The 57,671-nt window shown below is 70.9% G+C and carries 49 protein-coding genes and 1 pseudogene (1 of these 50 running past the window's edge); 17 read left to right on the top strand and 33 right to left on the bottom strand.

The genetic code is table 11. The features are described from left to right. Nucleotides 1–246, top strand: partial view of an AzlD domain-containing protein gene (locus tag ACFFXY_RS06855; RefSeq protein ID WP_382350537.1) — the 3' portion only. Its footprint begins 63 nt before the window's first position; 246 of the gene's 309 nt are visible here — the last part of the coding sequence; its start codon lies off the left edge, out of view; it ends in the stop codon at nt 244–246. A gap of 85 nt (nt 247–331) precedes the next feature. Here ACFFXY_RS06855 and ACFFXY_RS06850 read toward each other — a convergent pair whose 3' ends face one another. Together ACFFXY_RS06850 and ACFFXY_RS06845 are read right to left on the bottom strand one after the other, a co-directional pair. Beyond that, the gene (locus tag ACFFXY_RS06850; protein ID WP_382347539.1) at nt 332–1,408 is read right to left on the bottom strand and encodes an LPXTG cell wall anchor domain-containing protein; all 1,077 of its coding nucleotides are present in this window, start codon (nt 1,406–1,408) and stop codon (nt 332–334) included. A 265-nt stretch (nt 1,409–1,673) separates the two neighbouring features. Beyond that, nucleotides 1,674–2,777, bottom strand: a complete 1,104-nt coding sequence (locus tag ACFFXY_RS06845; protein ID WP_382347536.1) for a substrate-binding domain-containing protein — start codon at nt 2,775–2,777, stop codon at nt 1,674–1,676. Nucleotides 2,778–3,062: 285 nt separating this feature from the next. Here ACFFXY_RS06845 and ACFFXY_RS06840 point away from each other — a divergent pair, with 285 nt between their 5' ends. Continuing rightward, the gene (locus ACFFXY_RS06840; protein WP_382347533.1) at nt 3,063–3,968 is read left to right on the top strand and encodes an MBL fold metallo-hydrolase; all 906 of its coding nucleotides are present in this window, start codon (nt 3,063–3,065) and stop codon (nt 3,966–3,968) included. 9 nt (nt 3,969–3,977) lie between these two features. Here the strand turns inward: ACFFXY_RS06840 and ACFFXY_RS06835 are convergent, their stop codons facing one another. Further along, on the bottom strand, nt 3,978–4,502 hold the full coding sequence (locus ACFFXY_RS06835) for a MarR family winged helix-turn-helix transcriptional regulator (protein WP_382347530.1): 525 nt from the start codon (nt 4,500–4,502) through the stop codon (nt 3,978–3,980). A 133-nt stretch (nt 4,503–4,635) separates the two neighbouring features. On the opposite strand from ACFFXY_RS06835, the gene ACFFXY_RS06830 reads away from it, so the two are divergent. Beyond that, entirely contained in the window at nt 4,636–5,538 is a 903-nt protein-coding gene (locus tag ACFFXY_RS06830; protein ID WP_382347527.1) for an EamA family transporter, read from the top strand. A 49-nt stretch (nt 5,539–5,587) separates the two neighbouring features. Here ACFFXY_RS06830 and ACFFXY_RS06825 read toward each other — a convergent pair whose 3' ends face one another. The 8 genes from ACFFXY_RS06825 to ACFFXY_RS06790 all read right to left on the bottom strand — a co-directional run bounded on the left by ACFFXY_RS06825 (nt 5,588) and on the right by ACFFXY_RS06790 (nt 16,847). After that, nucleotides 5,588–6,397 (bottom strand): ABC transporter permease, encoded by an 810-nt coding sequence (locus ACFFXY_RS06825; RefSeq protein WP_382347524.1) that lies wholly within the window; start codon nt 6,395–6,397, stop codon nt 5,588–5,590. Next, entirely contained in the window at nt 6,394–7,377 is a 984-nt protein-coding gene (locus ACFFXY_RS06820; RefSeq protein WP_382347522.1) for an ATP-binding cassette domain-containing protein, read from the bottom strand. Before ACFFXY_RS06820 ends, ACFFXY_RS06825 begins: the two co-directional genes overlap by 4 nt. A gap of 83 nt (nt 7,378–7,460) precedes the next feature. Then, nucleotides 7,461–11,354, bottom strand: coding sequence for an ATP-dependent RNA helicase HrpA (hrpA, locus tag ACFFXY_RS06815; RefSeq protein WP_382347519.1), 3,894 nt, complete (start codon nt 11,352–11,354; stop codon nt 7,461–7,463). A 167-nt stretch (nt 11,355–11,521) separates the two neighbouring features. Further along, the gene (locus ACFFXY_RS06810) at nt 11,522–12,028 is read right to left on the bottom strand and encodes a hypothetical protein (protein ID WP_382347517.1); all 507 of its coding nucleotides are present in this window, start codon (nt 12,026–12,028) and stop codon (nt 11,522–11,524) included. A 253-nt stretch (nt 12,029–12,281) separates the two neighbouring features. Then, nucleotides 12,282–13,874 carry an ABC-F family ATP-binding cassette domain-containing protein gene (locus ACFFXY_RS06805; RefSeq protein ID WP_382347514.1) on the bottom strand — a complete coding sequence of 531 codons (1,593 nt, stop codon included), beginning with the start codon at nt 13,872–13,874 and terminating at the stop codon, nt 12,282–12,284. A 312-nt stretch (nt 13,875–14,186) separates the two neighbouring features. After that, on the bottom strand, nt 14,187–14,996 hold the full coding sequence (locus ACFFXY_RS06800) for a lytic polysaccharide monooxygenase auxiliary activity family 9 protein (RefSeq protein WP_382347511.1): 810 nt from the start codon (nt 14,994–14,996) through the stop codon (nt 14,187–14,189). Between the two features lie 217 nt (nt 14,997–15,213). Next, a complete protein-coding gene (locus ACFFXY_RS06795; RefSeq protein ID WP_382347509.1) occupies nt 15,214–15,324 on the bottom strand; it encodes a methionine/alanine import family NSS transporter small subunit in 111 nt (36 codons plus the stop codon). Then, entirely contained in the window at nt 15,321–16,847 is a 1,527-nt protein-coding gene (locus ACFFXY_RS06790; protein ID WP_382347506.1) for a sodium-dependent transporter, read from the bottom strand. Before ACFFXY_RS06790 ends, ACFFXY_RS06795 begins: the two co-directional genes overlap by 4 nt. Before the next feature lie 262 nt (nt 16,848–17,109). On the opposite strand from ACFFXY_RS06790, the gene ACFFXY_RS06785 reads away from it, so the two are divergent. Then, complete coding sequence (locus tag ACFFXY_RS06785) at nt 17,110–19,326, top strand: HelD family protein (protein WP_382347503.1); 2,217 nt, start codon at nt 17,110–17,112, stop codon at nt 19,324–19,326. A 47-nt stretch (nt 19,327–19,373) separates the two neighbouring features. Then, nucleotides 19,374–21,173 (top strand): Stk1 family PASTA domain-containing Ser/Thr kinase, encoded by a 1,800-nt coding sequence (locus tag ACFFXY_RS06780; protein WP_382347500.1) that lies wholly within the window; start codon nt 19,374–19,376, stop codon nt 21,171–21,173. Nucleotides 21,174–21,227: 54 nt separating this feature from the next. On the opposite strand, the gene pyrE is transcribed toward ACFFXY_RS06780, so the two are convergent. The 6 genes from pyrE to ACFFXY_RS06750 form a co-directional block, all read right to left on the bottom strand. Continuing rightward, nucleotides 21,228–21,761 carry an orotate phosphoribosyltransferase gene (gene pyrE, locus ACFFXY_RS06775; RefSeq protein ID WP_382347498.1) on the bottom strand — a complete coding sequence of 178 codons (534 nt, stop codon included), beginning with the start codon at nt 21,759–21,761 and terminating at the stop codon, nt 21,228–21,230. A gap of 26 nt (nt 21,762–21,787) precedes the next feature. Then, nucleotides 21,788–22,666, bottom strand: coding sequence for a phytanoyl-CoA dioxygenase family protein (locus ACFFXY_RS06770; protein ID WP_382347496.1), 879 nt, complete (start codon nt 22,664–22,666; stop codon nt 21,788–21,790). A gap of 221 nt (nt 22,667–22,887) precedes the next feature. Further along, nucleotides 22,888–24,522 carry a protein kinase domain-containing protein gene (locus ACFFXY_RS06765; RefSeq protein WP_382347493.1) on the bottom strand — a complete coding sequence of 545 codons (1,635 nt, stop codon included), beginning with the start codon at nt 24,520–24,522 and terminating at the stop codon, nt 22,888–22,890. Between the two features lie 120 nt (nt 24,523–24,642). Continuing rightward, a complete protein-coding gene (locus ACFFXY_RS06760) occupies nt 24,643–25,062 on the bottom strand; it encodes a hypothetical protein (RefSeq protein ID WP_382347490.1) in 420 nt (139 codons plus the stop codon). 123 nt (nt 25,063–25,185) lie between these two features. Continuing rightward, nucleotides 25,186–25,653, bottom strand: coding sequence for a ribose-5-phosphate isomerase (locus ACFFXY_RS06755; RefSeq protein ID WP_382347488.1), 468 nt, complete (start codon nt 25,651–25,653; stop codon nt 25,186–25,188). Nucleotides 25,654–25,664: 11 nt separating this feature from the next. Beyond that, complete coding sequence (locus ACFFXY_RS06750; RefSeq protein ID WP_382347486.1) at nt 25,665–26,870, bottom strand: DUF1015 family protein; 1,206 nt, start codon at nt 26,868–26,870, stop codon at nt 25,665–25,667. 104 nt (nt 26,871–26,974) lie between these two features. Between ACFFXY_RS06750 and pepN the strand changes: the two genes are divergently transcribed. Together pepN and ACFFXY_RS06740 are read left to right on the top strand one after the other, a co-directional pair. Next, complete coding sequence (gene pepN / locus ACFFXY_RS06745) at nt 26,975–29,512, top strand: aminopeptidase N (protein ID WP_382347484.1); 2,538 nt, start codon at nt 26,975–26,977, stop codon at nt 29,510–29,512. A 127-nt stretch (nt 29,513–29,639) separates the two neighbouring features. Then, complete coding sequence (locus ACFFXY_RS06740; RefSeq protein WP_382347482.1) at nt 29,640–30,572, top strand: hypothetical protein; 933 nt, start codon at nt 29,640–29,642, stop codon at nt 30,570–30,572. Nucleotides 30,573–30,625: 53 nt separating this feature from the next. Here ACFFXY_RS06740 and ACFFXY_RS06735 read toward each other — a convergent pair whose 3' ends face one another. The 3 genes from ACFFXY_RS06735 to ACFFXY_RS06725 form a co-directional block, all read right to left on the bottom strand. Beyond that, nucleotides 30,626–31,003 (bottom strand): DUF5130 family protein, encoded by a 378-nt coding sequence (locus ACFFXY_RS06735; RefSeq protein WP_382350535.1) that lies wholly within the window; start codon nt 31,001–31,003, stop codon nt 30,626–30,628. A gap of 55 nt (nt 31,004–31,058) precedes the next feature. After that, nucleotides 31,059–31,322, bottom strand: coding sequence for an aa3-type cytochrome oxidase subunit CtaJ (gene ctaJ, locus ACFFXY_RS06730; RefSeq protein ID WP_359953482.1), 264 nt, complete (start codon nt 31,320–31,322; stop codon nt 31,059–31,061). A 206-nt stretch (nt 31,323–31,528) separates the two neighbouring features. Next, entirely contained in the window at nt 31,529–32,083 is a 555-nt protein-coding gene (locus ACFFXY_RS06725; protein ID WP_245888852.1) for an HNH endonuclease, read from the bottom strand. A 232-nt stretch (nt 32,084–32,315) separates the two neighbouring features. On the opposite strand from ACFFXY_RS06725, the gene ACFFXY_RS06720 reads away from it, so the two are divergent. Together ACFFXY_RS06720 and ACFFXY_RS06715 are read left to right on the top strand one after the other, a co-directional pair. Further along, nucleotides 32,316–33,317, top strand: coding sequence for a mechanosensitive ion channel family protein (locus tag ACFFXY_RS06720; protein ID WP_382347478.1), 1,002 nt, complete (start codon nt 32,316–32,318; stop codon nt 33,315–33,317). An 86-nt stretch (nt 33,318–33,403) separates the two neighbouring features. Further along, a complete protein-coding gene (locus ACFFXY_RS06715) occupies nt 33,404–33,832 on the top strand; it encodes a globin (protein ID WP_359953478.1) in 429 nt (142 codons plus the stop codon). Nucleotides 33,833–33,922: 90 nt separating this feature from the next. On the opposite strand, the gene ACFFXY_RS06710 is transcribed toward ACFFXY_RS06715, so the two are convergent. The 5 genes from ACFFXY_RS06710 to ettA all read right to left on the bottom strand — a co-directional run bounded on the left by ACFFXY_RS06710 (nt 33,923) and on the right by ettA (nt 38,589). Continuing rightward, nucleotides 33,923–34,645, bottom strand: coding sequence for a hypothetical protein (locus tag ACFFXY_RS06710; RefSeq protein WP_382347476.1), 723 nt, complete (start codon nt 34,643–34,645; stop codon nt 33,923–33,925). A 223-nt stretch (nt 34,646–34,868) separates the two neighbouring features. Further along, nucleotides 34,869–35,633: a type III secretion system chaperone family protein gene (locus tag ACFFXY_RS06705; RefSeq protein ID WP_382347473.1), complete on the bottom strand. Its 765-nt coding sequence runs from the start codon at nt 35,631–35,633 to the stop codon at nt 34,869–34,871. A gap of 174 nt (nt 35,634–35,807) precedes the next feature. Continuing rightward, entirely contained in the window at nt 35,808–36,518 is a 711-nt protein-coding gene (locus tag ACFFXY_RS06700) for a DUF8185 domain-containing protein (protein WP_382347470.1), read from the bottom strand. After that, on the bottom strand, nt 36,506–36,907 hold the full coding sequence (locus ACFFXY_RS06695; RefSeq protein ID WP_382347468.1) for an acyl-CoA thioesterase: 402 nt from the start codon (nt 36,905–36,907) through the stop codon (nt 36,506–36,508). The genes ACFFXY_RS06700 and ACFFXY_RS06695 overlap by 13 nt, the downstream gene beginning before the upstream one ends. 2 nt (nt 36,908–36,909) lie before the next feature. Further along, nucleotides 36,910–38,589, bottom strand: a complete 1,680-nt coding sequence (ettA, locus tag ACFFXY_RS06690) for an energy-dependent translational throttle protein EttA (RefSeq protein ID WP_382347465.1) — start codon at nt 38,587–38,589, stop codon at nt 36,910–36,912. Nucleotides 38,590–38,766: 177 nt separating this feature from the next. Between ettA and ACFFXY_RS06685 the strand changes: the two genes are divergently transcribed. From ACFFXY_RS06685 to ACFFXY_RS06675, 3 genes are all read left to right on the top strand, one after another. After that, complete coding sequence (locus ACFFXY_RS06685; protein ID WP_382347462.1) at nt 38,767–40,197, top strand: alpha,alpha-trehalose-phosphate synthase (UDP-forming); 1,431 nt, start codon at nt 38,767–38,769, stop codon at nt 40,195–40,197. A 66-nt stretch (nt 40,198–40,263) separates the two neighbouring features. Continuing rightward, on the top strand, nt 40,264–42,858 hold the full coding sequence (gene otsB, locus ACFFXY_RS06680; protein WP_382347459.1) for a trehalose-phosphatase: 2,595 nt from the start codon (nt 40,264–40,266) through the stop codon (nt 42,856–42,858). 63 nt (nt 42,859–42,921) lie between these two features. After that, a complete protein-coding gene (locus ACFFXY_RS06675) occupies nt 42,922–44,748 on the top strand; it encodes a protein kinase domain-containing protein (RefSeq protein WP_382347456.1) in 1,827 nt (608 codons plus the stop codon). 194 nt (nt 44,749–44,942) lie between these two features. On the opposite strand, the gene ACFFXY_RS06670 is transcribed toward ACFFXY_RS06675, so the two are convergent. After that, on the bottom strand, nt 44,943–45,290 hold the full coding sequence (locus tag ACFFXY_RS06670; protein WP_382347453.1) for a hypothetical protein: 348 nt from the start codon (nt 45,288–45,290) through the stop codon (nt 44,943–44,945). A 392-nt stretch (nt 45,291–45,682) separates the two neighbouring features. On the opposite strand from ACFFXY_RS06670, the pseudogene ACFFXY_RS06665 reads away from it, so the two are divergent. Beyond that, nucleotides 45,683–46,168: pseudogene (locus ACFFXY_RS06665) on the top strand (DUF3145 family protein); the annotation flags it as partial. A gap of 45 nt (nt 46,169–46,213) precedes the next feature. On the opposite strand, the gene ACFFXY_RS06660 reads toward ACFFXY_RS06665, so the two are convergent. After that, nucleotides 46,214–46,861 carry a mycothiol-dependent nitroreductase Rv2466c family protein gene (locus tag ACFFXY_RS06660; protein WP_382347450.1) on the bottom strand — a complete coding sequence of 216 codons (648 nt, stop codon included), beginning with the start codon at nt 46,859–46,861 and terminating at the stop codon, nt 46,214–46,216. A 100-nt stretch (nt 46,862–46,961) separates the two neighbouring features. On the opposite strand from ACFFXY_RS06660, the gene ACFFXY_RS06655 reads away from it, so the two are divergent. Further along, a complete protein-coding gene (locus tag ACFFXY_RS06655; RefSeq protein WP_382347447.1) occupies nt 46,962–47,864 on the top strand; it encodes a helix-turn-helix domain-containing protein in 903 nt (300 codons plus the stop codon). 286 nt (nt 47,865–48,150) lie between these two features. Here the strand turns inward: ACFFXY_RS06655 and truB are convergent, their stop codons facing one another. The 4 genes from truB to ACFFXY_RS06635 form a co-directional block, all read right to left on the bottom strand. Continuing rightward, complete coding sequence (gene truB / locus ACFFXY_RS06650) at nt 48,151–49,065, bottom strand: tRNA pseudouridine(55) synthase TruB (RefSeq protein WP_382347445.1); 915 nt, start codon at nt 49,063–49,065, stop codon at nt 48,151–48,153. A 217-nt stretch (nt 49,066–49,282) separates the two neighbouring features. Beyond that, complete coding sequence (locus ACFFXY_RS06645) at nt 49,283–50,620, bottom strand: MATE family efflux transporter (RefSeq protein ID WP_382347442.1); 1,338 nt, start codon at nt 50,618–50,620, stop codon at nt 49,283–49,285. Further along, nucleotides 50,617–51,072 carry a 30S ribosome-binding factor RbfA gene (gene rbfA / locus ACFFXY_RS06640; protein ID WP_382347439.1) on the bottom strand — a complete coding sequence of 152 codons (456 nt, stop codon included), beginning with the start codon at nt 51,070–51,072 and terminating at the stop codon, nt 50,617–50,619. Before rbfA ends, ACFFXY_RS06645 begins: the two co-directional genes overlap by 4 nt. A gap of 84 nt (nt 51,073–51,156) precedes the next feature. Then, entirely contained in the window at nt 51,157–51,453 is a 297-nt protein-coding gene (locus tag ACFFXY_RS06635) for a DUF503 domain-containing protein (protein WP_359953450.1), read from the bottom strand. A gap of 125 nt (nt 51,454–51,578) precedes the next feature. On the opposite strand from ACFFXY_RS06635, the gene ACFFXY_RS06630 reads away from it, so the two are divergent. The 3 genes from ACFFXY_RS06630 (at nt 51,579) to ACFFXY_RS06620 (ending at nt 54,086) form a co-directional block, all read left to right on the top strand. Continuing rightward, on the top strand, nt 51,579–52,109 hold the full coding sequence (locus tag ACFFXY_RS06630; RefSeq protein ID WP_382347436.1) for a DUF6069 family protein: 531 nt from the start codon (nt 51,579–51,581) through the stop codon (nt 52,107–52,109). 76 nt (nt 52,110–52,185) lie between these two features. Further along, nucleotides 52,186–53,448 (top strand): sensor histidine kinase, encoded by a 1,263-nt coding sequence (locus tag ACFFXY_RS06625; RefSeq protein ID WP_382347433.1) that lies wholly within the window; start codon nt 52,186–52,188, stop codon nt 53,446–53,448. Next, entirely contained in the window at nt 53,439–54,086 is a 648-nt protein-coding gene (locus ACFFXY_RS06620; protein ID WP_360050268.1) for a response regulator, read from the top strand. The genes ACFFXY_RS06625 and ACFFXY_RS06620 overlap by 10 nt, the downstream gene beginning before the upstream one ends. Here the strand turns inward: ACFFXY_RS06620 and ACFFXY_RS06615 are convergent. Together ACFFXY_RS06615 and infB are read right to left on the bottom strand one after the other, a co-directional pair. Further along, a complete protein-coding gene (locus ACFFXY_RS06615) occupies nt 54,083–55,510 on the bottom strand; it encodes a DUF7782 domain-containing protein (protein WP_382347430.1) in 1,428 nt (475 codons plus the stop codon). The genes ACFFXY_RS06620 and ACFFXY_RS06615 overlap by 4 nt on opposite strands. Further along, the coding region (gene infB / locus ACFFXY_RS06610) for a translation initiation factor IF-2 (protein WP_382347427.1) at nt 55,511–57,671 on the bottom strand (2,161 nt) is incomplete at its 5' end.

Below are 57,671 nucleotides of genomic sequence, written 5' to 3'. Positions count from 1 at the left end.
CTGCTGCGCAAGCGGATCACGCTGTCGGCGCATGCCGAGTCCCTGCTCAAGGCGGGGGCCACCGTCGTGCTCCTGGCGCTGGTCGCCACCTCCGCGATCGTCGTGGACGGCGGCTTCGCGGGCTGGGCGCTGCCCGCGGGCGTGCTCGTCGGCGGCGTGCTCGCGTGGCGCAGGGCCCCGCTGGCCCTCGTGGTCGTCGCGGCGGCCGCCACGACGGCGCTGCTGCGCCTCGCGGGCGTCGCATAGGGAACGGCGAGGGGCCCCGCAGCGTTCGCTGCGGGGCCCCTGACCTGTTCAGCTTCTACCGGAGTCCGTACCCCTCAGGGTGTGACTACCAGTCCTGAGCGGCGCGGCGGCGACGCATCAGGAAGAAGATCACGCCGGCGGCCACGATGAGCGCGGCGGCCGATCCGATCATGATCGAGAGCGAGCTACCGGTCTTGGGGAGCTCGGGCTTCGGCGAAGGCGACTCGGAGGGAGTCTCCTCCGGCGGGCACGGGGTCCACGGGACCTCGCCGTAGACGGAGTCCTTCTGGGTCTCGACCCAGTAGAAGACCGAGAACTCCTCATTGTCCTTCGCCGGGACGGAGATCGTCTTGGTCTCGCCCGGGGCGACGACCTCGACGGTCTCAGACTCGTCGTAGCTGGTGTAGAAGTAGAACGTGGTCTCCTCGCCGTCCTCGGGGACGGAGATGGTGAAGTTCAGGCCGTCGCAGTCGGCTTCGGCGGTGACGTAGTGGCACAGCGGGTTGTCGACCCACTCGACGGTGGTGTACAGCTCGCCGTCGACGAGGATGTCGACCGTCAGGCCGGTCGCCGGGTCGTCGAGGAGGAAGTACTCCCAGGCGCCCTCGTCGACCTCGGGGGTGTAGGAGACGGCGTCGCCGTTGCTCGGGTCGAAGGTGAACTCCGCCAGGGCCTCGGGGTTGAAGTTGTCACCGTAGACGAACACGCCGAAGCAGTCGGAGTAGCCGCCGGCCTCGACCTCGGGGGTGGGCTCCTCGGGGGCCTCGCAGCCGCCCTCGGGCTGGCTGACGACACCGGTGCCGGAGCCCTTCTGCCCGTTCGGCCACTCGGCGTCGATCTTGAGTTCGGCGGTGGCCTCGTCCAGGCTCAGGGTCTGGGTGCCGGTGACCACGTTCCCGGTGCTGGGGTGCGGGAGCTCGGCGCCGACCTGGAGGTCGCCTTCGAGTTCGGCGCTGAGGGCCGTGACCACACCGGCGCCGAGGTTCTGGGAGTTCCAGTCGGTCGCTTCCCAGGTGACGGTCCAGCCGTCGTCGGTGCACTCGGAGTAGCCGGTGATCTCGACGTGGTGGGCTTGGGCTGCGGAGGCGAAGGTGACCGCTCCGGCGAGGCCCAGGACGGCGCTGCCGGCCAGTCCGAGCACCCGCTTGAGGGTACGGTTCATGTCTCTCCTAAGTAGATGACTGTTGGGTTGGGGGGGATCGGGGGCGCCGGCGGTCAGGGGGTGAGCGTGACCGGTCCGGGCACCGTACCAAATGAGACACGCAGCAACCCGAAGAAGGGTCGCATAACAATCCGGTAACGGAGAGGCCGTCACCTGCTGCGACACAGGCGTTCCCGATCGTCCCCGAAGCTTCCGGCGGATCGGGCGAAACGGAAGCGGCCGGACCCTCACGGGGTCCGGCCGCGCTCCGAACGCGACGGGTCGGCTACGCCTCCCCGGCGTCGATCTGCTCCTCGGTGAGGTACTCGCTCTCGACGATGACCTCGACGTAGTTGTCGGCGGTGACGTCCACGGGCTCCAGGAGGAGCGAGGGGACGAACTTGAAGCCGTTGTCGTAGGTGCCGAGGTCGTTGACCTCCGGGTCGCCGCCGTCGACGATCGCCTTGACCATGCCGGTGACGGTGTGGGCGAGCTGGCGGGTGTCCTTGAAGACGGTCTCGGTCTGGCCGGTGCCGTCCTTGATGGCCTTGATCGAGGCGGCCTCGGCGTCCTGCCCGGTGACGACGGGGAAGCCGCCGCGGCCGGGCTCGAAGTCGGCCTCGACCAGCGCGGCGACGACGCCGCGGCTGATGCCGTCGTACGGGGACAAGACGGCGTGGAGCTCCGTGTCCTCGTCGTCGTAGTACTCCGCGAGGAGCTCGGCCATGCGGGCCTGGGCGACGTCGCCGCTCCAGCCCGCGGTCGCGGTCGGCTCCTGCTCGGTCTGGCCGGAGGGGATCACGACCTTGCCTTCGTAGATGAAGCTCTCAAGGGTGTCGAGCCCGCCCAGGAAGAAGTACTGCGAGTTGTTGTCGCCGAGGTCGCCGGAGAACAGCTCGATGTTGAAGGGCCCCGGCTCGTCGCGCATGCCGAGCCGTTCGATGATGTGCGTGGCCTGGAGGACGCCGACCTGGTAGTTGTCGAACGAGGCGTAGTAGTCGACGTCGGGGGTCTCCAGGATGAGGCGGTCGTAGGCGATGACGGTGACGCCGTTGTCCTTCGCGTCGGCGAGGACCTGGCCGAGGGAGGTGTTGTCGATGGCGCCGATGACGAGGAACTCCACGCCCTCGCCGACCATGGACTGGATCTGCGCGATCTGGTCCTCCACGACGCCCTTGGCGTTCTGGTGGATGACGTCGTACCCGAGCTCCTTGAGGTTGGCCTCAAGCGCCTTGCCCTCGATCACCCACCGCTCGGAGGTGTCCGTGGGCATCGAGATGCCGGTGAATCCGGTGAGCTGCGCCGAATCCTCACCGGCGCCGCACCCGGCCAGCGACACCGCGGCGGCGCCCGCCGATCCGTACAGCAGGCCACGACGACTGAGGTGCATAAGGGTGGTACTCCTTCGTACACGGGAGGGGGTTCGTATTCCCCCCGAAACTAACACGGCCTTGAAATGGGACATGTGGGTCGATCCGTGATCCAGCCGTGTCCTGAGCAGGGGATAAATCAGGACGGGAGCCGTATTGCGGCTCGCATGTGTATCACTTTGACGCATGTTCGGCGCCATTTGGCAATGCCACTGACACTGTTCCTCAGTGAAGGTAGATCGGGTGCGGAGACCGCTCTCCGGCACCCCCGGTCCGAGGGGTGCGCACCGCATACCATTGCGGGCATGAGCGACCGCTGGATCGAAGTGGCCGACCGCGTCTGGGTGCGGCGGCTGAAGGAGCTGGACCAGTCCCTGGGGCTGGTCGTCGGGGACGACTGCTGCCTGGTCATCGACACCGGGACCAGCGCCGAGGCCGGGTTCGCGTTCGCCACGGCGATCCGGGAGCTCACCGACCTGCCCTGGCAGGTCGCGTACACGCACGACCACTTCGACCACTGGTTCGGGACCTCCGCGTTCGGCGAGTCCTCGGTGTGGGCCGTGGCCGACGGCGCGCACTACGTGCGGTTCGGCGACGAGCAGCGCCGCAAGTGGGTCGCGAAGTACCGGCTCGACGGGCGCGAGGAGGAGGCCCGGCAGATGGGCGCCTCGCGGCTGGTGCCGCCGAACTGCCGCGTGCAGGGCGCGATCGGGCTGAACCTCGGCGGGCGCACGGTGGTCCTGCGGCAGGTCGGGCCCGCGCACAGCGACAACGACATGGTCGTGGAGGTCCCCGACGCGGGCGTGCTGTTCGCCGGGGACCTGCTGGAGCAGGGCGCGCCGCCGTCCTACAGCGCCGCCTTCCCGATCGAGTGGCCGCAGGCCGTGGAGCACCTGCTCGGCTGGAGGCCGCCGATCGTGGTGCCGGGCCACGGCGAGCCCGGGGACTACTGGTGGGCGCGGGCGCAGGCCAGGGACCTCGCCGAGGTGGCGCGGCTGTGCGCGGAGGCCGCGCAGGGCTTCATCACCGAGGACGAGGCGGCTGAGCACTCGCCGTTCGGGCCCGAGGCGATGCGGACCGCGCTCGCGCGCTGGAAGGAGCTGACGCCGCCCGCGCCCGAGCCCGCGCCGCTGCCGGACCCCTCGCGCACGCCCCCGCCGCCGGTCGTCGTGTACGACCTCATCGACTACCAGATCGACATGCGGCCCTAGGGCGGCGGACTAGTCGAAGGGCTGGTCCTCGAAGCCCGCGTGGAGTTTGCGGAGGAGCGCGCCGAGCTGGTCGCGCTCCTTCGCCGTGAGCGGGGCCAGGGCCTCGTTCTGGGCATCGATGCCGATGCGCACGGAGTCCTCGATGACCTCGCGGCCCAGCGGGGTCATGCGGACCTTGATGCCGCGGCGGTCGCCGGGGTCGGGCAGGCGCTCGACGAACCCGGCGGACTCCAGCTTGTCGAGGCGGCCGGTGAGCCCGCCCGAGGAGAGCATCATGGCGGCGCTGATCTCCTTGGGCGAGAGCGTGTACGGCTCGCCGGAGCGGCGGATCGTGGCGAGGACGTCGAACTCGTTGCGGCCCAGGCCCTTCTCCGAGCGCAGCGCGTGGAGGCGGGCGCCGAGCTTCTGGGAGATGCGGTGGATCCGCCCGAACAGCGCCATCGAGTCGAGCTCCAGTTCGGGCATCTCGCGGTGCCACTGGCCGATGATGCGGTCCACGGCGTCGTCGGCGTTCTCGGCGGCGTCGTCTGTCATGAGCGGTATTCTCCCCTACCTGCGCGGGCGCCGGGCAAGTACCTGGCGGTGATCTAACTCTATCTCAAGTATCTTGACTTCAAGCTAGTTTGTTGTAAGCTAATTTCAGCCAAGCGAACCTGAAGGGGCCGTCATGAACCGCAGCACCAAGGACCTCCTGCTCACCGCCCTCGCGCCGGTCATGTGGGGCACCACCTACTTCGTCACCACCGAGTTCCTCCCCGCCGAGCGCCCGCTCCTCACCGCCCTCCTGCGGGCCCTGCCCGCCGGCCTGCTGCTCGTACTCCTGGCACGAAGGCTGCCGCGCGGCTCGTGGTGGTGGAAGTCGGCGGTCATCGGCCTGCTCAACATCGCCGTGTTCTTCGCGTTCCTGTTCATCGCGACCTACCGGCTCCCCGGCGGCGTCGCGGCCGTCCTCGGCGCGGTCGGACCCCTCGTGACCGCGGGGATGACGATGCTGGTGCTCCACACCCGGGTCCCGCTGCGCACGTGGGTGCTCGGCATCGCCGGGGTCGCGGGCGTCTCGATGGTGGTGCTCACCGCGCAGGCGCGGCTGGACCTGACGGGGGCCCTCGCGGGCGTCGGCGGCGCCGTCTCGATGGCGACCGCGGTCGTCCTCACCAAGAAGTGGGGCCTGCCGCAGAACGCCGGGCCCGCGGCCCTCGCGGGCTGGCAGCTCACCGCGGGCGGCCTGCTCCTCGCCCCGCTCGCGCTCCTCGTCGAGGGCGGCGTCCCGGAGCTGACGGGAACCAACGTCCTCGGGTACCTGTACCTGGGCCTGGTGAACACGGCCCTGGGCTACTGGCTGTGGTTCCGCGGCATCGGGCGGCTCTCGGTGGTGCCCTTGAGCTTCCTGGGCCTGCTCTCGCCGCTGACGGCCGCCACGGTGGGCTGGCTGCTCGCGGGCGAGACGTTCACCGTGTGGCAGACCCTCGGGTTCGCCGTGGCACTCGGCGCGACCCTGCTCGCGCAGCTCCAGCACCGGCCGAAGCGCCCGGCGGCCCCGGAGGCGCCGCTGGTCCTCGCGAAGGTCTGAGCGAAACGGAAAAGGGCCCGGCCGTGCGGCCGGGCCCTTTCCATTTGCGTTAGACCATCTTGCGGCGGTAGGCGCGCATCGCGAGCGGCGCCGTCACCGCGAAGATGACCACGGCCCACACGAACGTCCACATGAGCGGCTCGCCGATCGGGCCGTACGACAGCAGGCCGCGCATCGCGTCGGCCAGGTGCGTCACCGGGTTGACCTTCGCCCACGCCTGCATGAACCCCGGCATCGTGTTGATGTCGACGAACGCCGAGGACGTGAACGTCAGCGGCATGATGATGACGAACGCGTAGATCTGGACCTTCTCCTCGGAGTCGGCGACCACGCCCATGAGCACCGAGATCCACGAGATCGCCAGCGCGAACACCACGAGCACGAGCGTCGCCAGGAGCGCGTAGCCGACGCTGCGCAGCTCGAAGCCCATGAGCAGGCCGAGGCCGACCATGATGACCACGGACCAGACCTGCTTGAACATGTCGGCGAAGATCTTCCCGGCGAGGGGCGCGGACCTGGCGATGGGCAGGGACCTGAAGCGGTCGTAGACGCCCTTGCGGAGGTCGGCGTTGATGCCGGTGCCGGTGTACATGGTGAGGAAGATGGCGTTCTGGGCGATGAGTCCGCCGAGGACGTACTGGAGGTAGTCGGAGGTCGAGCCGGCCATCTGGCCGCCGAAGACGTAGACGAACAGCAGCAGGAACATGATCGGGCTCAGGGACAGGTCGACGAGCTCGAACGGGTTGTGCTTGATGCGGACCATCTGGCGCCAGGCCATGGAGAGGGTCTGGCTGACGGTGGCGCCGAGGCCGGGCCGGCCGAGGGGCGGCGCGGGGGCCTCGATGGTTGCGGCGGTCATTTGGCCTCCTCCTGGGTCTCGTCGTCGGTGTCTTCTTCGGTGCGGCGGCCGGTGAGGGTCAGGAAGACCTCGTCGAGGCTGGAGAGGCCGAGGTGGAACTCGGTGAGCGCGATGCCGCGGTCGCGCAGGTCGGCGGCGAGGGTCGGCATGACGCCGTCGTCGTTGACGCCGATGGTGACGGCCCCGGCCTCGACCATGGGTTCGAGGTCGGGGAAGCGCTCGGCGACGAGGGCGCGGAGGGCGTCGAGCTGGCCGTGGTCCTCGGGCTGGATGCGGAGGGTCTGGCCGCCGATCTTGGCTTTGAGCTGGGTGGGGGTGCCGGTGGCGATGACGCGGCCGTGGTCGATGACGGCGATCTCGTGGGCGAGCTGGTCGGCCTCTTCGAGGTACTGGGTGGTGAGGAGGACGGTGGTGCCGTCGGCGACGAGGTCGCGGACGAGGCCCCAGAGTTCGCCGCGGGCGCGGGGGTCGAGGCCGGTGGTGGGCTCGTCGAGGAAGAGGATCTTGGGGCGGCCGACGAGGCTGGCGGCGAGGTCGAGGCGGCGGCGCATGCCGCCGGAGTAGGCCTTGGCGGGCTTGTCGGCGGCGTCGGCGAGGTTGAACTGCGCGAGGAGTTCGCGGGAGCGGGCCTTGGCGTCGCGGGTGGGCATGCCGAGGAGGCGCCCGATGAAGCGGAGGTTCTCCTCGCCGGTGAGCAGTTCGTCGATGCCCGCGAACTGGCCGGTGAGGCCGATGAGGGAGCGGACCTCGGGGGCGTGCTTGACGATGTCGTAGCCGCCGACGCGGCCGGTCCCGGCGGTGGGCTCGGAGAGGGTGGCGAGCATGCGGACCATGGTGGTCTTCCCGGCGCCGTTGGGGCCGAGGACGCCCAGGACGGTGCCGGTGCGGGCGTTCAGGTCGATGTGGTCGACCGCCACGAGGTCGCCGAAGTGCTTGGTGATGCCCTCGGTCTCGATGGCGTAGTCGGTGGAATGTGGCACGACTCCTCCTGGGATGGCGTTCAGAGGTCGATGATGTCCCCTGGGTACGACAATTCCAGGAATCGCGGCCGTGTGCTGGCCTATTACAGCGACTGGAGGAGTTTCCTGACGCGCTTCTCGGAGATCTGGTAGCGGGTGCCGAGCTGCTGGGCGAAGAAGGAGATGCGGAGTTCTTCGAGCATCCAGCGGACCTCGCGGCCCTCGCCGGTGCGCAGGGCGGCCGGGCGGGTGCGGGCGAGGGAGTCGCGTTCGGCTTCGAGGGAGTGGATGACGTCCATCTTCCCCTTGTCGCCGTTGACGTCGGCGACGACGCGCTTGGCGCGGTAGGCGATGCCCTTGACGTACCGCAGGAGGTCGTCCAGGCGCCACCAGCCGGTCGCGCCGACGAACCCGTCGGCGCCGGTGAGCCCTTCGAGCTGGCGGCGCATGTCGCTCATCGCGGCGAGCATGGTGAAGTCGAACTTGCCTTCGAGGAGGCGCGCGGCCGTGCGGGTCTCGGTGAGGACCGCGGCGGCCTTGCGGGCCACGGCCGGGGACTCCCCCGCGACCTCGGGGCGGGCCCGTTTGAGGAGCGCCTCGAACCCGGCCCTGTCCCAGGCGGGTCCGCCGCCTTCGATGAGGACCTTGTCGAGGACGGTGCGCACGCAGTCGGCCAGGAGCGCGTCGACGGTCGCGTACGGGCCGGTCGCGAGCGCGAGCTGCTCGCCCTGGGTGAGCACCTCTTTCAGGCGCGGGTCGGGGCAGTTGAGTCGCAGGAGGCGGCGGGTCCCGGCCCACATGTTCGCGGCCTGCGAGGCCGGGTCGGGGAACGCCTTGATGCCGACCGTGGCGCCCTCGTCGGTGAGCGCGGGGTACGCCTTCGCGGTGTAGCCCTTGCGGGGGGTCTCGTGGAGCTTCGGGAGCGCCTCGAAGTCCCAGGTCTTCAGGCCGGTGCGTTCGAGGTCGAAGGCCTCGGCTGCGGCCTCCTGGGTCTTGGGGGCGAGCTGCTTCTGGAGTGCGCCGAGCTCCTTGCCCTCGGCGAGGACCGCGCCCTCCTCGTCCTTGACCTGGAATGTCATGAGCAGGTGCCCGGGGACCTTCGTCAGGTCGAAGGCGTCCTCGGGGACGTGGACGTTCGTCATCGACTTGAGGGTGTCGGCGAGCGAGGCGGTCATGGGGCGGCCGGGGGCCGGGGCCATGCGGGCGACGGCGGCGCGGGCGAAGTCGGGGGCCGGGACGAAGCTGCGGCGCAGGGTCTTGGGGAGGCTCTTGATGAGCGCCTCGGCGAACTCGGTGCGCAGGCCCGGGACCTGCCAGGTGAACGCGTCCTGGTCGAGCTGCTGGAGCGCCGGGAGCGGGACGGCGACGGTGACGCCGTCGCGGGCCGAGCCGGGCTCGAACTCGTAGTCCAGTTCGAGGTCGGCGCCCTCGGAGGTCCACGTCTCGGGGTAGGAGTCGGCGGCGACGGCCTCGGCGCGGTCGCCCAGGAGCAGCGCCTCGTCGAAGTCGAGGACCGACTTGTCCTGCTGCTTCTTCCACCACGTGTCGAAGTGGCGGCCGGAGACGACGTCGGCGGGGACGCGCTCGTCGTAGAAGTCGAAGAGGGTCTGCTCGTCGGCGAGGAGGCCCCGCTGCCGGACCCGGCTCTCCAACTCCTCGACCTCGGTGATCTTCGCGAGGTTGCGCGCCAGGAACTTGTGGTGGGTCTCCCACTCGCCCTGGACGAGCGCGTGCCGGATGAACAGCTCGCGGCTCGTCTCGGGGTCGATCCGCCCGAAGTTGACCTTGCGGCGGGCCACGATCGGGACGCCGTAGAGGGTGACCCGCTCGAAGGCCATGACCGCGCCGGAGCGCTTGGACCAGTGCGGCTCGGAGTAGGTGCGCTTGACCAGGTGCTGCGCGATCGGCTCGACCCACTCGGGCTCGATCTTCGCGCACACGCGGCCCCACAGGCGGCTGGTCTCGACCAGCTCCCCGGCGACGACCCAGCGCGGCTGCTTCTTCGCCAGGCCCGAGCCGGGGAAGATCGCGAACTTCGCGTTGCGCCCGCCGAGGTACTCGCGGGTGTCGGCCTCCTTGACGCCGATGTGCGACAGGAGCCCGGCCAGGAGCGCGGTGTGGACGCGCTTGGGGTCGGCGGTCACCTCGGGCCCCTCGACCGGGATCTTCAGGCTCTTGAGGACGCCGAGGATCTGTCGCACGAGGTCCTGCCACTCGCGGATGCGCAGGTAGTGCAGGTACTCCTGCTTGCACATGCGGCGGAACGAGCTCGACGACCGGGTGCTGCGCTCGTCCTCCAGGTACCGCCACAGGTTGAGGAACGCCGAGAAGTCCGAGTCCGGGTCGTTGAACCGGGCGTGCGACTGGTCGGCCTGCGCCCGCTTGTCGGCCGGGCGCTCCTTCGGGTCCTGGATGGACATCGCGGCGGTGATGACCGCGACGGACCGGACGCAGCCCTCCTCGCGGGCCTGGAGGATCATCCGCGCCAGGCGCGGGTCGATCGGCAGGCGCGCGATGTCGCGCCCGGCCTTCGTCAGGCGCCGCTCCCCCGCGCGCACGTCCTCAAGGGCCCCGAGCTCCACGAGGAGGTCCATGCCGTCCTTGATGTTCCGCGAGTCGGGGGCGTCGACGAACGGGAACGTCTCGACGCGGCCGAGCTTCGCCGCGGTCATCTGGAGGATGACGGACGCGAGGTTGGTGCGCAGGATCTCCGCGTCCGTGAACTCCGGGCGCGCGTTGAAGTCCTCTTCGGAGTAGAGGCGGATGCACACGCCCTCGGCGACGCGGCCGCAGCGCCCGGCGCGCTGGTTGGCGCTGGCCTGGCTGATCGGCTCGATGGGGAGGCGCTGGACCTTCGTGCGGGCCGAGTAGCGGGAGATGCGCGCGTACCCGGCGTCCACGACGTACCGGATGCCCGGCACGGTCAGGGAGGTCTCGGCGACGTTGGTGGACAGGATGATCCGGCGGCCGGTGTGGGACCGGAAGACCCGGTGCTGCTCCTCGGCGGAGAGGCGCGCGTACAGCGGGACGACCTCGGTGTGCCGGAGCTTGGCCCGCTCCAGGGCGTCGGCGGTGTCGCGGATCTCCTGCTCGCCGGAGAGGAACACCAGGATGTCGCCGTCCCCGACGCGGCCGAGCTCGTTGACGGCGTCCAGGATGCCGTCGATCTGGTCGCGGTCCTCGTTGCCCTCCTCGTCGCGCAGGGGCCGGTACCGGACCTCCACGGGGTAGGTGCGGCCGGAGACCTCCAGGATCGGCGCGGGCTTCGCCTCGGTCCCGAAGTGCTTCGCGAAGCGCTCAGGGTCGATGGTCGCGGAGGTGACGATGACCTTGAGGTCCGGGCGCTTGGGGAGGATCTGCTTGAGGCAGCCGAGGATGAAGTCGATGTTGAGGCTGCGCTCGTGGGCCTCGTCGATGATGATCGTGTCGTAGGCGCTCAGGAGCCGGTCGTGTTGGATCTCGGTGAGCAGGATGCCGTCGGTCATGAGCTTGACGTAGCTGGAGTCCGAGACCTGGTCGGTGAAGCGGACCTTCCAGCCGACGGCCTCCCCGAGCGGGGACCGCAGCTCCTCGGCGATGCGCTCGGCGACCGCGCGGGCCGCGATGCGGCGCGGCTGCGTGTGGCCGATCATGCCGCGCACGCCGCGGCCGAGTTCGAGGCAGATCTTCGGGATCTGCGTGGTCTTGCCCGAGCCGGTCTCGCCCGCGATGATGACGACCTGGTGGTCGCGGATCGCTTCGAGGATGTCGTCCTTGCGCTGCGAGACGGGCAGCTCTTCGGGGTAGACGATCTTCGGGACGCCGGCCGCGCGGGCCGCCAGCGCGGCCTCCTTGGACTCGACGTCGGCTTCGAAGCGCGCGAACGCGTCGGTGCGGGCCTGCCCGTCGAGGTCGCGGGCCTCCCTCAGTCGCCGCCGGAGGGCGCGCTGATCGGCCGTGCGCAGCGCGGAGACGCGCTCGTGCAGGCTGGGACGGGATTTCGGGACGCTGCTGGGCATGACGATAGGCAAGGATACTTGGGCGGCGCGGGTGCGCGCCATGCATTAACCGCGCGTGTGGCACCGGCGGCCCGGTTCGGGCGCGTCCCGGCAAATCGGACACCCGGGGACCCCCCGGTTCCAATCCTGCCCGCGGGGTCCGACGGCGCCGTGCACGCGAGCGGCCCTCACTCGGCCTTGAGGTCCCCGCACAGGACGCGGTTGGAGTCGGCGCCCTCGTCGGCGGCGAGGTCGTCGGGGGCGTGGACGACGATGCTCTTCGCGCGGTCGTCGGGGACCAGGTCGGTGGATTCGGTGGCCGCGGCCGTGCCGGTCCCGTCGGTCGTGAACGACAGCTCGATGATGTTCCCGGTCGCGTCCTCGCCGTCGGGGTCGGCGAGCCAGTGGCCGCCGCCGGGCGGGTCCTCGTCGCACGCCGCGTCGTGGACGTGCGCCATGTACGCGGTGTCGGGGCGCAGGCCCGCGACCGCCAGGTGGACCGAGGTGCTGCCCGTGGAGCTGACGTCGGCGGTGCCGGTCGCCTGCGGGTCGAGGCCGGCCCAGGCGGCGGTCGGTTCGAGGGCGGCGGACCAGGTGCCGCCCGGGGCGTCGGCGACGTCCTCGGCGCCCCCGCAGCCCGACAGGGCCGCGGCGGCGAGCAGGGCGGTCAGGGCGGTGGCGGCGCGGGACGGCATGGGCGCTCCTTCTTCGGTCGGCCCGACCAGTATCGGGCCGACCGGGGGCCGCGGCCGGGATTCCGGGGCCGTGTCGGGCCGCCCGGACCGCCCAGGACCCGGCCGGATGACCGGCCGCGGCCGGCGCCCGGGCCCTAGGGCCCGTCCGGTGAATCAGGGCGAAACGGGAGCCGGGTCCGTTCGTTCGCCCGCAAGGCGGAGGGCCCGCGAATACGACACCGGTATTCGCGGGCCCCGACAACGCGGCGAGGCCCTAGGCCGCGACGGGCACGTCCTCGGCGATCCCCTCGCCGCGCACCAGGCCGACCCGGCGGGTCAGGCCGATCCCGTCGAGGAACGCCTCGTCGTGGCTGACCACGACCAGCGCGCCCTGGAACGCGGTGAGCGCCTGCTGGAGCTGGCGGGTCGAGGACATGTCGAGGTTGTTCGTCGGCTCGTCAAGCAGCAGCAGTTGCGGCGCGGGCTGCGCGGACAGCACCGTCGCCAGGGCCGCGCGCAGCCGCTGGCCGCCCGAGAGCGTGCCGACCTTCTGGAACACGGCGTCGCCGCGCATCCCGAAGCGCGCCAGGCGGGTCCGCAGGAGCGCCTGCGGGGCCTCGGGCGCGGCGGAGCGCACGTTGTCGAGCACCGTCGCCTCCTCGTCGAGCAGTTCCAGTCGCTGCGTGAGGAACCCGTGCGGGACCCGCGCGGCCTCGGCGAGGGCCCGCAGCAGCGTGGTCTTGCCCGAGCCGTTGTCGCCGGTCACGGCGACCCGCTCGGGCCCGCGCAGGTGCAGGCCCACGCCCTCGCCGTAGATCTCGCCGACCTTGAGGCCCTCCACGAGCGCGATCTCGCGGTGCGAGGACACGTTCGTCTCGGGCAGGTCGACGCTGATGCCGCCCTCGTCGCGCACGGCCTCCTCGGCGGCGTCGAGGCGCTCGCGGGCCTCGGCGACGTCCTCCTGCTTGGCGAGCAGGATCTTCGCCGACGAGACCTCCCCGGCGTTCTTCTTGCCGTTGAGGAGGATCTTCGGCGTGCCGCCGCGGTCGCGCTCGCGCTTCCACGCCGAGGCGCCCTTGTCGTTCTGGACGCGGGTCGCGACCAGCTCCTTGCGCTGCCTCGTCAAGTCCTGCTTGGCGTCGCGCACGGCGCGGGCCGCGGCCTCCTGCTCGGCGGCCACCACGGCCTCGTAGGCGCTGTAGTTGCCGTCGAAGACGCGGATGCGCCCCTTGTAGAGCTCGGCGACGGCGTCCACGTGCTCCAGGAGGGCCCGGTCGTGGCTGACGACCACGAGCGTGCCGTTGAAGCGGCGGATCGCCTGGTACAGGCGGTGCCTCGCGGAGGCGTCGAGGTTGTTCGACGGCTCGTCGAGCAGGAGCACGTCGGGGCGGCGCACGAGCCGCCCGGCCAGGCCCACGAGCATCGACTCCCCGCCGGACAGGGTCGCGACGGTCCGCTCGAACCCGACGTGGTCGAGGCCGAGCTCGTCGAGCGCGACCCGCGAGCGGTCGAGGAAGTCCCAGTCGTCGCCGATCGCGGCGAAGTGCTCGTCCCCCGCGTCGCCCGCCTCGATCGCCAGGAGCGCGCGGCGCTTCTCGGCGATGCCGAGCAGGTCGGCAACGGTGTCGCCCAGGCGCAATGGCAGTTCCTGCGGCAGGTACTCGATGAGGCCCGACGCGGTGATCGACCCGGACTCCTGCTTGAGGAGCCCGGCGACCAGGCGTATGAGCGTGGACTTGCCGGTCCCGTTGTCGCCGACGAGCGCGGTGCGCCCGTCGGAGAACACGACGTCGACGCCGTCGAAGACGCGGCCGCCGTCCGGCCAGGCGAAGCGCAGCTGCTGGACGTTGATATAGGTGTTGGCCATGGAGGACCTCTCTCAGGTGAGTTGTGGAACGGGATCACATGAGAGACATCGCGCCTGAACGGCGGAAAAGGACTGTCCCCGGAAATAGGGCACCCTCTCGATCGAAGACACACCGTGCACGTGCGCAGAGACGTGGCGGCGCGATGTCTACGACCTAGAGCTTCAAGTGGGTGCCTAACGTCGGGAACAAGGACCGGACAACCGTATCCGCGCCTCCCCTGCGTGTCAAGGGAGACGCGCGCCACGGGCCCGCTCGACACCGGGGGGCGGGTCGGACGGGCCCGTGGCCTTGTGCGGAGGTCGGCTCGTCGGCTAACAGGTGGCGGTCTGCCTCCAGACGCCCCATTCGCCGGTGGTGCCGGGCTCCTCGCCCTGCGTCCACCAGGAGGCGCGGTAGGCAGTCCCGTTGTGGGTCACCTCGGCGCCGCCGTTGTACACCGAGCCGGAGGCCCATGCGGGGGCGTCGCAGCCGTCCCCGGTGCCGGGGTCGGTCGTGGTCGGCGGGTCGGACGGGTCGCCCGATCCGCCGCCCCCGAAGTCGACGTCGATGCACGAGTAGAAGGCGTTCGCGGTGTCCGCGATGTTCCAGACCGCGAGGACCAGGTGCTGGCCGGTGCGGGACGGGAGCGTCACGGTCTGCGTCATGGTGTGGTCGGGTTGGGCCCCGCCCATGTTGAACGAGGCGATCGGGGTGAGCCCGAGGTCCGCGCGGGTGAGCGGCTGCGCCGGGTCGTAGTTCGCGTTGGTGATGTAGTAGTCGAACGTGGCGGTGGAGTGGCGCGCGGTCATGGTCCACGTGAAGGTCCTGGGACCGGCGCTCACCGAGGTGGTGGGCCAGTTGCCGCCGCGCGGGTCGTCGAGCTGCGAGAACTGGCCGTTCCCGCCGGAGCAGATCGAGCCGTCCGCGGGGCCGGCCGCCGGGAAGCCCTTGGGGCCCTCGACGCTCTGGGGTTCGTACTGGATGTTCCCGCAGTTGGTGACCTCGCCGCTGGCGCACAGCGCCGAGCGGGAGGGCGGGTCGGAGGTGTAGCCGTGGCCCCATGCGAGGGCCGCCATTGAGACCGACACCGCGAGGGTCGCGGCTCCGGCGATGGACAGGATGATCTTGCGCGACTTGCGCATCGTCGTCTCCTATCGGGGGTTGGGTTCAGCGATTCTCTTCAATGTCGTAACCCGATCTAGCTGGGACGACATGAATTAAAAAGTAACCTAACAGTTTGTGGCAAGGCACACAAGGGGATCGGCCGCGGTTTTTCCGGCTTTTCGGGGGATTGCAGCGCAATTGCACGGAACGACGGCGGCCGCGCACGGAACGTGCGCGGCCGTCATCCACTGCTGATCAGTCCTCTTCGGACTCCGGGTGGCGGATGAGCGTGATCACGGAGGCGACGAGGCCCCCGCCGACCACGAGGATCGAGATCACGAGCATGGCGATCGCACTGGCGCTCATCGGGCGGCCTCCTCGACGTCGCGGGCTTCCTCTTCGGTCGTGAACGGCGGAGTCTCCTTGCGGCGCAGGAGCAGCGACATGATCAGGGCGAACGCGAGCGCGCCGCCCGCGACCGACCAGCCGAACGCCTGGTACTGGTGGTAGCCCTCCTCGGCCGCGTCGGCGGTCACCAGGTCGCGCACGTTGAGGAACAGGATCACGGTGAGCGCGAGCGGCGTGATGACGCCGAGGCAGGCGACCCAGATCGGGCCGACCTTGAACACCGAGGTGGCGTTCGCGTTGTCCCGCAGCTCCTTCCACTTCCACAGGATCCAGACCACGGCGATGATGCTCGCCGGGGCGGCCACGGCGATGCCGTAGTTGTTGATGAAGTGGTCGGTCACGTCGAGCAGCATGAGCCCGTTGACCGTGGGGAACAGCGCGACCGAGACGACGGCCATGCCGCCGCCCACGATCGCCACGGACTTCCTCCGGCTCCAGCCGAAGCGGTCCTCGACCGCGGCCACCGGCACCTCCACCACGCTGATGAGCGAGGCGAACCCGGCGACGACCAGCGAGAGGAAGAACAGCACACCGAACAGCCCCGCCAGGTACGGCAGGGTGTTGATGATGGCCGGGAACGCGATGAACGCCAGGCCCACGCCCTGGTAGGTCTGCTCCTCGATCGGCACGCCGGTCTCGAACGCGAGGAAGCCGAGCACCGCGAACACTGCGATGCCGGCGAGGATCTCGCCGAACGAGTTCGACATGCCGACCGTCCACGCCGAGGTCGTGATGTCGGACTTGCGCTTGAGGTAGGAGCCGTAGGTGACCATGATGCCGAAGCCCACCGACAGCGTGAAGAAGATCTGCGCGTAGGCCGCGAGCCACACCTGCGGACCGCGGATCGCGTCCCAGTCGGGGGTGAAGAACGCGTTCAGGCCGTCGACCGCGCCGTCGAGCGTGAGCGACTGGACCACGAGCGCGCCGAACAGGACGATCAGGAGCGGGATGAAGACCTTGCTGGTGGCCTCGATGCCCTTCTTGACGCCCGCGCCGATCACGGCGAGCGTCGCGACCCACACCAGGGCCAGCGCGATGCCGAGGCCCGGGAGCCAGGTGCCGAAGTCGTACAGGTCCCCGGCCTGGAGGAACTCGGCCATGAGGAACTGCTCGGGGTCCTCCCCCCACTGCTTCCCGATCGAGAACCACGTGAACCACGCGGCCCACGAGATGATCACCGCGTAGTAGACGCCGATGACGATCGCGATGGCGACCTGCCACCAGCCGAGGAACTCGGCGTTGCGGTGGATGCGGCGGAAGGCGACCGGGGCGGAGCCGCGGTAACGGCGGCCGATCGTGAACTCCAGGATGAGGAGGGGGATGCCCGCGGTGCACAGCGCCACGAGGTAGGGCACGAGGAAGGCGCCGCCGCCGTTCTCGTACGCGACGCCGGGGAAGCGCCAGATGTTCCCGAGCCCGAGGGCCGAGCCGACGGCGGCCAGGATGAACCCGACCCGGCTCCCCCATTGCTCTCTTGCCATAGTCCGTATCTCTCCAGTCACGCCAAGGGGCACTCAAAACGTCCTATACCGTAACCAACCCTCGGATCAGGGACGGGGCCGGTGCCTGTGGGGTGATCAGGGGCCTTGTCCCGGAACGAGACGGAGGGGCCCCGGCGGCGGTAAGGTTGACCGGTTCCACCGCGATCGGCACGGCGCAGTCGGCGAGCCGTCCATCGGCGGGGAGCGACCTCAGCGCACCGTCTGCGCCCCCAATCAGTCCGCTCCGTCTCCGAGGAGAGCCGTGTCCGCTGCCATCACTCCGGCCGTCAAAGCCGAGCAGACCCGCCTGGACGGGCTGTACGCCCGGGTCGACCGCCTCCGCGACGAGGCCGCCGAGCGCCTCGGCGAGGCCGGGCGCCGGCACGTGGAGAACGACCAGGAGCGCTCGCAGCGCGACGCGGAGACGCTGCTGTACCGGCGGCGGATCGCGCTCCTCGACGCGGTCGAGGAGGGCCTGTGCTTCGGGCGGCTCGACTACGTGGACGCGGCCGAGGCCCCGATGTACCTGGGGCGCATCGGCGTCCATGCGGAGGGCGGGGAGCAGCTCCTCGTGGACTGGCGCAGCGAGGCGGGCCGCCGGTTCTACCTGGCGACCGCGGCGTCCCCGGCGGGCGTGCGCCGCCGCCGCCACCTGCACACCAAGGGGCGGCGAATCAGGTCGGTGAACGACGAGGTCCTGGACCTCGACGCGGCCGTGGACTCGGATTCGACGATCGGGTCGGAGGGCGCGCTGCTGGCGGCCCTGGACGCGGCCCGCACGGGCGCGATGCAGGACATCGTGGCGACGATCCAGGCCGAGCAGGACCGGATCATCCGCGCGCCCTTGGAGGGCGTCATGATCGTGGACGGCGCCCCGGGCACCGGGAAGACCGCCGTCGCGCTCCACCGGGCCGCCTACCTGCTGTACGAGCACCGCGAGCGGCTCAAGCGCCAGGGGGTGCTCATCATCGGCCCCGGGAAGCAGTTCCTGCGGTACATCTCCGACGTGCTCCCGGGCCTGGCCGAGACGGACGTGCTGCTGCGCACGCCCGCGCAGCTGTTCCCCGGGATCGTCGCCGACCGGCCGGAGACCGACGCCGTCGCGGCGGTGAAGGGCCGCGCGGTCATGGCCGGGGTCATCGCCAGCGCGGTCGCGGACCGGCAGGTCGTGCCGCGCGAGCCGCTGCCGGTGGACTTCGAGGGGCACGAGCTGTGGCTGCGGCCCGAGAAGATCACGTCGGCGCGCGACGCGGCCCGGGAGACGGGTCTAGCGCACAACGAGGCGCGCGAGACGTTCCACAAGCGGGTCATCGCGGACCTGGCGACCCAGTACGCGGACATCATCGGGGAGGACCCGCTCGGCGGGGAGAACCTGCTGGGGCTGGCGGACCGGGCGCAGTTCGCGGTGGAGATCGCCTCGGACGCGGTGATCCGCGGGCAGATCGAGGAGCTGTGGCCCGAGCTGACGGCCGAGGAGCTGCTGGAGGACCTGTTCGCGTCGCCGGAGCGGATCGCCTCGGCGGCGGCGGTTTTGAAGAAGGAGGCCCGCGCGCTGCTGCACCGGCGGCCGGGCGGGTGGAGCGAGGCGGACGTGGCGCTGCTCGACGAGGCCGCCGAGCACTTGGGCGACGTGGAGCGGGCGCAGCGGGCGAGCGGGCCGAGCGCGGAGCAGATCGCGTACGCGCAGGACGTGCTCACGATCGCGGCCGGTTCGGCCTCGTTCGACTTCGAGGACGAGGAGTCGGAGCTGCTCCAGGCCACGGACGTCATCGACGAGTTCTGGCTCGGGGAGCGGCAGGTCGACGAGCGGTTCATCTCCGTTGCGGAGCGGGCGGCGGCGGACCGGCGGTGGATCTTCGGGCACGTGATCGTGGACGAGGCGCAGGAGCTGTCGCCGATGGAGTGGCGGGCGCTCATGCGCCGGTGCGTGACGCGGTCGTTCACGGTGGCCGGGGACCTCGCGCAGGCCGCGGGCCCGGTCGCGCCGGCCGGCTGGGGCGAGGTGTTCGGGGACTGGGACCTGGAATGGCGGGTCGAGCGGCTGACGGTGTCGTACCGCACGCCCAAGGAGATCATGAACGTGGCGGTGCGGGTCCTGGAGGCGATCGGCGTCGACGCGGCGCGGCCGCGCTCGGTGCGGGGCTCGGGGCACGAGCCGTGGCTTGAGGTCGCGGGCGAGGACGTGGACCGGGTCGTGGAGGAGCAGGTCGCGGCCGAGAAGCGGATCGTCGGGGACGGGAGCGTCGCGGTGGTGGCGACCGCGGAGCGGGCCGCGGGCCTGGCGGGGATCGCCGACGCGGCGGTGCTGACGGTGAAGCAGGCCAAGGGCCTTGAGTTCGACTCGGTGATCGTCGTGGACCCGGATGCGATCGCGGCCACGGGGTTGCGGAACCTGTACGTGGCGTTGACGAGGGCCACGAAGCGGCTCGGCGTTGTGTCTCCCGACAAACCGGTGTTCCCCGGCGCAGAGGTCCTGTAGGGGAAGCCGCAAGCTCATACACTGTCACCAGGTGTAGGAGGTGCGGGTTGACAACGAGGACCGGGGACCTGACCGGTGCGCTCGTCGACGGGCGCTACCGGCTGAAGCGGCTGATCGCCCAGGGCGGCATGGCGGACGTGTACGAGGCCGAGGACGTGCGGCTGGACCGCACGGTGGCCGTGAAGATGATCACCGCCGGGCGCGCGAGCGGGTTCGACCTGACGGCGTTCACGCACGAGGCGCGCACGATCGCCCGGCTCTCGCACCCGAACGTCGTGGCCGTGTTCGACCAGGGGGTCCACGAGGGACTCCCGTACGTGGTCATGGAGTACGTGCCCGGGACGACCCTGCGCGACCTGCTCAACCGGCGGCGGCGACTGCGCATCGACGAGGCCGTGGAGGTGTGCGCGCAGCTCCTCGACGGGCTCCAGGCCGCGCACGACTCGGGGCTGGTGCACCGGGACATCAAGCCCGAGAACATCCTCCTGAAGAACGGCGGGCGCGGCGACCGCGTCAAGGTCGTGGACTTCGGGCTGGCCGAGGCCGTCCACGGGGACCGCGACACCGGCGGGCCGCTGGTGGCGACCGCCGCGTACGTCGCACCGGAGCTGGTCGGCGGCAAGCCCGCGACGACCGCGAGCGACGTGTACTCGACGGCGATCCTGCTGTACGAGCTGCTGACCGGGGAGGTCCCGTTCGACGGGCCGGACTCGGGCGCGGTGGCACGCAGGCACGTCGAGGAGGACGTGCCGTCCCCGCGGCTGAAGGCCCCGGACGTGCCCGAGGGCCTCGCGGAGCTGGTGGTCTCGGCGGCCTCGCGGCGGCCCGGGTCGCGGCCGGTGGACGCGGGCGCGTTCCTGCGGCGGCTCCAGGCCGTGGACCTGCGGCACGTGCCGGGCTCGACCGGGCAGGTGCCGCGCCCGACCCGCGCGGTCCAGACGACGATGGTCGTGGACCACCCGAAGGCGAAGCGGAACTGGAAGGCCCTGGTCACGCTGGGGCTCATCGCGGCGGTGCTCGTGTCCGTCGCGGCGGCGGGCTGGTGGATCGGCATCGGCCGGTACACCTCGACGCCCTCGCTGCTGGACCAGGACCGGGACTCGGTCGAGGCGTACGCCGAGGAGCGGGGCTTCGACGTTGAGCTGGTCGACGGGTACAGCTCGTCGGTGCCCGTGGGAGGCGTGGTCTCGCAGGACCCCGAAGTGGGCGACCGCATCCGGCAGGGGGCCGTGATCACCGTGGTGGTCTCGCTGGGGCCGGAGCGGTACTCGGTGCCGGACCTGTCGGGCGGGAGCGAGGAGGACGCGCGGGCGGCGCTCGCGGCGTTCGACGCCGAGGTCACGGTGGAGCGCGAGTACAGCACCGACGTCGAGAAGGACGCGGTGACGCGCACCGACCCGGCCGCGGGCGAGGAGGTGAAGTCCGGGACGCCGGTGACGGTGTACGTCTCGGACGGGTTCCCGCCGCTGAACGTCCCCGACGTGGTCGGCCTGTCGCAGGAGGACGCGACGGCGGCGCTGGAGGCCGAGGGCCTGGCGGCCGGGGCGGTCACGCAGCGGCACAGCGACTCGATCCCGGAGGGGTCGGTCATCGAGCAGTCCCCCGGCGCTGACGCGCCCGCGGGCCCGGACGACCCGGTGGACCTGGTCGTCAGCTCGGGTCCCGAGCCCGTCGAGGTCCCCGACGTGGTCGGGATGGACGTCGAGGACGCGAAGGACACGCTCGAAGCGCTCGGGTTCACGGTGAAGACCGCGCAGATCTGGTTCACCGGGACGGTGTTCGAGCAGTCCCTGGACGCGGGGACCGAGTACCCGAAGGGCTCCGAGATCTGGCTCTGGGCCAGGTAGCGCGGACAGCGGAAGGGGCCGGGCGCTGATGCGCCCGGCCCCTTCCGCTTGGATCTACGCCGTCCCGGCGGCCTTGAGCTCCGTCATGGTGAACAGGGCCTTCAGGTCGATCCCGATGTCCGACAGGTTCTTCAGCCCGCCCGACTCGCGGTCGATGACGCAGACGCCCTGCTCCACGACCGCGCCGCGGTCCCGAAGCTCGCCGACCGCGTCCAGGACCGCGCCGCCGGAGGTGACGACGTCCTCGACGATGAACAGCCGCCGTCCCTCGACCTCGCCGCCCTCGGCCAGGCGGCACGTGCCGTAGGTCTTGGCCTCCTTGCGCACGAACAGCGCCGGGATGCCGGTGACCTGCGACAGCATCACCGCGATGGGGATGCCCCCGGTCTCCAGGCCCGCGAGCGCGTCCACGCCTTCGGCGGGCACCAGGGGCGCGAGCGCCTCGGCGATGCGCCGCAGCAGGACCGGGTCGGACTCGAACAGGTACTTGTCGAAGTACTCGTTCGCGACCACCCCGGACCGGAGCGTGAACTCGCCGGTCAGGTGCGAGCGGTCGAAGATGTCGCGGGCGAGGTCGGTGTGGGTCATGGGATCAGACTGCCACGCCGGGGCCGCTACGGGCGCAGCGGCGGGTAGGACGGGTCGAGGAGGTCACGCTCGGCGAGCCAGTTGTACAGCGGGGTCTCCTTCGGCCAGTGGCCCCAGCCGTGGTCGCCGGTGGCCGCGTGGCCGCCGAGGAGCTGCTGCTGCACCGGGTCGAGGTCGTTCCACCACGGCTCGTTCGGGAGGTGCTCGACGATGTCGCGGGCGCGGATCCAGCGCGGCGTGAACCCGAAGAACGCGACCTTGCGGGTCAGGTCCGAGTAGTTGTCGCTGCGGGCGTGCCAGATGCGGCGGTCGAAGAACATGACGTCCCCGGCGTTGCCGGTGACCTCGATGGCGCCTTCGGGGTCGGGCCACTCCATGTCGCGGCGCGGCGGGCCGTCGATCGAGTTCCACTTGTGCGAGCCGGGGATGATCTTGGTGTTCCCGCGGCCCTCGGCGGACAGGTCGGTGAAGAAGTACGCGAGCTTGACCGACAGGCGCGGGCGCGGGTCGGTCTCGGTCTCGCGGTTCTGGCGGCCGCCGTCCTGGTGCCACTCGAAGCGGAACGGGCGCTTGCCCTCGATGGGCGGGTGCTTGTCCACGTGGGAGTGGTAGACGTGGAAGTTCCAGCCGAGGATCGACCACACGTAGTGGAAGGTCCGGGGGTGGTTGAGGAGGAACGCGAGCTCCGGGCAGGAGGTGACGGCGTCGAGGCGGTGCATGGCGCCTTCGGGGCTGAGCCGCCCGGCCTCCCGCTCGACTTCGTAGACCCTGTCGAGGGCGTCCGAGCACCGCTTGATCTCGTCGGCGTCGAGGGCGCCGCGGATCATGAGGTAGCCGTCGCGATCGAAGGCTTCACGCTGCTCAGGTGTCAGCGCTTCGGCACCGACCGATGTCACTGCGGTCATCTCAATGCCTTTCCGGTTTCTGGGGGTGTTTCGTCGTCACCTAGACGCGTCGTCCACCCGCATTGGTTGCGCCGCCGAACCTGGAAAAAACAAGGCAAGGATTCGGCGGCGTTCGTTACCGGAAATGGTAGGGCTCATCGCTTCAGGAGCGCTGGAGAAATTCTCGATGTTCCATGAGAACTCGAATAAATCCCAAGAATCATCGCTATTCGGACGATCTATCACTGTCCGAAGAGGTCCGTGATCCAGTCGAGCCAGTCGAAGTTGAAGTCGAGCCAGGTCCAACTGAGTTCGCCGAGGTAGTCGATCCCGACCATGAACAGGAAGATCCCGGCCGCGAGGTGCGCGAGCCGCGCGGACTTGCGTTTGGCGTGGAGCCAGCGGCCCCACAGGATGCCCCCCGCGACGCGGATGAGGAAGAAGACGCCGATGGCGACGGCCAGGACCAGCAGGTAGCCCAGGACCTGGGACTGGAGGGTCTCCAGGCCCGTGGAGATGGTCTTGAGCAGCCACATGATGAGCGAGAACAGGCCGCCGATGACCGACAGCTCGAAGCCCTTCGCGAGCGACCCGGGCGGGCCGAGCAGCGGGGCCCGCTCCTCCTTGGCGAGGTCCTTCTCCTTGGGCTCCTCGGGGTCGGTGGCCAGGCGCAGGCGCGGCAGCGGGCCGCGGTTCTCGGCGGGCCCGGCGGACCGTCCCGGCGAGTAGGAGCCCTGGTCCGGGACGCGGACGCGGCCCGCGACGGGCTTGTCCTGCACGGGGCCGCGGGCCCCGGCGTCCATGATGCGGGTGCTGGCCGGGGGCGGGGAGCCGACGACCTGGGTCGGCGGAACGCCCATGGGCCCGTCCATGCGGCGGGTCCGGTCGGCGCCGCCGGGCGCGTCGAGGCGGCGCGTGGCGTCGGCCATGGCGGTGCTGCGGCCCCAGTCCACGCCGAGGTCGGGGAGGTTCGAGCGGGACACGACCGAGACGAGCTCGTTGATCCAGCGCGGCAGCTCCTCGGTGCGGGGCCGGTTCTCCGGGTCGTCGTCGAGCGGCGCGGTCAGCAGCTCGCGCAGGCGCGGGTTCGACTCCAGCACGGGGTGGCGGCGCAGCCGCGCCCACGGGACGCTCTGCTCCTGGCCGGGCGAGTCCGTGCGCGCGGTCGCGCCGGTGACGAGGTAGAACGCGATCGACCCGAAGCCGTGGACGTCGTAGGCGGGGCCGACGGTGCCCTGGTGGGCCTCGGGCCCGGCGGTCTCGCGCGTGTACGCGATGGTCGTCAGGTGCGCGGGCGTGTAGTAGCGGGCGCCGGTGAAGTCGATGACCTTCGCGGACCCGTCGGGGCCGATGATGACGTTGGCGGGCTTGAGGTCCATGTGCAGCACCGGGTGCGCGCCGACCGGCGGGTGGTGCATGGCGTTCATGACCTCGACGACCGAGCGGAGCGTGCGCGCGGCGTCCACGCGGCCCAGGCGCTGCGACAGGAGCTGGCGCAGGTCGTGGCCGGGGAGGTATTCGAGGACCTGGAAGGGCATCGGGTCGCCCTGCGGGGGGCGGCCCGACGGGTGCGGGGCGCGCCCGTAGAACGCGTCGATGCGGCGGCAGATCGAGCCGACGTTCCGCGAGTGGAGGTCCATGAGGACGGCGTCGCCCTTGTCCCAAGAGCGGAACTGGTGCTCCCGGGTGTCCTGCGGGTTGGGCCGGAAGACCTTCACCGTCAGGGGCGCGGAGGAGATGCCCGCCGACACGCGCACGGCCTGGTACACGTCGGCCTGGCCTCCGGAGCCGAGCATGCCGGTGAGCCGGTAGCTCTGCTCTGACCCCGGGAGGGGGTCGGCCGGGCCGCAGACGAGGTCAACGGTGGCGTTCGACATTGATCGGTCCTTCGCGATTCAGGCTGAGCCCATAGCGTAACGCCCGGAATCCACCCTTCGCGGTCCGCGGAGGGCCGGTTGTTCGCATCATCTCAGCATCGCTTCGGAGGCAACCGGGCGTCAGCGGCCCTGGCCCCAGGGGCTCTCGCCCTGCGGCTGCGAGCCGAAGCCCGCCGAGGGCTGGCCGTAGGAGCTGGCGGGCGCGGCCGGGGCGGCCGCGGGGTTCATCGGCTCGAACACGCCGCCGGGCTTGCCGGGCTGCTGCGGGGCGGCCGGGGCCGGCGCGGCCCGGTCGAAGGAGCCGGAGGACGCGGCCACGGGGGCGGCCGAGCCACCGCGGTTGAGCGACCACAGCGCGGGTGAGAAGGCGATGGCGAGGAGCGCGGCGCCGATGAGCCACGTGTCGATGAACCGGTCGTTGCCGCCCGGCCCGTCGTAGTCGAGTTGCGCCATCAGCACGGTGACGGCGAGGGCTCCGAGCGCGGCCAGGGCGAAGAGGACCTGGAGGAGCTGGAGGAGAACGCGAAGACCCTTGGACATGGATTGACGATACCGACACGCGTCCAATAACTCCAGGCGCGATGTGCCGAATCCTCCTGGTTCTCGGCCGAGCGTGAAGGCCCGGACACCAGTCCGGGCCTTCACGTGCGGAGCCGTTGCGCCTTAAGGGAGTTCGGGCAGCTCGTGCGTGGCCTCCCACGCGGTCAGCATGTCGATGCGGCGCTGGTGGCGCTCGGCGCCCGAGAAGGGCTCGTCCACGAACGCGTCCGCGAACGCGGTGGCCTCTTCCAGCGTGTGCATGCGCCCGCCGATCGCGACGACGTTCGCGTCGTTGTGCTGGCGCCCGAGCTTCGCGGTCTCGACGCTCCAGGCCAGGGACGCGCGGGCGCCGGGGACCTTGTTCGCGGCGATCTGCTCGCCGTTGCCGGAGCCGCCGATCACGATGCCGAGGCTGCCGGGGTCGGCCACCACCCGCGAGGCCGCGTGCAGGCAGAACGGCGGGTAGTCGTCCTCGGGGTCGTAGGCGTGCGGGCCGACGTCCACGACCTCGAAGCCGCGGCCGGACAGGTGCTTGACCAGGTGGTCCTTGAGTTCGAGGCCCGCGTGGTCGGAGCCGAGATAGATGCGCACGATGTCAGACCCTAACCCTTCGGGAGCTCGGCGATGGCCAGGCCCGCGCGGGCCTTGGGCACGAACCAGGTGGACTTGCGCGGCATCTTCAGCCGCTTGAGGTTCACATCGATGAAGTCGGGGACGGTCACCGGCGCGATGAGGATCGCCAGGTCCGCCCTGCCCGCGTCGACCTGCTCCTTGAGCCACGAGGCCGGGTAGTCGCCGCCGACGTAGGTGATGCGCTTGTCCCCCGCGTCCCAGCCCAGGAGCGCGGTGAACACCTCGTTCTCCACGCGCGAGTGGTCGAGCCGGTCGACCACGGAGCCGTCGAGGTCGCCGAAGGACACCTCCCAGGTGCGGCCCTGGCCGTACATGACGACCGTGCCGCCCTCGGCGGGCGTCTCGGGCGGGCCGTCGGTCTCCACGACGCTCGCGCCGATCTGCCCGATCTGCTCGACCAGCTGCGACGCCGAGCCCGGCAGGCCCTTCACGAGGCGGTGGTAGGGCCGGATGACGACCGACTGCGGGGTGGTCACGACCGCGAGGAACCGGTCCAGGCCGCCGACCTGCGCGGCGAGCGAGCGGTGGTTGCCGTCGGCGACGATGAGGTCGCCGTCCCCGGCCAGCGTGGTCAAGGCCTCCCCGGCCTCGCCGCCGATCGCCCAGATCTCGTGGGCGCGGCCCGACTCGTCGGTGTCGGCGGCCACGGGCGCACCCGCGTCCGCGATGGCGGCCTCGATCGCGGCGTGCAGCTCGTCGCCCCTGGAGGACTGGAGGAGCAGCACGGGGCTGAGGAGGTGGCGCAGGAGCTGGTTGAGCTCGTTGCGCTGCTTCACCTTCTCGATGAAGACGTCCTCGTTGCGGATGACCTTGCCGGGCTCGTCGGCGGAGGACGAGATCTCGGCGGTGTCGACCAGGCAGAACACGCCGTACGCGGTCGGTTCCTCGCCGCCGGAGATGCGGTAGGCCACGGCGACGTCGCCGAAGGCCGCGAAGCGCCCCGCGTCCTTGAGCGCGGCGAGGCGCTCGGCGGCCGCGGGCAGCGCGGCCGCGAAGTCGAGGCCCGCGGCCACCGCCTCGGGCGTGTGCGCGGGCATCTCGACGCCCAGCATGGATGCGGGGTTCGCCTCGATGATCCGCGTGATCTCGGTTTCGTCGGGGAACTCGTCGTAGTTCTTCGCGCCCGTGCCTCCAGTGGAGAGCCAGGCCAGGTCGATCGGGTGTGCAGCAGTCACGCCAGAAGCGTAATCGGTCGCGGTTCGATCACCATGGCCGCCGACCGGACTCCGGGAATGTGACACACTTCTTTCATATCCGAACCCAAGACGCTGGAGGCATCGTGCCGTCGACGCACATTCTCACCAGAGACGAGGCCGAGCGGCGTGCAGCGCTGCTCTCGGTCGACTCCTACACCGTGGAGCTCGACCTCACCGGGCACGAGCGGGGCGACACCTTCGGCTCGCGGACCGCGGTGGTCTTCTCGTGCACCGAGCCCGGGGCCGAGACGTTCATCGAGATCGCGGCCGAGCGGATCGAGGACGCGTTCCTGAACGGGGAGCCGGTGGACATCACCGGGTTCGACCCGAAGGCGGGCCTGCGGATCACCGGCCTGGCCGCGGAGAACGAGCTGATCGTGAACGCGATCTGCGCGTACTCGACCGACGGGCAGGGCCTGCACCGGATGACCGACCCGGTCGACAAGGAGACGTACCTCTACTCGCAGTTCGAGGTCGCCGACGCGCAGCGCGTCTACGCGTGCTTCGACCAGCCGGACCTGAAGGCGTCCTTCACGTTCCAGGTGCGCACCCCGCAGCACTGGACCGTGATCTCCAACATGCCGGCCGCGTCCGAGACCGAGATCGAGGCGATCCGGACCAAGGTCACGCTGTTCGAGACCTCGGTGCGGATGAGCCCGTACATCACCGCGATCTGCGCGGGCCCGTACTACGGCGTCCACGAGGTCCACGACGGCATCGACATGGGCCTGTACTGCCGCCAGTCCATGAAGGACTACCTGGACCCCGAGGGGGTCTTCGAGGTCACCCGCCAGGGCTTCGACCACTTCCACGCCAACTTCGGGGTGCGGTACCCGCTGCCGAAGTACGACCAGGTCTTCGCGCCCGAGTACAACTTCGGGGCGATGGAGAACTTCGGGTGCATCACGATCGCCGAGGCCTCGTTCCTGTTCCGCTCGCAGGTCACCGACTTCGAGCTGGAGCAGCGCGCGAACGTCATCCTCCACGAGATGGCGCACATGTGGTTCGGCGACCTCGTCACGATGCGCTGGTGGGACGACCTGTGGCTGAACGAGTCGTTCGCGGAGTGGGCCTCCCACTGGGCGAACGTGGAGGCCACGCGGTTCGACGGGGCGTGGACGACGTTCCTGTCGGCGCGCAAGAACTGGGGCTACGGCGCCGACCAGCAGCCGACGACGCACCCGGTGTACACCGCCGCGGGCGACACCGAGGAGATCCAGGCGAACTTCGACGGGATCACCTACTCCAAGGGCGCCTCGATCCTCAAGCAGCTCGTCGCCTACGTCGGCATCGACCCGTTCCTGGCGGGCCTGCGCGCGTACTTCTCGAAGCACCAGTTCAAGAACGCGGTCTTCGCTGACCTGCTCGGCGAACTGGAGGCCGCCAGCGGCAAGGAGCTCAAGGACTTCGCCGACACGTGGCTGCGCACGGCCGGGGTCTCGACCCTGCGCCCCGAGGTCGCCGTGGACGCGGACGGGAACTACACGAGCGTGACCGTCCTCCAGGAGGTCCCCGCGGAGCACCCCACGCACCGCACGCACCGGATCGCGATCGGCCTGTACGACCTCGACGGGGACGCGCTCGTGCGCCGCGACCGGATCGAAGTGGACGTCACCGGCGCGGCCACCGGGATTCCGGCGCTCGCGGGCGTGAAGCAGCCGGACCTGCTGCTGCTCAACGACGACGACCTCACCTACGCGAAGCTGCGCCTGGACGAGCGGTCGCTGGCGACCGCGGTCGCGCACACCTCGGCGCTGCCCGACTCGCTGGCGCGGGCGCTGATCTGGGCCGCGGCCTGGGACATGCTCCGCGACGCCGAGCTGACCGCGACGCAGTTCGTGGCGCTGGGCACCGGGAGCCTGACGGCCGAGGACGACATCAACATCGTCACGGTGGCGCAGCGGCAGGTCGCCGGGGCGCTCGCCTACGCGGCCCCCGAGCACCGCGCCGACCTGCGCGAGCAGTGGGCGCAGGCCGCGAAGGCCGCCATGGACGCCGCCGCGCCCGGCTCGGGCCCGCAGCGGTCCTGGGCGAAGGCGTACGCGTCGGCGTCCCGCTCCGAGGCCGACCTGGCCCGCGTCGCCGGATGGCTCGAAGGCGCGGACGTGCCCGAGGGCCTCGCGGTGGACGCGGACCTGCGCTGGGCCCTGCTGACGGTGCTCGTCGCCACCGGCACCCTCGGCGAGGACGCCATCGACGCCGAGCTGGACCGGGACTCGACCGCGGACGGCAAGCGCCTGTCGTTCATCGCCCGCGCCGTCGTCCCGACCGCGGAGGCCAAGCAGCGCGCCTGGGAGCGGATCACCGACCCGTCGACCGAGAACTACGTGCGCCGCTCCTCGATGCTCGGGTTCTCCACGCTCGACCAGGCCGACCTGGTCCGCCCGTACCTCAAGCCGTACCTGGACGCGGTGCCGGAGCTGTGGGAGAAGCTGGGCGCCCAGCAGGCCGTGGAGTACTCGAAGTACGCGTTCCCGTCGAGCCTGATCGACGAGGAGACCCTCGCGGTCCTCGACGCGTGGCTGGCCGAGGACCGCCCCGCGCCGATCCGCCGCGGCGTCGCCGAAGGCCGCGCCGACACCGCCCGGGCCCTCAGGGGCCAGGCGCTCGACGCGCAGTAGCGAGTCCGCTCGGGGCTCCGGGACCAGGCCGGCCCCGGAGCCCCGAGCGCTTTTCACACCGTTGGTAAGCTCGCCGTGTCGCGGCGCGGCCGCGGCGCCCGCCCGGGGATGAATGGAGAGAGCAGTCTTGTCCGCGCTTTTGCCGGTGGTCGTCCTCAGCGCCACCCTGGTCGCGTTGTTCGGGGTGGTCCTGCCGCTCCTGCTCCTCGGGCCCGTCCTCGCCTCGCGCACGCGCCCCCAGCCGCAGCAGCTCCTGTTCGCCGTGGTCCTGCTCATCCCCACCGTCGCCATCGGCTCGGTGTTCCTGTCCTGGTGGGCCATCGGCTGGCTCGGCCGCTACGACGTGTCCGCCCCGGAGCTCACGGGCATCGCGCTCGTCGCCGCCGCCGTCATCGGCCTCATGGCGCCCCTGCGCCTGCCCGGCGGCTCCGGCCCGTTCTGGCTCAAGCCGCTCCTGGGCTTCGCCGCGGGCATCCTCGTGCCGATGACGATCATCTGGACGGTCGAGGCGGGCCTCCACGAGCTCGCCGCCGCCGGGATCGCGCTGCTCGTCCTCGTCGTGCTCGTCGTGGTCTTCCGCGTCATCGCCAAGCCCATCGCCGACCGCCGCCAGGCCAAGCAGGTCCGCACCTCCGTACGCCGCTTCCAAGGCCAGCTCGTGGACGTCGCCGACGCCGCCTGGAGCCTCGCCGGCGCCCGCGGGGACGCGAACCGGATCATCCTCACCTACAGCGGCGAGGCCGACGGCAAGCCCGTCGGCGCGGCCCTGATGCTCAAGCGCGACATGGAATGGGTGCCCCAGGCCCGCGAGAACGAGTCCGCGGTCTTCGAGCTGGCGCGCGGCCTCAACGGCCAGCCGACCGAGGCGGTCCTGGCGCAGCAGCGGATCGGCACGCCCGCCACGTTGACCATGCGCATCCCCGGGACGACGATCCTGTCGATCCGCGAGACCGTCGCCGACACCCTCTCGTGGGTCGAGTTCGTCTCCAAGCTCGAACTCACCGACGCCGACGAGCTCATCAAGCGCCAGCAGCCCGACGCGCAGGACGCCAAAGAGTAAACACGCGAAACGGCGGCCCGGATGCATCGCATCCGGGCCGCCGTTCGCTTTGCTTAGCGCCCTTGGGCGGTCTCGGCGAGCATCCGCAGGCCGGTGACGATGCCCCCGGCGAGCTGGCCCGCGCCGAACGCGGCCTCCATCGAGAAGACCACGAGGGCCGCGGAGCGGTCCGGGATCTTCTCCTGCGCGAGGCGGCCGGTGACGATCTCCAGCTGCCGCTGCTCGGGCGAGACGGCGATGAGCACGGACCGGTCCGGGTCGGCGAGCCGGTCGTGCAGCTCCTCGGCCGCGCCGCGGACCGGGTCGTGCAGCGGGCCGACGTACACGCTGTAGTGCAGGCCGCCTCCGTCGCGCTCGGCCACCGACAGCGCCTCGTCGATGTGGAGCAGCTCCTTCACGTCGAAGGGCCCCTCCAGCATCGGCTGGCGCATCAGCTCGGGGCTGAGGTCCACGCCTTCGACGACGTCCGCGGCGACCGCGACCTGGTTACCACTTGCCATGGGAGCCTCCCTTGGGGCCGCCGGCGAGGGCCTCGCCGTGGGCGGCCGCGTCGAGCTCGGCCGCGTGCGAACCGGTGTCGCCGGGCACCGCGCCGTTGCGGGCGACGAACCAAACCGGCTTGAAGTCGTAGGGCTGGCCCGCACGGTAGCGGGACTGCGGGCGCGGGTGGCGCATGAAGACCACGGCGAAGACCGCGACCACGACCAGGATCGGGGCGCCGAACAGAATCAGCCAGTCCTGGAATGTCATTGTGTTGCTCCCCTAGTTGCAGAGACAGGGTGACCTCTCCGCCAGCCTAATCCAATTGCGCCCCTCACATCGCCGCAGGTGGGAAGTCGGTGCCCCGGGTCGCATGCACGGCCGATCACGAAGGGGCGAAAGGCATCGGACACGGACGGGGCCCGCCGGGGGTCCGAAGACCTGCCCGGCGGGCCCCGCCCGTCCGATGGGGAGCGCTATGAGAGGCGGGCGCGCTCCTTCCCGTGGCGCGGCAGCCACGCCTCCCAGGCCGGGTCGGGGCGGCGCTGGCCGCGGAAGCCGCGGAGCTGCCAGCCCGACGGGGGGCGGGGGACGCGGGGCAGGCGCCAGCCCAGCTCCGCGAGGGTCTTGTCGCTCTTGCGGTGGTTGCAGGGGGCGCACGCCGCCACCACGTTGTCCCACGTGTGGGTCCCGCCGCGCGAGCGCGGCACCACGTGGTCGATGGTCTCGGCCGAGGAGCCGCAGTACACGCAGCGCCAGTCGTCGCGGGTGAACACGCCCCTGCGGGACGGGCTCGCGCCCACCTGGCGGGGGATCGCGACATAGCGGTTCAGGCGCACCACCGAGGGGACGGGGATGTGCATGGTCTCAGAGCGCAGAAAACCGTCACCAGGAGTGACGGTCTCGGCCTTGCGGGTGAGCAGCAGCACCGCCGCTCGCTTCACCGGTATCACGCACAGCGGCTCGTAACTCTGGTTGAGCACCAGCGCCGACCCGAGGCCGACGCCGTGGGTGAAGAGATTCGGATGCACCCCTGGGGAAGGGTCATCGCTGTCAAGCGTGCTCCTATGTCGAGGACCTATCACGGTGACGTACCTCCAAGCCATCGGTCTCGTCAAGTTTGACCTATATCTCAGAAAATTGCACCCTGGTTCCGTGGGATCTTGAATGACGAGCGAATATCGTCTGATCGAACCCCCGGTGGCTCCGGACGGTGCGGTCCCGGTGCCCGTGCGGCCGGGGCGGAAGCGGAGAAGGATGACTGTGGTTACGGTTGCGGCGGCCGAGACGGCCTCACCCTGCGACGCGGGCTTCAACGCCTGCACCCTCCTGTTCAGGATCACCGAGAACGAGGAGTTCTCGGTGGACGCGGGCGTCGTCCTCGACAAGATCGGGCAGGTCCTGCTGATCCTCATCGCGGCGTTCGCGCTGCGGTGGCTGGTGAACCGGACGATCGCCCGGATCATCAAGCAGGTCACCACCATCAAGGGCCCGCAGTCGATCGCCGAGCTCGCCGACAAGCTCGGCTCCTCCAACTCCCGGCGCGAGGAGCTGCTGGGCGACCGGTCGGCGAAGCGGGCCGACACCCTCACCGGGGTGCTCCAGCACGTCGCGGGCATCGTCATCTACACGATCGCGTTCATGCTGGTCCTCAGCGCCTTCAGCGTGAACCTCGCGCCGATTCTCGCCAGCGCGGGCATCGCGGGCATCGCGATCGGCTTCGGCGCGCAGAACCTCGTGCAGGACTACCTGGCGGGGATCTTCATCCTCCTCGAAGACCAGTACGGCGTCGGCGACAACGTCGACGTCGGGGACGCCACGGGCACCGTGGTCGACATGGGCCTGCGGGTGACCACGCTCCGGTCGCTCGACGGGACACTGTGGTACGTGCGCAACGGCCAGATCCTGCGGGTCGGCAACTCCAGCCAGTCCTGGGCGTACGTGGTGGTGGACACGCCGCTGCCGCCGACGGCGGACATCGACCGGGCCGGGGAGATCATCACCGAGGTGGCGACCGCGTTCGTCGAGGACGAGGACTGGGAGGCCCACATCCTCAAGGCCCCCGAGTACCTGGGCCCGGTGGAGATGACCATCGACGAGATCAAGGTGCGCCTGGGCGTGCGCACCACCTCCGACCAGCAGTGGGCGGCCGGGCGCGAGCTGCGGCGGCGCGTGACCGAGGCGCTGCGCGAGGCCGGGATCATCGACCCGGCGGGCTCGGGGCGGATCTACGTGCCGCGCACGCTGCCGAACGCGCCCGCGTAGCGCGCACATGGTGATATCGCGCCCATTCGGTGTGACGCGCGCCGGATCGGCTTTCCAGTGCGCCCCGGGGTTGGCACGATTGGAAGATGCCTAGTGACAGCCCGCGAGCCGTTGTGCCCCTCACGCCGACAGGACAGCCCGCGCCCACGCAGTCGTTCTACGAGGCCGTGGGCGGCGAGGACGCCTTCGACCGCCTCGTGACCGCGTTCTACGCGCAGGTCGCCGAGGACCCGGTCATGCGGCCGATGTACCCGGAGGAGGACCTCCGCCCGGCCGCGCGCCGCCTGAAGATGTTCCTGGAGCAGTACTGGGGCGGCCCCCACACCTACTCGGAGGAGCGGGGCCACCCGCGCCTGCGGATGCGCCACGCGCCGTTCACGATCGGCGAGGTCGAGCGGGACGCGTGGCTCAAGTGCATGCGGACCGCGATGGACGAGGTGGCGCTGGCGCCGGAGTACGACCGCGTGATGTGGGAGTACATGGAGCGTGCGGCGGACTTCATGCGGAACGCGTGAAGCAGAGGCGCAGCATGAGGAACGCGTAAGTCGAAGACGTGGAGCAGGGCCCGGGCGATGCGCCCGGGCCCTGCCGTCGTTCTCAGGGGCTCACGGGGAGCAGCGGACGATGACCTCCTGGTAGAGCTCGGCGGATTGCTCCTGGTACTCGACGTACTCGTCGGTGAACAGCTCCTCGAAGCTCTCCGCGTCGGTGTTCAGCTCGCCCTCGAACTCGTAGCTGTTGTACGCGTCGAAGGCGGTCTGGCAGGCCTCGAAGTCGTCGGCGGTGAGCTGGAGCGCGGCGAGGTCGCTCACGAGCTCGCCGTTCTCGGTCTTGAGGTCGTCGTGGACGTCGATGAGCCGCTCAAGTTCGGCGGCGTTGCCCTCGGACTCCTCGGATTTCTGCGTGTAGGCGTACGCGAAGGCCCCGGCGACGAGCGCGACGACGACGAGCGCGATCGCCAGGACGACGGTCCCGGCCTTGGAGGGCTTGCGGGGCGGCTGCGGGGGCGGCATGAGCATCGGGCCGGTCGGGGCGGACTGGACCGGGATCGGGCCTGTGGGCAGGGGCGGCCCGTATTGCGAGGGAACGGCCTGAGGGGGCGCGGCCTGGGGCGCGGCGGCCGGGGGCGGGGTCATCGCGGGCGGCAGCTGGGACGGCGTCGCGGCGGGGGCCGGGCTTTCGGCCGGGGCGGCGAAGGCCGGGGCTTCCGGAGCCGGGGCGGGGGCTTCGGGAGCCGCACCGGCGGCGGGGGCTTCCGGCGCCGGTGCCGGGGACTCCGCGGGGGGCTCGTTCGCCGGGGGTTCGGCGGCGGGGTTCGGGAGGGTCATGGGTGCTCCTGTATTCATTTGAATGCCAAGGGAACCTACAGATTACCGAAGTCCCTTGGAAAGCGCAGTCCCGATTCCCCGTGCGCCCCAGGCGTTTGCCCAGCTAGAGAGCACCAGTCCCGGCAATTCCGACCAAAAGGGACTGGACAGAGGGGATTCCCGGCGCGAAAACGGGGGGCGGAACGCGAATGCGTTCCGGCCCCCGTTCGGGTCTCGCGGGGCGTTACAGGAGTTCGCCTTCGAGCCACTCCACGAACGTGCCGGAGATGGCGGTCCCGCAGTCGATGAGCTCCTCAAGGAGCGCGGTGGTGATGCCGGGGCGGACGGGGACCTGGATCTCGCCGAACACGGGGAGCGCGCCGGACTCGGTGGGTTCGCCGAGGTAGGCCTTGAGGAAGCGGCGGGTGCGGTTCCACTCGTTCATGGCCGCGTAGCCGCGCTCGGCCCACTCGCGGGGGACGGTCTGGTACGCGCGGGCGCGCAGCACCAGGATGTCGGCGTCCGGGCCCTCGGCGCGGACCTGCACGATGTGCCGCTCCCAGAGGGCGACGATGCCGCCGTTCTCGTCCACGAGGTAGCGGATGTCGAGGTTCTTCAGGGCCGCGATGATGCGGTCGGCGTCGAGCGGGGCGGCCTCGTCGCGGGCGTCGGCCGCGATCTGCTCAAGGTCCGTGATGAAGTCCGGGTCGATCTCGGCGAGGTCGGCCTTGATCAGGTGCCAGCGCTCGACCTCGGAGATCTGCTCTTCCTCGGGGCCGAGGAGGAGCTGCTCGGCGGTCGTCTCGTGGCGCAGCTCGCGGCCGGCGAGCTCCATTTCGAGGGAGTCCGCCGCCTCGCGCTCGGCGCGCGGGTTCGGGACCGCGCTGGGCTGGCTGCCGCGCGCCTGGGCGCGCTCGGCCGAACCGCCGATCTCGCTGTCGGCCTCGGGGACCGCCTCGGTCACCGGGTTGTCTTCTGCGTCGCGTTTTCTGCTGCGCCACCATGCCATGGTGTTGTCCGCCTTCCCACCCAAAATGCGAATCACTGGCGTACTTGGGTACTTCGTTGGCTTTTGCACTGGACTGAAGCATTGGTTGTGATTGGTTGTGCTTCGCCGGGCACAGCCAAGTTACGTCGCGTTGCAGTGAGCAGACTAGGGACTCGGTGCGACTTGGCACAACCGTCAGCCAATCCTGACTGAAAGTATGAACCGTCGAGCGTTTGTTCGCAGGCCCGCTCTGGGTACTGTCACGGGTTTCATATGTATCAGAGACGGAAGCGCCGTCCCATCCTCCGGACGTCGGGAATCGGTCACTGAACGGTGTGACGGCAGTTCGGGTAACAAGAGGGGCAGGCCGCGGTCGCGTTCCCAGACGGCCCCGAACGTCCCGGACAGGCCCAGGCGCCTCCCGGCGCGCAGGACCTTCACCGGCTCCTCCCCCAGGAACCCCATGCGGCACAGGGCGGCCACGAGCCGGACCTGGACCGGGTAGTGCGCGCCGCCGTGCTCGATCGTGAGCGCGACGTGGTCGAGCATGGCGTCCCGCAGGCGCCGGTCGCCGACGCCGCTGCCGCGGCGCTCGCGGAGGGCGTCCCCGGCCTTGCGGTCGATGTCGGCGACCTCGACGGCGGGCACGGTCTCGACGACGGCCCAGGGCCGCTGCGGGAGGCGCCCGCGCCAGGCCGACTCGGGCCGCGCGGCCGCGTCCCCGGCGGCGAGGTCGGCGGCGCGGTAGACGCCGTCGGGGAGGCCCTCGGCGGCGCGGACCGCGAGGACGCCGATCGGCAGGGTCGCCCACAGGCGCCCGTCGCGTGCGAGGACGGGCGCGTCGGGGTCGAGCCGGGCGACGCGGGCGGCGAAGGCGGGGCCGTCGCCGGAGGTCACTCGGTCCACCGCTCCAGGAAGGCCCGCTCGGCGTCGGTGACGCGGCGGGGCCGCTGGGTCGCGGTGTTGAACGGGACCATCACCGTCTTGGCCTTGAGCGCCAGCTTGTCGTTGGCGACCAGCTCGTAGGCGAACGTGAACGAGGAGTTCCCGATCCGCTCGACCCACAGCTCCACGCGGGTCTCGGCGGGCACGACCACGGGCAGCAGGAAGTCCACTTCGTGGCGGGCGACGACGACGCCTTCGCGGAAGCCGGAGATCCCGGCGTCCTCGGCGGCGTCGAACATCATCGCCACGCGGGCCTCTTCGAGGAGGACCATGAACTTGTTGTTGTTGACGTGCCCGAACACGTCCATGTCCGACCAGCGCAGCGCCACGTCGACCTTGAAGCGGGCCACGGCTAGTCCCGGGTGAGCTTGCGGTGCGTGACGCGGTGCGGGTTGGCGGCGTCGGGGCCGAGGCGCTCGATCTTGTTCTTCTCGTACGAGTCGAAGTTGCCCTCGAACCAGAACCACTTCGGCATGCCCTCCGCGTCCTCGCCCTCCCAGGCGAGGATGTGGGTGGCGACCTTGTCGAGGAAGGCCCGGTCGTGGGAGATGACCACGGCGCAGCCGGGGAACTCCAGGAGGGCGTTCTCCAGGCTGGAGAGCGTCTCGACGTCGAGGTCGTTGGTGGGCTCGTCGAGGAGCAGCACGTTGCCGCCCTGCTTCAGCGTGAGCGCCAGGTTGAGCCGGTTGCGCTCGCCGCCGGAGAGGACCTTCGTGGGCTTCTGCTGGTCCGGGCCCTTGAAGCCGAACGCGGCGATGTAGGCGCGCGAGGGCATCTCGACCTTGCCGACCATGAGGTAGTCGAGGCCGTCGGAGACGGTCTCCCACACCGACTTGTCGCCGGCGAGCCCGGCGCGGTTCTGGTCGACGTAGGAGAGCTGGACGGTGCCGCCGACGTTCACGGTGCCCGAGTCGGGCTTCTCGATCCCGACGATGGTCTTGAACAGCGTGGTCTTGCCGACGCCGTTGGGGCCGATGATGCCGATGATCCCGTTGCGCGGCAGGTTGAAGTCGAGGCCGTTGATGAGCGTGACGCCGTCGAAGCCCTTGTGCAGGTCCTTCACCTCGATCACCGTCGAGCCCAGGCGCGGGCCCGGCGGGATCTGGATCTCCTCGAAGTCGAGCTTGCGGGTCTTCTCGGCCTCCGCGGCCATCTCCTCGTACCGGCCGAGGCGGGCCTTGGACTTGGTCTGGCGGCCCTTGGCGTTGGACCGGACCCATTCGAGCTCGTCCTTGAGGCGCTTCTGGAGCTTGGAGTCCTTGCGGCCCTCCACCTTCATGCGCTCGGCCTTCTTCTCCAGGTACGTGGAGTAGTTGCCCTCGTAGGGGTAGGTGCGGCCGCGGTCGAGTTCGAGGATCCACTCCGCGACGTTGTCGAGGAAGTACCGGTCGTGGGTGATGGCGATGACGGCGCCGGCGTAGGAGGCGAGGTGGCGCTCCAGCCAGAGCACCGACTCGGCGTCGAGGTGGTTGGTGGGCTCGTCGAGGAGCAGCAGGTCGGGCGCTTCGAGCAGCAGCTTGCACAGCGCCACGCGGCGGCGCTCGCCCCCGGAGAGGTTGGTGACCGGCCAGTCGCCGGGCGGGCAGCGCAGCGCGTCCATGGCCTGCTCGATCTTCGAGTCGAGCTCCCAGGCGTTGGCGGCGTCGAGCTCCTCCTGGAGGCGGCCCATCTCCTCCATCAGCTCGTCGGTGTAGTCGGTGGCCATCTCCATGGCGACCTCGTTGAACCGGTCGAGCTTGCCCTGGATGTCGGCGACGGCCTCCATCACGTTGCCCATGACGGTCTTCGACTCGTTCAGGGGCGGCTCCTGGGCGAGCATGCCGACCGTGGCGCCCACGGCGAGCTTCGCCTCGCCGTTCGACACCTGGTCCTGGCCCGCCATGATGCGCAGGAGGCTGGACTTGCCGGCGCCGTTGGGGCCGACCACGCCGATCTTCGCACCCGGGTTGAAGTACAGGGTGACGTCGTCGAGGACGACCTTGTCACCGTGCGCCTTGCGCGCCTTTTCCAGGGTGTAGATGAACTGCGCCACGCTGATCCTTCGCTTTGCGACGGGCTGTACGGAACTGACCGGTACCAATGATGTCAAGCCCCGGGGCGCACCCGCCAATGGGGCCTCGCGCGAGCGCGCGTACGTCACCACCGCCTCGTCTCCACCGCCGAAAAGACGCCCCTTCCCCGCTAGGCTTGGAGAAAGGAGGAAAACGAATTGAGCAACGCACAGTTCATCGTCGTGGCCAACCGCCTCCCCGTCGACGCAGTCGTCGATGCAGAGGGAAACCGAACCTGGCGCCGATCCCCTGGCGGCCTCGTCACCGCCCTCGAACCCGTTCTCCAGGCCAACCGGGGCACTTGGATCGGGTGGGCCGGCACCGCCGGAGCCGCCCCCGAGCCCTTCGAGTCCGACGGCGTCACGCTGCTGCCGGTCGAACTCAGCGAGAACGAGATCTTCCGCTACTACGAGGGGTTCTCGAACGCCTCGCTGTGGCCGCTCTACCACGACGCGGTCGAGCCCCGCGTCTTCCGCCGCTCCTGGTGGAAGTCCTACTACGAGGTGAACGAGCGGTTCGCCGAGGTGTGCGCCCGCGAGGCCGCGCCCGGCGCGGTCGTGTGGATCCAGGACTACCAGCTCCAGCTCGTCCCCGGCATGCTCCGCGAGCGCCGCCCGGACCTGCGGATCGGGTTCTTCCTGCACATCCCGTTCCCGCCCGTCGAGCTGTTCATGCAGCTCCCCCACCGCATGGAGATCCTCAAGGGCCTCCTCGGCGCCGACCTCGTCGGCTTCCAGCGGCCCCTCGCGGCGCAGAACTTCCTCGCGCTCACCCGGCACCTGCTCGGCTACCGGCCGAGGGGGCACTACGTCACCGTCGACGACCGCCTCGTCAGGGCCGACGCCTTCCCCATCTCCATCGACACCGCCGCCAACGAAGAGGTCGCCGGCACCGAACGGGTCCGCCAGCGGGCCAAGGAGATCCGGGCCGAACTCGGCGAACCCGAGACGATCTTCCTCGGCGTGGACCGGCTCGACTACACCAAGGGCATCGAGGTGCGCCTCAAGGCGTTCCGCGAGCTCCTCGAAGACGGCCGCCTGGAGGTCCCCAAGGCCGTCATGATCCAGGTCGCGACCCCCAGCCGCGAACGCGTGGACCAGTACGTGGCCCTGCGCGAACGCGTCGAACGCGAGGTCGGGCGCATCAACGGCGAGTACGGCCAGGTCGGGCTCCCCGCCGTGCACTACCTGCACCAGTCGTTCGACCGGTACGAGCTCGCCGCGCTCTACCAGGCCGCCGACGTCATGGCCGTGACGCCCCTGCGCGATGGGATGAATCTCGTCGCCAAGGAGTACGTCGCCAGCCAGGCCGACAACCGCGGCGCACTCGTCCTGAGCGAGTTCGCCGGTGCCGCAGGCGATCTGCGGCAGGCGTTCCTCGTCAACCCGCACGATCTGACAGACCTGAAAGACGGGTTCGTGACAGCGGCGACCGCGTCCGCCGACGATAAGATGAAGAGAATGCGCGCCATGAGGAGGTACCTGCGCAAGCACGACGTGTCCCGGTGGGCCCGCTCGTTCCTCACGGCGCTGGGAGTTCCGGAGCGCAGCGCGGCGTACAATCCGGGCAGCCTGCCCTCCGCCGACTGAAAACGGCAGGCAGGGGCCGGTAGGCACACATATTCCGCAACGACGGTGTTGGAGAGATACGCCACGATGACCGCACCTAGCCCAGAGGGCCGTGCTCCGGAGAGCCCCGGCTCCTCCGAAGAGCTCCGCTCGGCCCTCACCTTGCTCGCCCGCGTTCCGCAACTGCTGATCGCGTGCGACTACGACGGCACGCTCGCCCCCATTGTGACCGATCCCTCGCAGGCCAAACCGATCCCCGAATCGGTGTCGGCCCTGCGGACGCTCGCGAACCTGCCGCAGACCAAGGTCGCGGTCATCTCGGGTCGCGCCCTGCGCGACCTGGCGGCCCTGTCCCGCCTGCCTTCCGAAGTACACCTGGTCGGATCCCACGGGTCCGAGTTCGACATCGGCTTCACCCGGGCGCTCTCCAGCGAGGACCAGCGGTTGCGCGACAAGCTCGTCGCCGAGCTCACCGCGATCGCCGAACGCTACAAGGGCGCCCGGGTGGAGCCCAAGCCCGCGGGCGCGGCCCTGCACGTGCGCGAGAGCAGCGAGGCCGACGCGACCGGCGCGGTCGACGACGTCCGCGAAGGCCCCTCCACGTGGGACGGCGTGCAGACCACCGAGGGCAAGGCCGTCATCGACCTGTCCGTGGTCGCCACCCACAAGGGCGACGCCCTCGACAAGCTCCGCCACCAGCTCGGCGCCTCCGCGGTCCTGTTCCTGGGCGACGACGTCACCGACGAGAACGCGTTCGCGCACCTCCACGGCCCCGACGTCGGCGTCCGCATCGGCCCCGGCCCCACCCGGGCCGCCTACCGGCTCGACGACCCCGAAGCCGTCGCGAAGCTCCTCGCGAGCCTCGTCGACACCCGCCGGGCCTGGCTCCAAGGCGAATCCGCGCAGCTCATCGAGCGGCACGCGATGATCGCCGACGGCGCCAACCACGCGCTCCTCACCCCCGAGGGCCGCGTCACCTGGATGTGCCACCCCAAGCCCGACTCCGGATCGGTCTTCGCCGACCTCCTCGGCGGCGACCACGCCGGGCACTTCACCGTCCAGCCCGTCAGCGCCGGCATCCCCCTCGGCCAGCGGTACGTCGCCGGGACCATGTCCGTCGAGACCCGCTGGTCCGGCCTGTCGGTCACCGACTGGCTCGACTCCACCCCGCGCCGCCGCGGCGACCTCAACGCCACCGTCCTCGTCCGCGAGGTCACCGGCGAGATCCCCGTCAAGATCACGTTCGCGCCCCGGCCGGAGTTCGGGCAGATCCCCGTGCAGCTCCAGCCCGTCGGCGACGAGGGCCTCAAGGTCCTCGGCGGCCGCGAGCCCATCAGCCTGCGCTCCCCCGGCGTCGACTGGCACATCGAGTACGACGGCCAGCACTCCCTCGCCGTCGCCACCGTCGACCTCGCCCAGGTCGGCGGCTCCCTCGTCCTGGAGATGCGCGCCGGGATCGACGACCTCAGCGAATGGCGCCCGCCCGTCCACGTCCGCCGCCGCACCACCGAGGCCGGCTGGCGCAACTGGTCGGACTCCCTGAAGCTCCCGCGCATCGAGCCCGAGACCGTCGGCCGCTCCGCGCTCACGCTCAAGGCCCTCTGCTACCAGCCGACCGGCGCGATCCTCGCCGCGGGCACCACCTCGCTCCCCGAGGAGCTCGGCGGCGTCCGCAACTGGGACTACCGGTTCTGCTGGATCCGCGACGCCGCCATGACCGCGAACGCGCTCGTCGACCTCGGCTCCCTCCAGGAGGCCGAGTCCTACTTCACGTGGATCGCGGGCATCCTGGAACGCACCGCCGGGCACCCCGAGCGGCTCGCGCCCCTCTACGACATCGAAGGCCAGGCCCCGAGCCCCGAGGCCATCATCGACACGCTCCCCGGGTACGCCGGGGCGCGCCCGGTGCGCATCAACAACGCCGCGTCCAACCAGGTCCAGCTCGACGTGTTCGGCCCCGTCGCGATGCTCATCGAGGCCGTCGCGCAGCGCCGCGGGCACCTCTCGGAGTTCGAGGAGCGCGTCATGGCGAGCATGGTCGAGGCCGTCGCCAAGCGCTGGCACGAGCCCGACCACGGCATCTGGGAGGCCCGCCAGGCCCCCCGGCACCACGTCTACTCCAAGGTCATGTGCTGGGTGACCGTGGACCGGGCGCTCAAGGTCGCCGAGCAGTTCGGCATGGAGTACAAGCCCGACTGGCCCGAACTGCGCGACCAGATCGCCAAGAACGTCCTCGAACTCGGCTGGCACGACGAGGCCGGGGCCTACACGGCCGCCTACGGCCACGACGACCTCGACGCCGCGTCCCTGTGGGTCGGCCTCTCCGGCCTGCTCCCGCCCGACGACCCGCGCTACCTCAAGACCGTCCTCAAGATCGAGGCCGGACTGCGCTCGGGCCCGTCCGTCTACCGCTACCACCGCGACGACGGCCTGCCCGGCACCGAGGGCGGGTTCATCATCTGCGCCGCCTGGCTCGCCGAGGCGTACCTCCAGGTCGGCCGCCGCACCGACGCCGAGGAGCTGTTCGAGCAGATCCTCGCGTGCGCCGGGCCCACGGGCCTCCTGCCCGAGCAGTGGGACCCGATCGCCGAACGCGGCCTCGGCAACCACCCGCAGGCGTACTCGCACCTCGGCCTCATCCGGGTCGCGAACCTCCTGAACGGCGCCGCCGGACACATCTGAGGATGATTCGAGGCGGGGGCTAATCTGGACCGGACAGTTGTCCTCCGGCAGAGAGCCCCCGCCTTGAGCCTCCCCACTCCGGCCATCCCCGGATTCCGCGACTTCGAGATGGTCGCGCACGGGTCGACCGCGTTCGTCTACCGCGCCGTCCAGGAACGGCTCGACCGGACCGTGGCCGTGAAGGTCCTGCTCGTCGACGACGACATGACCACCGCCGACTCCGTCGAGAAAGAGCTCGAAGCGACCGTCGCGGTCTCCAACCACCCCCACATCGTCTCGATCATCGACACCGGGCACACCGACGCCGGGCAGCCGTTCATCGTCATGGAGTACTGCGAGGGCGGCTCCTACTCCGCGATCCTCAAAGCCGACGGGCCCCTCCCCGTCGCCGACGTCCTCGACGTCGGCGTCAAGATCGGGCAGGCCCTCCAGGCCGCCCACCACGCCGACATCCTCCACCGGGACGTCAAGCCGCAGAACATCCTCCGCGGCCAGTACGGGCCCGCGCTCGCCGACTTCGGCATCGCCCGCAGCACCGCCGCGCTCGCGGCCACGGCCGCGATCGACAAGCTCACGCCGCTCCACGCGTCCCCCGAGGCGCTCCTGCGGCAGGTCCAGACGCCCGCGAGCGACCTGTTCAGCCTCGCCTCCAGCATGTGGCACCTCCTCGCCGGGTTCGCGCCGTTCGCGAACCCCGAGGGCGGCACCGACCCCGACACGCACCGCCAGCGCGTCACCTCCGACGCGCAGCCGCCGAAGCTCCCCCGCGAGGACGTCCCCGAGTGGCTGGAGACGCTGCTCGTGCGGAGCCTCTCGCGGGACCCGGCCCGGCGGCCCGCCTCGTGCGAGGCGTTCGCCGAGGAGCTCCAGCGGGGCATGTACGGCGGCGGGGTCGGCAAGGCCGCCGCGCCGTCGGTGATCGGCGACGTCTCGAACGAGGAGACGGTGTACCGGCCCGAGGTGGCGTCTCGGGGCACGCGGGTGCCGCTCGACCCGTTCGCGCCCGTGCAGCAGCCGCCGATGCCGCACTCGGAGTACGGGAACACGCTCGGCTCGACCGCCGGGGGGATGACCGGCGGCGGGACGGGCGGGTTCGGCTCGCAGCTCGGCCACGCGGTGGACCCGCGGTACGCGCAGCTCAACGGGGCCCCGGCGGCCCCGCCGATCTCGGCCGCGCCGTTCTCGGGCGCCCCGATGTCCGCGCAGCCGTTCTCGGGGGCGCCGGCGTCCCCGGCGCCGCAGATCGCCCCGTACTCGGCGCCGCCGCAGGCGCCGGTGAGCATGCAGCCGCCGCCCTCGCCGTGGACGGCGCAGCAGGCCGCCGGGACGATGCACCCGCACTCCGCTTCCCCGGTGCAACAGGAGCAGCAGGTGTTCGCCCCGCCGGTGATCGGGCGCGACGGCGCGAAGCAGCGCAAGACCCAGGCGTACAAGCCCTCGAAGCAGGTGCAGCGCAAGGAGAAGGACAGCCGGAGCCTCAAGGGCTACGTGGTCCTCGGGGTCGCAATCAGCGTGGTCCTGGGTCTGGTCATGACCCTGTGGCTGTGGCTGATCGTCCCGAACAAGGACGAGGGCGACCTGGACCAGGCGAACACGGACGGCGGCGGGGCCCCGACGGGCCTGTCGATCGAGTCGTGGAACGAGGGCGAGGTGACCCTCGCGTGGACCGCGCCGGAGGGCGCCACGTCGAGCCTGCGGTACATCGTGTTCGCGCAGCGCGTCGGCGACGACCAGGCGGAGGCGCTCAACCTCGACGGGACGCTGGAGACCACGTTCACCAGCGCCGGGTTCAGCCCGGACCAGGACTACTGCTTCCTGGTGAGCGCACTGTGGTCGGTCGACGAGGTGCCGAAGTCCGAACCGGTGTGCACCGCCGATCTCGGCGATTGACCGAATGCCCGATAAGGGTCGGCCGATCGGGTGATCCGCGCCAATCCGGGGACGCATTCCGCAGTTGCAGAAATTGGACCGTGAATAGCGCTGTCGAACATTTGATCGACCGTTTTTCGCGGGCCTGTCGGCGCGCACAAAAAATGCGCCCCACACCCGAGGGCGTGGAGCGCGGTTGTCGCGGGGGCGGACCCTTACGCGGCGACGGCCTCGGCGGCGAACACGCCGGCCTCGTCGAGCGACTTCAGGGTGGTGTCCCAGCCCTGCTCCGCGGGGAGCGAGGACGCGAGGCCCTCGATCTCGGCCTTGATCTTCTCACCGTGGCCGGCGGCGGCCAGGGCCTTGACGGCCTCGGTGAACGCCTCGGAGCCGGTGGCGAGGTGCAGGGTCTTGCCGTCGGTCAGGTTGCGCAGGTACACGTGCTTGCCGCCGTTGAGCGGGATCAGGTACTTGAACTCGCCCAGGACGCTGAGGCCCGCGGCGCCCTTGCCCTGGCCGGCCTTGACGGAAGCGCGTGCTGTCTTGGAAGTGTTGGCTGCCACGCCGGTCTCCTCACCATGTCGTGTAGACGGATCTTCGGTCGCGCACAGGAAGAGCAGCCCCGAAGACTGTCACGAACCTGGGTTGGACCACAAAAGAAAACCGACAGTATGCCGGTCATGCGCAAGTGTAGCTCAGGTGTGTCCTGCGACGACTAGCACATGCACCGGGTGTGACACATCGAATGATCGAAAAAGTGAGTGCCCGGGGCCGTTTAAGCCTAGCGCGATGCTTTCGAAGCTGTCAGTATGTAACAGAGCGGAATAGCGTGCCGGGTCCGAGTCCATCCCTTCTTCGACCCGGTCGACACCCGTTGTGCGGCTTCAAGTCGTAGCCAAATGACCACAAGGAGTGAGCCAGTACTCAGATACGCCGATTCCCAAGGAGGTGCGCGATGCAGACACGCGGCGTGATCTACATCCACTCCAGCCCGCCGGCCGTGTGCCCGCACGTCGAGTGGGCGATCGGGCGTGTCCTGGAGAGCTCCGGCGGCACCTCGCGGCAGGGAACGGTCAAGCTGGGCTGGTCCCCGCAGGACGCCGAGAGGGGCACCATGCGCGCCGAGCGCGCCTGGACCGGCTACGCCGGCATGGGCGCGGAGTTCGCGAAGGCCCTGGTGCAGTGGCCGATGCTGCGTTTCGAGGTCACCGAGGACCCGAGCGCGGGCGTCGACGGCGAGCGCATCATGCACGTCCCCGGCCGCGGCGCCTACCGCGCCGCGATGAGCGCCAGCGGCGACATCATGATCGCCGAGGACCGCATCCGCGCGCTCCTGGCGACCACCACCAGCGCCGAGGCGCTGCGCTCGGGGCTGGACCAGCTCCTGGGCCTGGAGTGGGAGCGGGAGCTCGCGCCCTACCGGCAGGCCGTCGGCGGCAGCAACGCGATCGCGTTGCGGGCCTTCCCGTGTGCGCTAGCGGTCCCTCTAGAGGTCGTCCGCGAGGTTGTCGAAGTTCGGGCCGTCGGTGCGCGAGCGCTTGAGCTCGTAGAAGCCCGGCGTGGTGGTCACGGCGTAGACGCCGTCCCACAGCTTCGCGGCGGCCTCGCCCTGCGGGGCGGGGGTCACGACCGGGCCGAACAGGCCGACCTTGACGCCCTCGTCGTTCTCGACGGCGACGACGGGCGTCCCGACGTCGGTGCCCACCAGGCCGATGCCGCGCTGGTGCGAGGCGCGCAGGGCCTCGTCCCACTCGTCGGTCTTCGCGGCGGCGGCAAGGTCGGCGGGGAGGCCGACGGCGTCGAGGGCGGACGGGATGTAGCTCTCAGGATCCTTGTCCTTGCGGAGGTGGATGCGGTTCCCGAGGGCGGTGTAGAGGCGGCCGAGGGTCTCGTTGTCGTACTGCTCGGCGACGGCGGTGGCGACGCGCACGGCCGGGAGCGTCCCGGGCATGAACGCGCGGTACTGCTCGGGGAGCTCGTCGAGCTTGGGCTCGTTGAGCACGTAGAGGCTCATGACGTTCCAGCGCACGTCCAGGTCGCGCAGTTTCGACGCCTCGATGATCCAGCGGGAGGTCATCCACGCCCAGGGGCACGCGGGATCGAACCAGAAGTCGACGGTCTTGGGTTGTGTCATGGATCTAGGGTACTTTCAATTTGAACTAGTTCCCAGGCGGCTCGGATTCATGATCGGAACCCACCGCGCAATCCGGATCAAAAGGATAAACTTGCCGCTGATGCTGGTGAATACGCGACAAGATGACATAACGGGCCGGTTCTGGGAGGGCGCCAGCGAGCACCCCGCCGAGCTCGTCGCCGAACCGTTCGGCACCGCTGCGGCCCCGTCGTTCGAGATCCTCACCCTCGCGCGCCTGCGCGCGGGCGGCGCGCCCTCGCGGCCGTTCCGGCCCGACCGGCACTGCCTCGTCACGCTCTCCTCCGGGGCCCTGCGCCATTCGGTGGACTTCCGGGAGCACGCGATCGCGCCGGGCCAGTGGCTGTGGGCCCGTCCCGGGCAGGTGCAGCGCTGGGGCGCGCTCGACCGCGCCGAGGGCACGGTCATCCGCTTCGCGACGGGGTTCCTCGACCCCGACACGGCGATCGGCGTGTGCGCCGACGACCCGCACGCGCCGGTGCTGCGCGCCCCGGCCGCGGAGGACCACGCGCTGCTGCGCGCGGCGACCACGCAGCTCCAGTGGGAGCACTCGGCCGACCGGCTCGCGCCGGACACGCGGCGCCAGGTGCTCCGGCACCTCCTCGCGGTCCTGGTCCTGCGGGTGGCGAGCCTCCCGAGCGCGGCGGCCGGGAGCGAGCAGGGCGAGGTGTACCTGTCGTTCCGCGACGCCGTCGAACGCGACTTCGCCAACACCCGGACCCTGAGCGACTACGCCGAGGCCCTGGCGTGCTCCCCCAGGACGCTGTCGCGCGCGACCATCGCGGCCGTCGGGATGCCCGCGAAGGAGTTCATCGACCGCCGCGTCGTGCTGGAGGCCAAGCGCATGCTCGCCTGCTCCCCGGTCCCGGCGGCGCGGATCGGCGAACGCCTCGGCTTCTCCTCGGCGACCAACTTCAACAAGTTCTTCGCCCAGCGCACGGGAACGACCCCGATCGCCTTCCGCAGCGAGATCCTCGCCGGCTGAACGGCACCCGAAAGCCCCGCCGCACCTCTGGGTTTGGGCCCCCGGTCTGCAAAGGTGCCACGGGGGTCCGACATTCCGGTCCGGCGGCGCGCATGCCGAAGGCCCGCCGGGGCCTCGGGGTTGGGCCCCCGGTCTTCAACGATGCCAGCGGGGTCCGACAATTCGACTGCGAGGCGGCCGCGCTCTGGCGCTGGTTCGCTGCCGCGCTCTGCTGTTAGTTCGCCGCCGCGCTCTGCCGTTAGTTCGCCGCCGCGCTCTGCCGTTAGTTCGCCGCCGCGCTGTGCCTCTAGTTCGCTGCCGCGAAGACGGTTTCGGGTTTCGCCGTGTCGCCGCGTTCGGTCATGACGGCGAGGAGTTCGCCCGCGGCGTCGAGGACGGCGTAGCGGCCTTCGATGCCCGCGGCGGGGAGGGGCTTGCCGTAGGAGAGGGTCTTCGCCTCGGCGTCGGTGGCCGTGCGGGTGGGCATGAGGCGGGCCGCGGCGTCGCCCATCGTGAGGGCGCCGAGCGGCTCGCCCGCCTCGGAGCGCTCGGCGAGGGTCTCCAAGGTCGCGGCGGTGTCGAGGCCGAAGCCGCCGATCCTGCTGCGGCGCAAGGCCGTCAGATGCCCGCCGACCGCGAGGGCGGCGCCCAGGTCCCGGGCGATGGCGCGGATGTAGGTCCCGGAGGAGCAGGAGACATCCACGTCGACGTCGACGAAGGCGCCTTCGCGGCGGATGTCGAGGACCTCGATCGCGGCGATCGTCACGCGTCGGGGCTTGAGTTCGACGGCCTCGCCGTCGCGGACCCGCTTGTAGGCTCGCTGACCGTCGATCTTCACGGCGCTCACCGCGCTCGGGACCTGGTCGATCTCGCCGGTCATGGCCGCAAGACCGGCGCGGATCGCGTCCTCGGCGACCGCGGAGGCGTCGGCGGTCGCGGTGACCTCGCCTTCGGCGTCGTCGGTCACGGTGGACTGGCCGAGGCGGATCGTCGCGGCGTAGGACTTGTCGAGGCCCGACACGTAGGTCAGCAGCTTCGTGGCCTTGCCGACGGCGACGATCAGCACGCCCGTGGCCATCGGGTCCAGCGTACCGCCGTGGCCCACCTTCCGGGTGCCGCAGATGCGGCGCATGCGGGCCACGACCCCATGGGAGGTGATGCCCTGGGGCTTGTCGACGACGATGAGGCCCGGCGTCGGGCCGTTCTTCTGCGCTGCGGTCACGGTCGTAGAGGCTAACGGGCCGCCCCCGCGGCGCGCGCTACTGGTGGCGGTCGAGCGATTCCTGGAGGGCGCGCAGCGCCTCCGCCTTCTCCTCATCCCAATTATTGGGACGGACCCGGCGCTTGCGGCGAGGTGATGAATCAGTCTTCATCCTGGAGACCTTAACGGAGGTTCAGGTGTCTCACTACGCCGAATTCACATGGTGAGACGAAATTTGTCAGGCCCGCTCGGCCCCGGTGACGGCCCAGTCACCGGATCGCAAGCGCCACAGGATGAGTCCGAGTCGCACGAGCATGTAGACGGCGATGCCGCCCCAGATGCCCGCGAGGCCCCAGTCGAACACGAGGGTGAGCCACATGAACGGCAGGCCGCTCGCGATCGAGGCCACCGTCATGTTCCGCAGGAACCGCAGGTCCCCCGCGCCGATGAGGACCCCGTCGAGCGCGAACACGACGCCCGCGACCGGCAGCAGGAGCACCAGCCACGGCCACACGCTCCCGAGCTGGTCACGCACGGCCGCGTCGGAGGTGAACAGGCCCGGCAGGAACGGGATGAGCACGAGGACCACGACGAGGAACAGCAGGCCGTAGCCGACGCCGACGATCGTGATGCGTTTTGCGGAGGCCCGCGCGGTCTCTGGGCGGCCCGCGCCGAGGTCGGCGCCGATGAGGGCCTGGGCGGCGATGGCGACCGCGTCGAGGGCGAGCGCCGCGAAGAACCACAGCTGCATGCCGATCTGGTGCGCGCCGAGCGCGGCGGTGCCGACCCGGGCGGCCACGGCCGCCGCGGAGAAGGAGCTCACCTGGAACGCGGCGCCGCGGATGATGAGGTCGCCGTTCGCGGTGAGCTGCTTGGTCATCAGGGGCCAGTCGACGCGCAGGCTCACCCCTTCGCGGCGCAGCGCGAGGAGGAACAGGGTGCCGGAGATGGCCTGCGCGACGGCGTTCGCCCACGCGGAGCCGACGAGGCCGAGGCCCACGGGGTAGACCAGGACCGGCGCGAGCGCGGCCGAGATCAGGAACGAGACCGTCACGAACCACATGGGGCGGCGGGTGTCCTGGACGGCGCGCATCCAGCCCTGCCCGGCCCCGGCGACGAGGAGGAACGGCGCGCCGAGGATCGCCACGCGAAGCCATTCGGCCGCGGCGGCCTCCACGGCCGGGTCGTCGCCCATGAGGCCCGCGAGCGGGCCCGCGAAGACCTCGATGAGGGCGATCATGAGCAGGCCCGCGGCGAGGGCGATCCAGGTGCCCTGGACGCCTTCGGCGACCGCGCCGGGGCGGTCGCCCGCGCCGTAGCGGCGGGCGGCCCGGGCGGTGGTGCCGTAGGCGAGGACCGCGCCGATGAGCGGCGCGAGGCCCATGATGACGCCGCCGAGCGCGAGCCCGGCGAGCGGCACGGCGCCGAGGTGGCCGACCACGGCGGTGTCGATGAGCAGGTAGATCGGCTCGGCGGCGAGGACGACGAGCGCCGGGATCGCCAGGGAGGCGATCGTCCGGTAGGAGGCCGGGCGCGGAGGGGCCGCGGCCGGGTCGGCGGGGGTGGAGGAGGTCACCGGGCGGGTGTTCCGGCCTCGTCCTCGTCCTCCGGTTCGTCCTTCTCGATGTACGGGTTGGCCTCGCCCGCGTAGGCGGCGCCCTCGGCGATCTTGTGGACCTCCGCGTCGGCCGCGGCGGCCTTCGCGAGGAGCTCCTCGATGCGGTTGGCCTGGTCGGGGACGGTGTCGGCGATGAACTGGAGGGACGGCGCGTGGCGCATCCCCAGGGCCCGGCCGACGGTGGTGCGCAGGTGCCCGGTGGCGCGCTCCAGGCCCGCCGCGGACGCCTTGACCTGGTCCTCGTCGCCGAGGACGGTGTAGAAGACCGTGGCCTCGCGCAGGTCCGAGGTGATGCGGGCGTCGGTGATGGTGACCATGCCGACCCGCGGGTCCTTGAGTTTGCGGACCGCCTGCGCGGTCAGTTCCATGACCCGCTTGGACACCTGGGCCCGCTTCGCTGCGTCTGCCATCGCTCTTCCTGCCTTCCACTGCTGCGCGCACCTCGGTGCGGATGCGCCTTCGTCGACCGCGCCCCGTCTTCGGGGCGCGGATACTCAATCGTCTTCGGGGCCGAAGACGCGCCGCCTGGCGCTGAGGAGCTCCACTTCGGGGCGGCCCGCGACGTGGTGCTCGCAGGCGTCGAGGACCTCCGCGACGTGGCGGTGGTCCCCGGCGACGGCGGCGACGCCGATCGTAGTGCGGCCGTGGACCTCCTGGTCGCCGACCTCCGCGACCGCGACCTCGTACTTCCGCAGCGAGGCGACGATCGGGCGCACGTAGGAGCGCTTGGCCTTCAGCGAGCGGGAGTCCTGGGGCAGGAGGAGGTCGAATTCAACACATCCGGTGAACACGGATCTAGATTACGCGCAGGGCCCGACATCCCCAAGATCTTTTGTCCTGCCGGAAATCACCGGTTTCGCGACGTCCGTCACGGGTACCTGCCACGATGAGGCCGGAAGCGGACCGAGGAGGAACCATGGCGTCACCGCAGAGCGGCTGGGACCGGAACTACCAGGAGCAGCCCACGCGGCCCTACCCGCCGGTCCAGCCGCAGCAGGGGGACCGTCCCGGAGTGGACGCCGGGAAGCTGTGGGTGGGCGGGTTCGGGACGGCCGTCGTGGCCGCGCTCGTCGCGCTCGTGGGCATCCTCCTGGTGCGCGGGGTGCTCGGCATCCACATCCTCTCCCCCGACGACGCGGGCGCGTACGGCGACGCGACCACCACCACCTACGCGTTCGGGGCGTTCGGCGTCGCGATCCTGGCGACCGCGGCCGTGCACCTGCTCCTGCTGCTCATGCCCCGCCCGATGGCGTTCTTCAACTGGATCATGCTGCTGGTGATCGCCGTGGGCGTGCTCATCCCGTTCACCGCCTCCGCGGAACTGGAGTCGCAGATCGCGACGGCGGCCGTCAACCTGGTCATCGGCCTGTGCATCATGAGCCTGCTCAACTCGGTCGCGGGCATCGCGACCAGGGCGGGCCGGGCGCAGAGCGACGGCATGCTCTGAAGGTAGGGCAGGCCCTACCGTGAACAAGCGGGACCGCCGGGTCGTACCGGGCGGCCCGCTTTTCTACTGTTGACCCATGCGTACAACCCTCCGGCAACTCGGCACCGACACCGGATACCTCCTGTCGATGTTCTTCATCGCCCTGCCCTCGTTCATCATCGGCCTGGTCGGCACCCTCCTGGGGGTCGGCACGGCGATCATCTGGATCGGCGTGCCCATCGCCGCCGCCACCATGTTCGCGATGCGCGGCATGGCCGCCGCGGGCCGCTCCATGCTGCCCGCGGTGCTGCGCCGGGAACTGCCGAAGCCCCGCTACAAGCGCGCCCCGGAGGACGCCTCGGCGCTGCGCCGGTTCCTGACCGCGCTCACCGACGGCCAGTCGTGGCTCAACATTCTGTGGGCGGTGACGATCCTGCCCGTCGCCATCGCCGGGTTCGCGATCGCGATCGTGTGGTGGGCCGTGACGCTCGCGACCCTGACGTGGCCGGCGTGGGGCTGGATCATCATCGCCGCGACCGGCGAGTCGGAGCAGGGCCTCGAATACGCGACCCGCTGGCTCGGCTGGGGCGACTCGTACCTGGCGATGTCGGTGCTGTGCTGGATCGGCGCGGCCGTGATGATCCTGACGATCGTCCCGGTCATCCGCGGCATGGCCGTCGCGCAGGCCTCGATCGGCCGCGGCATGCTCACCTCCATCAGCGGCCTGCACGAGCGCATCGACCAGCTTGAGGAGTCCCGGGCCGCCGCGACCTCCGCGGAGGCCGACGCCCTGCGGCGCATCGAGCGCGACATCCACGACGGCCCGCAGCAGCGCCTCGTGGGCCTGGGCATGGAGCTCGCCCGCGTCAAGCGCCAGCTCGCCACCAACCCCGAAGCGGCCCAGGAGACTCTGGAGGCCGCGATCGCCCAGACCAGGGAGACCATCGACGAGCTGCGGTCGCTCTCGCGCGGCATCGCCCCGCCGATCCTCACCGACCGCGGTCTGGAGGCCGCCCTCGCGGCCCTCGCCGCCCGCTCGCTCGTGCCCGTGGAGCTGGAGACGAACCTCAACGGCCGCTACCGGGCCGCCGTCGAGAGCACCGTGTACTTCGTGACCGCCGAGTGCCTCACGAACGTGGCCAAGCACTCCCAGGCGACCAAAGCGACCGTGTCGGTCGAGGACTGGGGCGATAGGCTGGTGCTCTCGGTCGGCGACAACGGCGTCGGGGGCGCGCACGTCTCGAAGGGGCACGGGCTCTCGGGCCTCACCGACCGGGTCAAGGCCGTCGAGGGCCAGTGGACCATCGACTCCCCCGACGGCGGTCCGACAGTGATCGTCGTGGAGGTTCCGTGCGAGTAGTCGTCGCCGATGATGCCGTGCTCATCCGTTCCGGGCTCGTGAAGCTCTTGGAGGAGTTCGGATGCGAGGTGCTCGCCGAGGTCGGCGACGGCGACGCCCTCGTGGAGGCCGTCGCCGAGCACAAGCCCGACGTCTCCGTAGTGGACGTCCGCATGCCTCCGTCGTTCACCGACGAAGGGCTCAGAGCCGCCACGCGCGCCCGGGAGATCGTCCCGGGCGCGCCCGTGCTCATCCTCAGCCAGTACGTGGAGGTCTCCTACGCGGACGACCTCCTCGCCGACGCCCGCGGCGCGGTCGGATACCTGCTCAAGGAGCGGGTCATCGACATCGAGGACTTCATGGACTCCCTGAAGCGCGTCGCCGCGGGAGGCACCGTGTTCGACCCGGAGGTGGTCTCGCAGCTCATGGTCAGACGCCGCAAGAACGACCCCGTCGCGACGCTGACGCCCCGCGAGAAGGAGGTCCTGGGCCTCATGGCCGAGGGCCACTCGAACAAGGCGATCGGCAAGAAGCTCTTCATCTCCGACGGCGCGGTCGAGAAGCACATCCGGAACATCTTCACCAAGCTCGCGCTCAGCAGCGAGGACGGCGACCACCACCGCCGCGTCAAGGCGGTCCTGGCGTACCTGCGCTCCTAGAGCTGGAGGAAGCCGCGCTCGATCAGGCGCTTCACTACGGGGTAGAGCTGGGCGTACAGCAGCGCCGGCTCCGCCCCGTACGTGTCGGCGAGGAGCTGGACCTGAAGGCGCACTTCGGCATTGCCGTCGCACGCGCCGAGGAACTGCACCACGAGCGGGTCGACCTCTTCGGCGTACCGCATGCCGTGCGCCTGCTGGAGCCACTGCCGGTCCACGTCCCAGCCCTCGTCGCCGAGGGCCGCGGTCTGCTGGAGGACGGTCCCGTCGGCGACGCGCAGCCGCGCCTCCCACAGCGCCTCGGGTTCGAGCGGCTCGGCGCGCAGCGCGAACCAGTCGGCGACGCGGTCGCTCCATGGAGTCTCGACCGCGTGGCGGGCCTCCTCGCAGACCACCTCGGTCGGGCCGTCGATGCGGCGGGCGCTGACGAAACCGAAGCCGACGGCCTCGACCTCGTTGGCCTCGAACCAGTCGAGCCAGGCCGCGGCCTGACCGGCGTCGTGCGACTCCCCCGAGTCGCGCTGCCAGGTGCGCACGTAGTCGAGCGGGTCGAGCACCTCGCGCTCCACCGCCCACACTCGCAGTCCCTCGTCGGGGAACCAGCCCGCGACGCGCTCGGACCAGTCCTCGCCCTTGCGGTGCAGCCAGTTCGCGAGGAACTGCATGGTCCCGCCCGGATTCAGGAGACCGACGGAAGCCGCGGCGAGCTCCGCGGCGATGCCGTCCGCCTCGCGGCCGCCGTCGCGGTAGGTCCAGCCGGAGCCGGGCGTGCCGATGACGAACGGCGGGTTCGCGACCACGAGGTCGAAGCGCCGCCCGGCGACCGGTTCGAGGAGGTCGCCTTGCAGCAGTTCGAGCTCGACGCCGTTGACGGCGGCGTTCAGTTCCGCGAACGCCAGGGCGCGCTCGCTCAAGTCGGTGGCGGCGACGCGGTCGGAGCGCAGCGCCAGGGCCTGGACGCCGCAGCCGGTCCCCAGGTCGAGGGCGCTCGCGACGGGCTCGCACAGCGTCAGGTCGAGGAGGAGCTTCGAGGCGCCGCCGACGCCGAGCACGTGCTCGGGGCCGCGCCCGCCCGTGGTGTTCGGGAGCTGGTCGGAGAACAGGAGCCGGTCGCCCTCGAACTGGGCGCCCCAGCCCGCCGAGACCTCGCCCGTGCCGGTCAGGAGCCCGCAGGCGAGCGCCTCATCAAGAGTGAAGGGCGCCAACGCGTCCGCCACCGCGGCGGCAGGGACCGGGACGCCCGCGACCCACAGGCGGGCCTGCACGCCGAGCGGGTCGTCCCCGCACCGCGCGAGCAGCGCCCGGTAGTCGCCGCGGTCCGCCGCCGCGACCGCCTCCGGGCCGTAGACGCGCCGCAGCGCGGCCCGGTCGAAGCCCCGGAGGGCCAGACCGAGCCGCGCGGCGGCTTCAGCTTCGAGCAGACGCACTTACGCGCGCGGCTTCTCGCGCATCTCGAAGGCTTCGATGACGTCGCCCTCTTCGATGTTGTTGTAGTTCTTCAAGGTGAAACCGCACTCGAAGCCCTCGCGGACCTCGTTGGCGTCGTCCTTGAACCGGCGCAGCGACGAGATGGTCGTCTCGATGACGACCGCGCCGTCGCGCATGAGGCGGACCTTCGCGTTGCGCTTGATCGAACCGCTCGTGACGAGCGCACCGGCGATGTTGCCGAGCTTCGAGGAGCGGAACACCTCGCGGATCTCGGCCGAACCGAGCGCCGCCTCTTCGTACTCGGGCTTGAGCATGCCCTTGAGCGCGGTCTCGATCTCCTCGATCGCCTGGTAGATGACGGTGTAGTACCGGACGTCCACGCCTTCGCGCTCGGCCATGTCGCGGACGCGACCCTCGGCCCGAACGTTGAACGCGATGATCGTCGCGGACTCGCCGTCGCCCGCCGCAGCGAGGTTGACGTCGGACTCCGTGATCGGACCGACGCCGCGGTGGATGACCTGGAGGTGCACTTCCTCCGGGATCTCCAGCGCGACCAGCGCCTCTTCGAGGGCCTCGACCGAACCGGCGCCGTCGCCCTTGATGATGAGCGAGAGCGTGGTCCGCTCGCCTTCGGCGATCTTGTCCATGAGGTTCTCAAGCGTGGTGCGCGAGACGCGGGACGCCTGCTGCGCCGCACGGCGGCGGGCCTGGCGCTGCTCCGCGATCTGGCGGACCGTGCGGTCGTCGTCGGCGGCGAGGAACACGTCCCCCGCCATCGGGACGGACGCGAGGCCCTGCACCTGCACCGGGAACGACGGGGTCGCCTCGGTGACCTTCGTGCCGTCGGCGTCGTGCATCGCACGGACGCGTCCGTGCGCGCCGCCGGCGACGATCGAGTCGCCGACCCGCAGCGTGCCCTTCTGGACCAGGACCGTGGCGACCGGGCCGCGGCCCTTGTCGAGGTGCGCCTCGATCGCGATGCCCTGCGCGTTGCCGGTCTCCGAAGCCTCCAGCTCCAGGGACGCGTCGGCGGTCAGGAGCACCGCTTCGAGCAGGTCCGAGATGCCGATGCGCGGCTTGGCGGCCACGTCGACGAACATGGTCTGCCCGCCGTACTCCTCGGCGACCAGGCCGTACTCGGTCAGCTGCTGGCGGACCTTGCCCGGGTTGGCGTCCGGCAGGTCGGTCTTGTTGACCGCGACCACGACCGGGGCGCCGGCGGCGCTGGCGTGGTTCAGGGCCTCGATCGTCTGCGGCATGACGCCGTCGTCGGCCGCGACCACCAGCACCACGATGTCCGTGACGTTCGCACCGCGGGCGCGCATGGCGGTGAACGCCTCGTGGCCCGGGGTGTCGATGAAGGTGATCGCGCGGTCGATGCCGTCGTGCTCGACGTGGACCTGGTAGGCGCCGATGTGCTGGGTGATGCCGCCCGCCTCGCCCGCCACGACGTTCGTGTGGCGGATCGCGTCGAGGAGCTTCGTCTTGCCGTGGTCGACGTGGCCCATGACCGTGACGACCGGGGGACGCGGGACGAAGTCGTCCTTGTCCTCGGCGTCGAGGTCGATGCCGAACTGCGACAGCAGCTCGCGGTCCTCCTCCTCGGGGGACACGATCTTGATGTCCCAGTCGAGGTGGGCGCCGAGGAGCTCGAAGGTCTCCTCGGACACGGACTGCGTCGCGGTCACCATCTCGCCCAGGGAGAACAGCTCCTGGACGAGGGTGCCCGGCAGGGTGCCGATCTTGTCGGCGAAGTCGGAGAGCGACGCGCCGCGGGCGAGGCGAATGGTCTCGCCGTTCCCTCGGGGCGCGCCCGACTGCATCCTCGGCGCGGCGAGGTTGTCGAACTCCTGGCGCCGCTGACGACGCGACTTGCGGGACTTGCCGCGGGGTCCGCCGCGGCCGAACGCGCCTGCGGCACCGCCGCCGCGCGCCTTGCCGCCGCCTCCCGCGCGACCGCCGCCGCCGCGGTACGGGGCCGGCGCGCCGGTCGAAGGACCGGAACCGCCGGTGCCGCCCGCGGCACCGCCGCCGCCGGAACCGCCGAAGTTGCCGCGGTAGTTGCCGCCGCCGCCGCCGGGAAGACCGCCACCGCCGCCGGGACGGCCACCGCCGCCGCCGACGCGGCCGCGACCGCCGCCGCGGTCACCGCGCTCGCCG

Origin of the sequence: Glycomyces mayteni (assembly GCF_042428885.1) — a bacterium.
Lineage (GTDB): Bacteria > Actinomycetota > Actinomycetes > Mycobacteriales > Micromonosporaceae > Glycomyces > Glycomyces mayteni.
Note: the sequence above shows the minus strand (reverse complement) of the source record. Positions and strands in the feature narration are given on the sequence as shown.

Coding starts and splice junctions, on each gene's coding strand:
- pyrE (WP_382347498.1), bottom strand. CDS start 21,761: ATGACCCACACCGACCTCGCCCGCGACATCTTCGACCGCTCGCACCTG.
- ACFFXY_RS06795 (WP_382347509.1), bottom strand. CDS start 15,324: ATGAGCGCCAGTGCGATCGCCATGCTCGTGATCTCGATCCTCGTGGTC.
- ACFFXY_RS06800 (WP_382347511.1), bottom strand. CDS start 14,996: ATGCGCAAGTCGCGCAAGATCATCCTGTCCATCGCCGGAGCCGCGACC.
- ACFFXY_RS06630 (WP_382347436.1), top strand. CDS start 51,579: ATGGCGTCACCGCAGAGCGGCTGGGACCGGAACTACCAGGAGCAGCCC.
- ACFFXY_RS06765 (WP_382347493.1), bottom strand. CDS start 24,522: ATGTCGAACGCCACCGTTGACCTCGTCTGCGGCCCGGCCGACCCCCTC.
- ACFFXY_RS06735 (WP_382350535.1), bottom strand. CDS start 31,003: ATGCGCCAGCCGATGCTGGAGGGGCCCTTCGACGTGAAGGAGCTGCTC.
- ACFFXY_RS06705 (WP_382347473.1), bottom strand. CDS start 35,633: ATGGCATGGTGGCGCAGCAGAAAACGCGACGCAGAAGACAACCCGGTG.
- otsB (WP_382347459.1), top strand. CDS start 40,264: ATGACCGCACCTAGCCCAGAGGGCCGTGCTCCGGAGAGCCCCGGCTCC.
- ACFFXY_RS06850 (WP_382347539.1), bottom strand. CDS start 1,408: ATGAACCGTACCCTCAAGCGGGTGCTCGGACTGGCCGGCAGCGCCGTC.
- ACFFXY_RS06770 (WP_382347496.1), bottom strand. CDS start 22,666: ATGACCGCAGTGACATCGGTCGGTGCCGAAGCGCTGACACCTGAGCAG.
- rbfA (WP_382347439.1), bottom strand. CDS start 51,072: ATGGCAGACGCAGCGAAGCGGGCCCAGGTGTCCAAGCGGGTCATGGAA.
- hrpA (WP_382347519.1), bottom strand. CDS start 11,354: ATGCCCAGCAGCGTCCCGAAATCCCGTCCCAGCCTGCACGAGCGCGTC.
- ACFFXY_RS06715 (WP_359953478.1), top strand. CDS start 33,404: ATGCCTAGTGACAGCCCGCGAGCCGTTGTGCCCCTCACGCCGACAGGA.
- ACFFXY_RS06805 (WP_382347514.1), bottom strand. CDS start 13,874: ATGGCCAACACCTATATCAACGTCCAGCAGCTGCGCTTCGCCTGGCCG.
- ACFFXY_RS06810 (WP_382347517.1), bottom strand. CDS start 12,028: ATGCCGTCCCGCGCCGCCACCGCCCTGACCGCCCTGCTCGCCGCCGCG.
- ACFFXY_RS06835 (WP_382347530.1), bottom strand. CDS start 4,502: ATGACAGACGACGCCGCCGAGAACGCCGACGACGCCGTGGACCGCATC.
- ACFFXY_RS06840 (WP_382347533.1), top strand. CDS start 3,063: ATGAGCGACCGCTGGATCGAAGTGGCCGACCGCGTCTGGGTGCGGCGG.
- ACFFXY_RS06845 (WP_382347536.1), bottom strand. CDS start 2,777: ATGCACCTCAGTCGTCGTGGCCTGCTGTACGGATCGGCGGGCGCCGCC.
- ACFFXY_RS06790 (WP_382347506.1), bottom strand. CDS start 16,847: ATGGCAAGAGAGCAATGGGGGAGCCGGGTCGGGTTCATCCTGGCCGCC.
- ACFFXY_RS06825 (WP_382347524.1), bottom strand. CDS start 6,397: ATGACCGCCGCAACCATCGAGGCCCCCGCGCCGCCCCTCGGCCGGCCC.
- ACFFXY_RS06830 (WP_382347527.1), top strand. CDS start 4,636: ATGAACCGCAGCACCAAGGACCTCCTGCTCACCGCCCTCGCGCCGGTC.
- ACFFXY_RS06710 (WP_382347476.1), bottom strand. CDS start 34,645: ATGACCCTCCCGAACCCCGCCGCCGAACCCCCGGCGAACGAGCCCCCC.
- ctaJ (WP_359953482.1), bottom strand. CDS start 31,322: ATGACATTCCAGGACTGGCTGATTCTGTTCGGCGCCCCGATCCTGGTC.
- ACFFXY_RS06655 (WP_382347447.1), top strand. CDS start 46,962: ATGCTGGTGAATACGCGACAAGATGACATAACGGGCCGGTTCTGGGAG.
- ACFFXY_RS06760 (WP_382347490.1), bottom strand. CDS start 25,062: ATGTCCAAGGGTCTTCGCGTTCTCCTCCAGCTCCTCCAGGTCCTCTTC.
- ACFFXY_RS06625 (WP_382347433.1), top strand. CDS start 52,186: ATGCGTACAACCCTCCGGCAACTCGGCACCGACACCGGATACCTCCTG.
- ACFFXY_RS06660 (WP_382347450.1), bottom strand. CDS start 46,861: ATGACACAACCCAAGACCGTCGACTTCTGGTTCGATCCCGCGTGCCCC.